General features: G+C 67.5%; 52 protein-coding genes (1 of these 52 running past the window's edge). 34 read left to right on the top strand and 18 right to left on the bottom strand.

All coding sequences use genetic code 11. The annotated features are described in order from the left end of the window. Positions 1-169, bottom strand: partial view of a dTDP-4-dehydrorhamnose reductase gene (gene rfbD / locus E3N86_RS11875; RefSeq protein ID WP_134512017.1) — the 5' portion only. The gene continues 686 nt to the left of window position 1, outside the view; the window shows 169 of its 855 coding nt (coding positions 1-169); its start codon is at positions 167-169; its stop codon lies off the left edge, out of view. Continuing rightward, positions 169-1155, bottom strand: a complete 987-nt coding sequence (rfbB, locus tag E3N86_RS11870) for a dTDP-glucose 4,6-dehydratase (protein ID WP_134512016.1) — start codon at positions 1153-1155, stop codon at positions 169-171. Before rfbB ends, rfbD begins: the two co-directional genes overlap by 1 nt. Before the next feature lie 72 nt (positions 1156-1227). On the opposite strand from rfbB, the gene E3N86_RS11865 reads away from it, so the two are divergent. Continuing rightward, entirely contained in the window at positions 1228-1836 is a 609-nt protein-coding gene (locus E3N86_RS11865) for a dTDP-4-dehydrorhamnose 3,5-epimerase family protein (protein WP_134512015.1), read from the top strand. Positions 1837-1838: 2 nt separating this feature from the next. Next, positions 1839-2708 carry a glucose-1-phosphate thymidylyltransferase RfbA gene (gene rfbA / locus E3N86_RS11860; protein WP_134512014.1) on the top strand — a complete coding sequence of 290 codons (870 nt, stop codon included), beginning with the start codon at positions 1839-1841 and terminating at the stop codon, positions 2706-2708. Here rfbA and E3N86_RS11855 read toward each other — a convergent pair whose 3' ends face one another. Then, a complete protein-coding gene (locus E3N86_RS11855; protein ID WP_134512013.1) occupies positions 2709-3581 on the bottom strand; it encodes a glycosyltransferase family 2 protein in 873 nt (290 codons plus the stop codon). It abuts the gene before it with no gap. 236 nt (positions 3582-3817) lie between these two features. Between E3N86_RS11855 and E3N86_RS11850 the strand changes: the two genes are divergently transcribed. Genes E3N86_RS11850 through E3N86_RS11835 form a run of 4 tightly spaced genes read left to right on the top strand, consistent with a single transcriptional unit; the run spans position 3818 to position 8267 of the window. Beyond that, entirely contained in the window at positions 3818-5023 is a 1206-nt protein-coding gene (locus tag E3N86_RS11850) for a glycosyltransferase family 1 protein (protein WP_134401219.1), read from the top strand. Next, complete coding sequence (locus tag E3N86_RS11845; protein WP_134512012.1) at positions 5016-5945, top strand: NAD-dependent epimerase/dehydratase family protein; 930 nt, start codon at positions 5016-5018, stop codon at positions 5943-5945. Before E3N86_RS11850 ends, E3N86_RS11845 begins: the two co-directional genes overlap by 8 nt. Then, on the top strand, positions 5938-6927 hold the full coding sequence (locus tag E3N86_RS11840) for a glycosyltransferase family 2 protein (protein ID WP_134512011.1): 990 nt from the start codon (positions 5938-5940) through the stop codon (positions 6925-6927). The genes E3N86_RS11845 and E3N86_RS11840 overlap by 8 nt, the downstream gene beginning before the upstream one ends. A 44-nt stretch (positions 6928-6971) precedes the next feature. After that, positions 6972-8267, top strand: coding sequence for a glycosyltransferase family 4 protein (locus tag E3N86_RS11835; RefSeq protein WP_134512010.1), 1296 nt, complete (start codon positions 6972-6974; stop codon positions 8265-8267). Here E3N86_RS11835 and E3N86_RS11830 read toward each other — a convergent pair. Both E3N86_RS11830 and E3N86_RS11825 read right to left on the bottom strand, forming a co-directional pair. Next, entirely contained in the window at positions 8264-9490 is a 1227-nt protein-coding gene (locus E3N86_RS11830) for an ABC transporter ATP-binding protein (RefSeq protein WP_134512009.1), read from the bottom strand. The genes E3N86_RS11835 and E3N86_RS11830 overlap by 4 nt on opposite strands. Before the next feature lie 4 nt (positions 9491-9494). Continuing rightward, on the bottom strand, positions 9495-10415 hold the full coding sequence (locus E3N86_RS11825; protein ID WP_134420541.1) for an ABC transporter permease: 921 nt from the start codon (positions 10413-10415) through the stop codon (positions 9495-9497). Positions 10416-10616: 201 nt separating this feature from the next. On the opposite strand from E3N86_RS11825, the gene E3N86_RS11820 reads away from it, so the two are divergent. Next, positions 10617-12869 (top strand): hypothetical protein, encoded by a 2253-nt coding sequence (locus tag E3N86_RS11820; RefSeq protein ID WP_134401214.1) that lies wholly within the window; start codon positions 10617-10619, stop codon positions 12867-12869. An 83-nt stretch (positions 12870-12952) separates the two neighbouring features. Here the strand turns inward: E3N86_RS11820 and E3N86_RS11815 are convergent, their stop codons facing one another. Next, positions 12953-14344, bottom strand: coding sequence for a hypothetical protein (locus tag E3N86_RS11815; RefSeq protein ID WP_134420539.1), 1392 nt, complete (start codon positions 14342-14344; stop codon positions 12953-12955). Between the two features lie 195 nt (positions 14345-14539). Between E3N86_RS11815 and E3N86_RS11810 the strand changes: the two genes are divergently transcribed. From E3N86_RS11810 to E3N86_RS11780, 7 genes are read left to right on the top strand one after another with little or no spacing between them, the layout of a single operon-like run. Continuing rightward, positions 14540-15442, top strand: coding sequence for a glycosyltransferase (locus tag E3N86_RS11810; RefSeq protein ID WP_166785083.1), 903 nt, complete (start codon positions 14540-14542; stop codon positions 15440-15442). 43 nt (positions 15443-15485) lie between these two features. After that, entirely contained in the window at positions 15486-16175 is a 690-nt protein-coding gene (locus E3N86_RS11805; RefSeq protein ID WP_134401285.1) for a glycosyltransferase family 2 protein, read from the top strand. A gap of 24 nt (positions 16176-16199) precedes the next feature. Next, on the top strand, positions 16200-16583 hold the full coding sequence (locus E3N86_RS11800) for a DUF2304 domain-containing protein (RefSeq protein ID WP_134401211.1): 384 nt from the start codon (positions 16200-16202) through the stop codon (positions 16581-16583). Further along, positions 16580-17548 carry a UDP-glucose 4-epimerase GalE gene (galE, locus tag E3N86_RS11795; RefSeq protein WP_134512007.1) on the top strand — a complete coding sequence of 323 codons (969 nt, stop codon included), beginning with the start codon at positions 16580-16582 and terminating at the stop codon, positions 17546-17548. The genes E3N86_RS11800 and galE (E3N86_RS11795) overlap by 4 nt, the downstream gene beginning before the upstream one ends. Then, positions 17545-18831 (top strand): hypothetical protein, encoded by a 1287-nt coding sequence (locus E3N86_RS11790; RefSeq protein ID WP_134512006.1) that lies wholly within the window; start codon positions 17545-17547, stop codon positions 18829-18831. Before galE (E3N86_RS11795) ends, E3N86_RS11790 begins: the two co-directional genes overlap by 4 nt. After that, entirely contained in the window at positions 18828-20444 is a 1617-nt protein-coding gene (locus E3N86_RS11785; protein ID WP_134512005.1) for a DUF2142 domain-containing protein, read from the top strand. Before E3N86_RS11790 ends, E3N86_RS11785 begins: the two co-directional genes overlap by 4 nt. Further along, positions 20437-21600 (top strand): glycosyltransferase family 4 protein, encoded by a 1164-nt coding sequence (locus E3N86_RS11780; RefSeq protein ID WP_166785082.1) that lies wholly within the window; start codon positions 20437-20439, stop codon positions 21598-21600. Before E3N86_RS11785 ends, E3N86_RS11780 begins: the two co-directional genes overlap by 8 nt. Here the strand turns inward: E3N86_RS11780 and E3N86_RS11775 are convergent. Genes E3N86_RS11775 through E3N86_RS11765 form a run of 3 tightly spaced genes read right to left on the bottom strand, consistent with a single transcriptional unit; the run spans position 21576 to position 24699 of the window. Next, positions 21576-22673, bottom strand: a complete 1098-nt coding sequence (locus E3N86_RS11775; protein ID WP_134512003.1) for a glycosyltransferase family 1 protein — start codon at positions 22671-22673, stop codon at positions 21576-21578. The two genes, E3N86_RS11780 and E3N86_RS11775, sit on opposite strands and share 25 nt — an antisense overlap. After that, positions 22670-23827 carry a hypothetical protein gene (locus E3N86_RS11770; protein WP_134512002.1) on the bottom strand — a complete coding sequence of 386 codons (1158 nt, stop codon included), beginning with the start codon at positions 23825-23827 and terminating at the stop codon, positions 22670-22672. Before E3N86_RS11770 ends, E3N86_RS11775 begins: the two co-directional genes overlap by 4 nt. Then, complete coding sequence (locus E3N86_RS11765) at positions 23824-24699, bottom strand: glycosyltransferase family 2 protein (RefSeq protein ID WP_134512001.1); 876 nt, start codon at positions 24697-24699, stop codon at positions 23824-23826. Before E3N86_RS11765 ends, E3N86_RS11770 begins: the two co-directional genes overlap by 4 nt. A gap of 58 nt (positions 24700-24757) precedes the next feature. On the opposite strand from E3N86_RS11765, the gene E3N86_RS11760 reads away from it, so the two are divergent. Further along, positions 24758-25927: a glycosyltransferase family 2 protein gene (locus tag E3N86_RS11760; protein WP_241986056.1), complete on the top strand. Its 1170-nt coding sequence runs from the start codon at positions 24758-24760 to the stop codon at positions 25925-25927. Further along, entirely contained in the window at positions 25927-26961 is a 1035-nt protein-coding gene (locus E3N86_RS11755) for a glycosyltransferase family 2 protein (protein WP_134511999.1), read from the top strand. The genes E3N86_RS11760 and E3N86_RS11755 overlap by 1 nt, the downstream gene beginning before the upstream one ends. A 24-nt stretch (positions 26962-26985) precedes the next feature. Here E3N86_RS11755 and E3N86_RS11750 read toward each other — a convergent pair whose 3' ends face one another. Together E3N86_RS11750 and E3N86_RS11745 are read right to left on the bottom strand one after the other, a co-directional pair. Further along, complete coding sequence (locus E3N86_RS11750; protein ID WP_134511998.1) at positions 26986-28290, bottom strand: O-antigen ligase; 1305 nt, start codon at positions 28288-28290, stop codon at positions 26986-26988. Positions 28291-28309: 19 nt separating this feature from the next. Beyond that, positions 28310-29614, bottom strand: a complete 1305-nt coding sequence (locus tag E3N86_RS11745; protein WP_134511997.1) for an O-antigen ligase — start codon at positions 29612-29614, stop codon at positions 28310-28312. A gap of 80 nt (positions 29615-29694) precedes the next feature. Here E3N86_RS11745 and E3N86_RS11740 point away from each other — a divergent pair, with 80 nt between their 5' ends. Together E3N86_RS11740 and E3N86_RS11735 are read left to right on the top strand one after the other, a co-directional pair. Further along, positions 29695-31371 carry an FAD-dependent oxidoreductase gene (locus E3N86_RS11740; protein ID WP_134511996.1) on the top strand — a complete coding sequence of 559 codons (1677 nt, stop codon included), beginning with the start codon at positions 29695-29697 and terminating at the stop codon, positions 31369-31371. Further along, entirely contained in the window at positions 31368-31673 is a 306-nt protein-coding gene (locus E3N86_RS11735) for a metal-sensitive transcriptional regulator (protein ID WP_104100304.1), read from the top strand. Before E3N86_RS11740 ends, E3N86_RS11735 begins: the two co-directional genes overlap by 4 nt. Before the next feature lie 164 nt (positions 31674-31837). Here the strand turns inward: E3N86_RS11735 and E3N86_RS11730 are convergent, their stop codons facing one another. Next, on the bottom strand, positions 31838-33016 hold the full coding sequence (locus tag E3N86_RS11730; RefSeq protein WP_134372213.1) for an acyl-CoA dehydrogenase family protein: 1179 nt from the start codon (positions 33014-33016) through the stop codon (positions 31838-31840). Between the two features lie 133 nt (positions 33017-33149). Between E3N86_RS11730 and manA the strand changes: the two genes are divergently transcribed. From manA to E3N86_RS11685, 9 genes are all read left to right on the top strand, one after another. Continuing rightward, complete coding sequence (gene manA / locus E3N86_RS11725) at positions 33150-34496, top strand: mannose-6-phosphate isomerase, class I (RefSeq protein WP_134511995.1); 1347 nt, start codon at positions 33150-33152, stop codon at positions 34494-34496. 256 nt (positions 34497-34752) lie between these two features. Next, positions 34753-35100, top strand: a complete 348-nt coding sequence (locus tag E3N86_RS11720) for a hypothetical protein (RefSeq protein ID WP_134511994.1) — start codon at positions 34753-34755, stop codon at positions 35098-35100. After that, positions 35055-35708, top strand: a complete 654-nt coding sequence (locus E3N86_RS11715) for a hypothetical protein (RefSeq protein ID WP_166785081.1) — start codon at positions 35055-35057, stop codon at positions 35706-35708. Before E3N86_RS11720 ends, E3N86_RS11715 begins: the two co-directional genes overlap by 46 nt. 313 nt (positions 35709-36021) lie before the next feature. Further along, positions 36022-36996, top strand: a complete 975-nt coding sequence (gene galE / locus E3N86_RS11710) for a UDP-glucose 4-epimerase GalE (protein WP_134511992.1) — start codon at positions 36022-36024, stop codon at positions 36994-36996. Between the two features lie 158 nt (positions 36997-37154). After that, a complete protein-coding gene (locus E3N86_RS11705) occupies positions 37155-37475 on the top strand; it encodes a WhiB family transcriptional regulator (protein ID WP_104100299.1) in 321 nt (106 codons plus the stop codon). A 144-nt stretch (positions 37476-37619) separates the two neighbouring features. Beyond that, positions 37620-40733: a glycosyltransferase gene (locus tag E3N86_RS11700; protein ID WP_134511991.1), complete on the top strand. Its 3114-nt coding sequence runs from the start codon at positions 37620-37622 to the stop codon at positions 40731-40733. After that, positions 40723-42180, top strand: a complete 1458-nt coding sequence (locus E3N86_RS11695; protein WP_134342640.1) for a DUF5719 family protein — start codon at positions 40723-40725, stop codon at positions 42178-42180. Before E3N86_RS11700 ends, E3N86_RS11695 begins: the two co-directional genes overlap by 11 nt. A 25-nt stretch (positions 42181-42205) precedes the next feature. Then, positions 42206-43174 (top strand): MTAP family purine nucleoside phosphorylase, encoded by a 969-nt coding sequence (locus E3N86_RS11690; protein WP_134511990.1) that lies wholly within the window; start codon positions 42206-42208, stop codon positions 43172-43174. Then, positions 43171-44235 carry an NAD(P)-dependent oxidoreductase gene (locus E3N86_RS11685; protein ID WP_134415572.1) on the top strand — a complete coding sequence of 355 codons (1065 nt, stop codon included), beginning with the start codon at positions 43171-43173 and terminating at the stop codon, positions 44233-44235. The genes E3N86_RS11690 and E3N86_RS11685 overlap by 4 nt, the downstream gene beginning before the upstream one ends. A 113-nt stretch (positions 44236-44348) precedes the next feature. On the opposite strand, the gene E3N86_RS11680 is transcribed toward E3N86_RS11685, so the two are convergent. Both E3N86_RS11680 and E3N86_RS11675 read right to left on the bottom strand, forming a co-directional pair. Then, positions 44349-45515 carry a sensor histidine kinase KdpD gene (locus E3N86_RS11680; RefSeq protein ID WP_134511989.1) on the bottom strand — a complete coding sequence of 389 codons (1167 nt, stop codon included), beginning with the start codon at positions 45513-45515 and terminating at the stop codon, positions 44349-44351. After that, positions 45512-46264 (bottom strand): response regulator transcription factor, encoded by a 753-nt coding sequence (locus tag E3N86_RS11675; RefSeq protein WP_233191092.1) that lies wholly within the window; start codon positions 46262-46264, stop codon positions 45512-45514. Before E3N86_RS11675 ends, E3N86_RS11680 begins: the two co-directional genes overlap by 4 nt. Before the next feature lie 120 nt (positions 46265-46384). On the opposite strand from E3N86_RS11675, the gene E3N86_RS11670 reads away from it, so the two are divergent. The 3 genes from E3N86_RS11670 to E3N86_RS11660 are packed head-to-tail and all read left to right on the top strand — an operon-like array spanning position 46385 to position 48380. Continuing rightward, entirely contained in the window at positions 46385-47053 is a 669-nt protein-coding gene (locus E3N86_RS11670; protein ID WP_134511988.1) for a glycosyltransferase family 2 protein, read from the top strand. After that, positions 47050-47691, top strand: a complete 642-nt coding sequence (locus E3N86_RS11665; protein WP_134511987.1) for a DUF2064 domain-containing protein — start codon at positions 47050-47052, stop codon at positions 47689-47691. Before E3N86_RS11670 ends, E3N86_RS11665 begins: the two co-directional genes overlap by 4 nt. Continuing rightward, positions 47688-48380, top strand: coding sequence for a bifunctional 2-polyprenyl-6-hydroxyphenol methylase/3-demethylubiquinol 3-O-methyltransferase UbiG (locus tag E3N86_RS11660; RefSeq protein ID WP_104099190.1), 693 nt, complete (start codon positions 47688-47690; stop codon positions 48378-48380). Before E3N86_RS11665 ends, E3N86_RS11660 begins: the two co-directional genes overlap by 4 nt. On the opposite strand, the gene E3N86_RS11655 is transcribed toward E3N86_RS11660, so the two are convergent. Together E3N86_RS11655 and E3N86_RS11650 are read right to left on the bottom strand one after the other, a co-directional pair. Next, entirely contained in the window at positions 48329-48829 is a 501-nt protein-coding gene (locus tag E3N86_RS11655) for a hypothetical protein (RefSeq protein WP_134511986.1), read from the bottom strand. The two genes, E3N86_RS11660 and E3N86_RS11655, sit on opposite strands and share 52 nt — an antisense overlap. A gap of 11 nt (positions 48830-48840) precedes the next feature. Beyond that, on the bottom strand, positions 48841-50130 hold the full coding sequence (locus E3N86_RS11650) for a molybdopterin-dependent oxidoreductase (protein ID WP_104171422.1): 1290 nt from the start codon (positions 50128-50130) through the stop codon (positions 48841-48843). A gap of 111 nt (positions 50131-50241) precedes the next feature. Here E3N86_RS11650 and E3N86_RS11645 point away from each other — a divergent pair, with 111 nt between their 5' ends. Next, complete coding sequence (locus tag E3N86_RS11645) at positions 50242-51711, top strand: glycosyltransferase family 87 protein (protein ID WP_166785080.1); 1470 nt, start codon at positions 50242-50244, stop codon at positions 51709-51711. Between the two features lie 678 nt (positions 51712-52389). Here E3N86_RS11645 and E3N86_RS11640 read toward each other — a convergent pair. Both E3N86_RS11640 and E3N86_RS11635 read right to left on the bottom strand, forming a co-directional pair. Then, positions 52390-53079: a hypothetical protein gene (locus E3N86_RS11640; RefSeq protein WP_104099185.1), complete on the bottom strand. Its 690-nt coding sequence runs from the start codon at positions 53077-53079 to the stop codon at positions 52390-52392. Between the two features lie 199 nt (positions 53080-53278). Beyond that, a complete protein-coding gene (locus tag E3N86_RS11635) occupies positions 53279-53731 on the bottom strand; it encodes a metallopeptidase family protein (protein ID WP_134511984.1) in 453 nt (150 codons plus the stop codon). A 43-nt stretch (positions 53732-53774) separates the two neighbouring features. Here E3N86_RS11635 and E3N86_RS11630 point away from each other — a divergent pair, with 43 nt between their 5' ends. The 3 genes from E3N86_RS11630 (at position 53775) to E3N86_RS11620 (ending at position 57190) form a co-directional block, all read left to right on the top strand. Beyond that, on the top strand, positions 53775-54053 hold the full coding sequence (locus tag E3N86_RS11630; RefSeq protein ID WP_104099183.1) for a DUF3499 family protein: 279 nt from the start codon (positions 53775-53777) through the stop codon (positions 54051-54053). After that, the gene (manB, locus tag E3N86_RS11625; RefSeq protein ID WP_134511983.1) at positions 54050-55555 is read left to right on the top strand and encodes a phosphomannomutase/phosphoglucomutase; all 1506 of its coding nucleotides are present in this window, start codon (positions 54050-54052) and stop codon (positions 55553-55555) included. The genes E3N86_RS11630 and manB overlap by 4 nt, the downstream gene beginning before the upstream one ends. Before the next feature lie 141 nt (positions 55556-55696). After that, a complete protein-coding gene (locus E3N86_RS11620; RefSeq protein ID WP_134372189.1) occupies positions 55697-57190 on the top strand; it encodes an amino acid permease in 1494 nt (497 codons plus the stop codon). The last annotated feature ends 481 nt before the right edge of the window (positions 57191-57671 follow it).

Genomic DNA, 57671 nt, shown 5'->3' with positions numbered 1-57671 from the left:
CGGCGGCGTTGATGATGACGTCGTAGCCGACGACCTGAGCCAGAACAGCGGCCCGGTCGGTGATGTCCAGCTCGGTGCGGTCGAACGCTGTGACGTCGCGGCCGGCGAGCGCGGCCTGCAGGTCGCGTCCGAGCATCCCGGCCGCGCCGGTGATCAGATAGCGGGTCATCAGCTCAATGCCGCACGGGCCTTGAGCGGCTCCCACCAGGTGCGGTTGTCGCGGTACCACTGCACGACGTCCGCGAGCCCCTGCTCGAACGGAACCAGGGGCGCGTAGCCGAGTTCGGCCTGGATCTTCGAGATATCCACGGAGTAGCGCAGGTCGTGGCCGAGGCGGTCGGCGACGCGGTCGACGTAGGACCAGTCCTTGCCGGTGGAGTCGAGCAGCATCTGCGTGAGCTCCTTGTTGGTCAGCTCGGTGCCGCCGCCGATGTTGTAGATCTCACCGGCGCGGCCGCCGACGAGCACCATCGCGATGGCGCGGGTGTGGTCGTCCACGTGCAGCCAGTCACGGATGTTGTTTCCCTCGCCATAGAGGGGAACGTGCAAGCCGTCGATCAGGTTGGTGACGAACAGCGGGATGAGCTTCTCCGGGAAGTGGTACGGCCCGTAGTTGTTCGAGCAGCGCGTGATCGAGATATTCAGACCGTGCGTGCGGTGGTAGCTGCGCGCGAGCAGGTCGCTGCCGGCCTTCGACGCGGAGTAGGGGGAGTTCGGCTCCAGCGCGCGCTCCTCGTTCCACGATCCCTCGGCGATGGAGCCGTAGACCTCGTCGGTGGAGACGTGCACGAACCGGGCCAGGTCGTGGCGGAGCGCCGCGTCGAGCAGCTGCTGCGTGCCGAGCACATTCGTCTCGACGAAGATCGACGCGTCGCGCACCGAGCGGTCCACGTGGGACTCGGCGGCGAAGTGCACCACGGCGTCGAGAGAAGGGAAGAGCTCGTCGAGCAGTGCGGCGTCACGGATGTCGCCGTGCACGAACGAGTAACGCGGATACCCGGCGACGGGGGCCAGGTTCTCGAGGTTGCCCGAGTAGGTGAGGGCGTCGAGCACGACGACCTCGGCTCCTTCGAGGCCCGGGTAGGCGTCTTCGAGGGTGCGCCGAACAAAGTTCGAGCCGATGAAACCGGCTCCGCCGGTGACGAGGATCTTCATATGGAGGTAACCGTTCCGTTTGATGAAAGTGCCCCCGCGATTCTACCGGAACGCGCTTGGTAGGCTTACTCGGTGAAGATTCGCGAACTCTCCATCCCCGATTCCTATGAAATCACTCCGAAGCAGTTCGGAGACAACCGGGGAGTTTTCCTCGAGTGGTACCGCTTCGACCGTCTCGAGGAGACGATCGGGCACCGCCTCGACATCGCCCAGGCCAACACGTCGGTGTCCAAGCGCGGTTCCGTGCGCGGCATCCATTTCGCCGACATCCCACCGAGCCAGGCGAAGTATGTCACGGCGACGCACGGCGCGGTGCTCGACTTCGTCATCGACATCCGCGTGGGGTCCCCGACGTTCGGCCAGTGGGACAGTGTTCTGCTCGACGACACCGACCGTCGCGCGATCTACATCGCCGAGGGCCTCGGCCACTGCTTCGTGGCACTCACCGACGATGCCACGGTCAGCTACCTCGTGACCGCGCCCTTCAATCCGGGACGCGAACACGGCATCAACCCGCTCGACTCCGACATCGGCCTGGTCTTCCCGCCCGAAGCCGGCGAACTGCTCCTGTCTCCGAAGGACACGGATGCCCCGAGCCTGACCGAAGCCGCCGCCAGCGGCCTGCTGCCAACCTGGGCCGGCGCCCGGGCGTTCTACACCTCTCTGAACGAAGGAAAGTAACAATGCGTGGAATCATCCTCGCCGGCGGTTCCGGCACCCGGCTGTGGCCCATCACCAAGGCCATCTCCAAGCAGCTGATGCCCATTTACGACAAGCCGATGATCTACTACCCCCTGTCGACGCTGATGATGGCGGACATCAACGAGATCCTGATCATCACCACGCCCGAGTACAACGACCAGTTCCGGGCGCTGCTCGGCGACGGGTCTCATCTCGGCCTGAGGATCGAGTACGCCTCGCAGCCGTCGCCGGATGGGCTCGCTCAGGCGTTCATCATCGGCGAGGAATTCATCGGGGACCAGAGTGTCGCTCTCGTGCTCGGCGACAACATCTTCCATGGCGCCGGGCTGGGTTCGGCCCTGCGCGGCAACGCCGATCTGGTGGGCGCACGGATCTTCGCCTACCACGTGAGCAACCCCACCGCCTATGGCGTGGTGGAGTTCGACGACAGCATGACAGCACTCTCGATCGAGGAGAAGCCGACGAAGCCCAAGAGCAACTACGCGGTGCCCGGCCTCTACTTCTACGACAATTCGGTCGTCGAGATCGCAAAGACCATCGAGCCCAGCGCGCGCGGCGAACTCGAGATCAGCACCGTCAACGAGCGCTACCTCGCCCAGGGCAACCTGCACGTTCAGGTTCTCGACCGGGGCACGGCGTGGCTGGACACCGGCACGTTCGAGTCGATGATGCAGGCGTCCGAGTACGTGCGCGTGATCGAAGACCGCCAGGGATTCAAGGTCGGCTGCATCGAGGAGATCGCCTGGCGAGCCGGCTGGATCTCGAATTCCGAACTCGAGACGCTGGCGGAGCCGCTCCAGAAGAGCGGATACGGGCGTTATCTGACCGGGCTCATCGCCACGAACGACTGATCAGCCGAGCCGGCCGGTGCGGGCCAAGACGCGGGCCCGCACCGCCAGGCCGAGCTTCAGCGCCCAGCGCACGGGAGCCAGGTAGGGAGCCGAGTACTTCTTCTCGAGGTAGCGGTACGCGCTGTCATGGTGGGCGCGCACCATCTTGCCTGACTCGGTGCTGGTCGAGTGCGCACCGGTGTGCACGACCGACGCTTCGGGCGTGTAGATGTTCTTCCACCCCGCCTTTCCCAGCCGGTAGCCCAGATCGACGTCTTCGAAGTACATGAAGAAACCCTCGTCGAAACCATTCAGCTCCTCGAACGCGGTGCGACGAACGAGGAGGCAGGAACCGGACAGCCAGCCGACGGCTCGCCGCACGTCGGAACCCTGTCGCTCGGCCCGGTAGGAGCGGCTCCACGGGTTGGCGGGCCAAATGCGGGCGAAGAGCGCATGACCCACGCCGGTTCGGAGCGAGGGAAGCTCTCGCCCGGACGGGTACGTGGTGCCGTCGGAGTTGAGGACTCTCGGTCCGACCGAGCCTACGAGAGGATCAGCCGCCAGCTCAGCGAGCAGTGCACTGGTCGCGCCATGGCTGAGTTCGACATCCGGATTCGAGATCAGGATCGACGTGACGTGGGGTGGCAGGGACGAGATTGCCGCATTGATGGCACCGCCATAGCCCCGGTTCTCGCCCAGGGCCAGCAGGCGCGCGCCCTGTAGCCGGACGATGTGCGTTGTAGCCTCGAGGTCTGATGAGTGGTTGTCGGCCACGATCACGGTGAGTTGAAGGTCCTCGCTGGTCCGCACCGAGTCGAGGAATTTCGGCAGGTGGGAGCTCGAATTGTAGGTGACTGTGACCACTACCGTGGACTGGAGGAGAGGGCTGGACATCAGGGTCAAGCATACTCAGTGCCCGTGTTGCCCCGGGCCGTCGCGGGACTGGGCCGGGATCACCTGCCCCGAGCCGGTTGATAGACTCATCCTGATATGCCTACATCTACTGACACCGATCCGATGCCGACCCACAAGGGGATCTCTTGACCGTGTTCCGCAGGAGCCTTCGTATTATCCGCGAACAGGGTCTCCGAGTTTATGTTGGCAAGGCGCTGCACATCGCCCTTCGACCCGTGCGTGTTCTGCGCGCGGAGGGCCCGCGCGTCTTCATCGTGCGCAGCCTGACCAAGGCCAGCACGAAGATCGCGCGCCATGAGACCGTCATGCTCGTCGCGAACGAGGATGCGGCGGAGCTGGACTGGACCCAGTCCCCGCATTGGCGCGTCTCGCCGACCGTAGTCGAAGAGGGCCCTGTGGACATCGCCTGGATCATGTCGCCTCCCGGGCTCGAGAGCGGGGGGCACCAAAACCTGTTCCGGTTCATCGACATCGCCGAGAAAGCCGGGCACCGCTGTTCGATCTATCTCTACACGACGAGTGCCGCCGCCGTGAGCATCCCCGACATCCGCGCGATGTTGAAGTCTGCCGGGGCATACCCGGAAGTAGCGGCCCGCATCACGATGTACGACCGCGAGCAGGGCGTCGACGCGAGTACCCAAGCCCTCGTCGCCACCGGGTGGGAGACCGCCTATCCAACCTACCTTGACAAGTCCGATGCTCGCCGGTTCTATTTCGTGCAGGACTACGAGGCCAGCTTCTACCCGCTCGGCACCGAATCCCTGCTAGCTGGCAACACTTACAAATTCGGCTTTCACGGCATCACCGCCGGCGGGTGGCTGGCCCACAAGCTCGCCACCGAATATGGCATGACCACGGACCACTTCGATTTCGCGGTGGACAAGACCCACTACAGCGTCACGAATGTGGGACGGCGCACTGAGGTCTTCTTCTATGCCCGGCCGGTCACACCACGCCGCGCCTTCGAATTCGGGCTGCTCGCCCTGACGGAGTTCGCCCGGCTCAAGCCCGAGGTACGCATCAACCTGGCCGGTTGGGACGTCTCGAACTGGAACATCCCGTTCGAGTACACGAACCTCTCGAGCCTCGACATCTCCGAACTCAACGCCGTGTATAACCGCTGCGCCGCGGGTCTGGTGATGTCGCTGTCCAATATGTCCCTGCTTCCGCTGGAACTGTTGTCAAGCGGTGTCACTCCCGTGGTCAACGACGGGCCGAACAACCGGATGGTCTCGGACAACCCCTTCATCGAGTACGTGCCTGCCTCGCCGCTGGCCATCGCGCGCAAGATGGCCGAGGTGTTCGACCACCCCGATGCGGTCGCACGATCGATCGCGATGTCGGAGTCGGTCGCCCAGGTCAACTGGTCGGATTCCGGCGTGCAATTCCTCGCGGCGTTCGAAGGGGCCATGCGTGGCTAAGACAGTCGTCATCGGCGCCAACGGCTTCATCGGGTCCCACCTGGTCGATTCTCTCGCCGCCGGCGGGCACTCCGTCACCGCCTTCGACCGGTTTAGCTCGCAGCAGCCGACCTTCACCGCCCCGGGAGTTCGGGTCCTGCAGGGTGAGTTCCTCAGCCGCTCGGATCTCGAGGGGGCCGTCGACGGCCAGGACTACGTCTTCCACTTTCTCTCGACCACGAGCCCGGCGACCGCGGAGAGCGATCCGACCCTGGACATCCGCACCAACGTCGCCCAGACCGTTGAACTCCTCGAATCGGCCGCGACCGCGGGGATCAAGCGGTTCTACTTCGCCTCGACCGGCGGTGCCATCTACGGTCCGCAGGGCAAGGCCGAGTATTCCGAGATGGACCGGGCGCTGCCGATTTCCCCGTATGGGATCGGCAAGCTGTCGATTGAGCACTACCTGCACTACTTCAAGGCCACGCACGGCCTCGAGTCCACCGCGTTGCGTATTTCGAACCCCTACGGCACGCGCCAGAAGCCCAACAAGAAGCAGGGTCTGATCCCGATCGCCCTGCGCCAGATCTCCTTGGGCAGGCCGGTGATCCGGCTCGGTAACGGGTTGATGGTGCGCGACTACGTCTATGTGGAGGACCTGGTTCGGATGGTGACGCCGATGGTGGGCGTGGACACCGAATTCGACCTGTACAACCTGGGCAGCGGCATCGGCTACTCGGTGACCGACATCATCAACTCCCTGCACCGGGTCACCGGAATCGACTTCGCTGTCGAGGAACGACCGGCCCCGCCCACGTTCGTCGACCGGGTCGTGCTGGACACTGAGCGCTACCGGGCGGAGTTCGGAACCGCAGACATGACCGAGCTTGACGAGGGCGTCAGGCTGACCTACGAAGAGATCCGAGACCACCCGAATGACTGATCCAACCGCCGCGACCCCGACCCGTGCAACGGTCGCGATCCTCACCTACAACGGTGAGGACTACCTCGAACGCATCCTGACCGAAGTACTGGGTCAGGAGCTGGACGGTGCCGTCGAGGTGCTCGTGATCGATTCTGGGTCGACGGATTCGACCCTGGACATCGTGCGCCGATTCCCTTCGGTGCGCCTGCACGAGATCCCGAATTCGGAGTTCGGCCACGGCAAGACCCGCAACCTGGCCGCACAGCTGGCGACCGGCGAGTTCGTGGCCTACCTGACCCACGACGCCATCCCGGCCTCGCGTCAGTGGCTGCGCGAACTGTTGGAACCGTTCCGGCTCGACGAGCGTATCGTCGCCGTGATGGGCAAGCAGCTTCCGCGCGCCGACTGCTTCCCTCTGCTCAAGTATGAGATCCAGGGCGTATTCGCGGGCTTCGGGCCGGACTTCGGCACCTCTGTGTTCTACAAGGACGCGTTCGTGCAGAGTGAGGGCGTGCTGAACGCCATCAGTTTCTACTCGGACGTCAATTCGGCCGCGCGGCGCGACTTCCTGCTCAACACCATCCCCTACCGCGATGTTCGCTACGCGGAGGACCAGCTTTTCGGCAAGGACCTGATCGAGGCCGGCTATCGCAAAGCGTATGCCGGTCGCGCAGCAGTCGAGCACTCCAACGACCTCACTCTGTCCGAGTACGGCAAGCGGATCTTCGACGAGACCATCGGCCTACGACAGATCGGTTTCCCGATTCCGCCCATGACGGGTCGGACGCAACTTCGCCTCACCACTCGGGGAGTCGTCGGCGACACGCTGCGCATCCTCAGAGATCGTGACTTCAGCTGGAAGCGACGGCTCTTCTGGCTCGCCATGAACCCGCGCTACCAGGTGCGGAAGTGGACGAGTTACCGAGCGTCGACGCTGACGGATCTCACCGACCAGGCTGCCCTGGACTCGGGATCGCTGGAGAAGTCGCGGAAAATCTGAGTGACTCTCGTCTGTCCCGACTCCACGACTTTCAAGGATCTGAAATGCAGCTAAAAGGGTCGAAGTTCCTAATCACTCAGGCGCACCTGCTGCGCTACATGGGCGCCGAGATCGTCACCCTGGAGCTGGCGGAGTATCTTGCCGGGCAAGGTGTGGAGGTCGTCATCGCGACCCACTCCTTCGGCTATCCCATCCGCCAGGAGTTCGACCGGATTGAGGGTGTCACGGTGTTTGAGTTGTGGGAGGACGCCCTCGCTGCGAACCTTCAGGAGCGGCTTCCTGACCTCGCTTGGATTCAGCACTCCATTATTCCAGTGGTCGTACTGGAACACGCCGACGAGATCCTGTTCGTGTTCCACCACATGTCATCGATTCTCCCGGCTGAGTTCACGATGGCTGCGGTCTTGGAATCGGCATTGGCCACCGCCGTTCTGTTCGAGTCACCGCGATCGCTTGAAATCCATCGAGCGACGGGGGTCTACGAGGATGTGGACCCAGATCGTCTCCAAGTCATGGGGAACGCTGCACCAGCCCGATTCGGCGACGTTTCACCGGCCCCGAACAACGAGCGTCGAATCACGGTGGTCTCCAATCACATCCCGCCCGAACTCGTCGCCGCGTTTGAGGGGATCCGGGAACGGTTCGACCTGGTCGTCATCGGCTCCCAATCCGAGCTGGGCGCCACGCCGCGTCGGGTGACGCCCGATACCCTGGCCGACACCGACGCGATGATCTCCATCGGCAAGACGGTGCAGTACTCGATCGTCGCCGGCGTCCCCGTGTACTGCTACGACCATTTCGGAGGCCCTGGCTGGATCACCCGGGCGAACATCGAGGACGCCCGCTGGGAGAACTTTTCCGGCAGGCGAGCGGGCACAAAGACGGCTGCGGAAATCGTCGTAGAGATCTCCGAAGGATTCGACGACGCGGTCGCGGAGGCGGCCCTGGTGCGTCGCGACTGGACTCGCGTGTATCTCCTACCGGAACGGCTCGAGGACCTGCTCGAGTTCGTCTCGGAACGGCGCAGGCCGGTCAGTAAGCTCACCCCTCAGCAGATTCAGGGACACGAGAACGTTCAGGCCGCTTTCGGCTCCTACGTGCGTGAGTGGATCCGGATGGAGGCACTCTCCAACGAGCTCAAGGCGGCCGCGATCGAGCTCGAGGCAGCCACAATCAAGCTCGAGGCAGAGCTACTCGAGCAGGAAGACGCGCTCACCACGATGAGGCAGGAACAGGCCGAGCTCTACTCGAGCCAGCTCTTCCGCACCCTGAGCCGAATCCGGCACAGCTGGGTGAACCGGACCTTCCGGAAGCTGCGTTCGATGCTGGGCGGTCTCTAGGTGAGGCCGGCGGCCCGGGCGGCCTCTAGCCGCTGCACGCTGGATTCGACATCCAGACGGATCGCGCCACGCCCGATGCCGTAGTCGGCGACCTCGAACGTGGCGGCAGGGTTCACGACCAGGATCGTTTCGCCGGCCTCATAGGCCAGGCCAACGCTGACGGAGTACGAACCCCCACCCAGATTGTGATTCTTGAACGTCACGTTCAACTTATAGGTGCCGCGTTCCAGCGGGAGTTTCTCACCGAGTTCACGGGTTGTCATCCGATAGACCACATTGCCGACCGCGGTCTCGAGGGCAACGCCGATCAGCCAGGGGTCGATGGTTTCGAGAACCTCGTACTGCACGCTCACGTGGATGTCGGAGCCCGGAGCAATGACGCTGGCTGCGTCCAGCCGCGATGCGGTCACGCTGACCTGGGGGACCGCGACGACGTGGTGCTCTGGCCTGCCTTCGGCCTCGAGTTTCTCCTCATGCCGGACCTGCTCGTCGGAGAAACTGCCTCGGAGCACCCGCAGCGCCTGTGCCGGGTCGCCGTCGTGGAGCATCTCACCGTGTTCGAGTACGACGACTCTGTCGCAGAGTGCACCGACCTGTTCGGCGGAGTGGCTGACCAGGACGATCGTTCGGCCTTCGGCTTGGAACTGCGCGATCTTGGCCATGCACTTGCGCTGGAACGGTTCGTCTCCCACGGCAAGAACTTCGTCGACGAGGAGCAGGTCGGGGTCGACGTGCACGGCCACGGCGAACGCCAGTCTGACGTACATGCCCGAACTATAGAACTTAACCTGGGTGTCAATGAAGTCCTCGATGCCGGAGAAGTCCACAATCTCATCGAAGTACCTGTCAGTTTCGCTGCGGCTGAGTCCGAGGATGGCGGAGTTAAGGTACACGTTCTCCCGGCCGGTGAGATCCGGGTGGAACCCCGCACCCAGCTCGAGGAGAGCAGCCATCCGCCCGCGCCGGCTGACATTGCCAGTCGTGGGCTGGATGATCCCGCCGACGACCTTCAGCAGCGTGCTCTTGCCCGATCCGTTGTGACCGACGAGTCCCACGGTTGTGCCCATGGTGATATCGAGGGATATGTCCTTGAGGGCCCAAAAATCGTCTTGGTGCTTACGCGCCCGGGAAAAGTTGAGGATGCGTTCCTTGATGGACTTGTCTTTGTGCATGACGAATCTTTTGGAGACATCTTCCACGTGAATGATTGTCGGCGTGGTCATCGGGTTACAGCTCCTGTGCGAAATTGCCTTGAATGCGCGAGAAGATGCGCTGGCCGATCCAGAGGATCACGATACTGATGCCCAGGGCGATCCACAGCCGGATGGCCAGGTCGTCCGGCCAGTTCTGCGAGGTGGATTCGGTGGTGCCGGCCACCCAGAATGCACGCTGCATCCCGAGCACGGCGACGGTAATCGGATTGGCTAGGTACATCTGTTCGAGCCAGTTTCCCTGGAGCTTGTCGTGCACGAACGAGAATGAGTAAACGATCGGCGAAGCCCAGAAGAGAACCATGATCGCCACCTCGACAAGGTGCTGCACGTCACGCAAGTAGACGTTCAAACCGGCGAGGAGTATCCCCAACCCGGTGGCGAAGGAGATGAGGACAGCGAGCGAGAGTGGGGCGTACAACAGATTGAAGTCAAGAGGAATCTGGCCGGCCACTATCGTGGCCAGAATGAGGATGATGAGTTGCACGCCAAAATTGAAGAGGGCACCGCCGACGCTTGCCAGCGGGAAGATCTCACGTGGCAAATAGATCTTCTTGATCAAGCCGGAGTTGTTGGTGATGGAGGTCGTTCCGCCTTGGACGATCTCGACGAATAGCCCCCATGTGGTGAGCCCGACGAAGACGAAGATCGCGAAGCTCGGAATGCTGCGTGCTACGCCCAGGATTTGGCCGATAGCGAAGTAGTAGATGAGCAGCTGGGCGAGAGGTCGGACGAGGCTCCAGACAATGCCGAGCGAGCTGTCTTTGTAACGTGCCTTGAGCTCTCGTCGCACCAGAAGGGAGGTCAGCTCGCGGCTGCCCCAGACGTCCTTGAGGGAGGCCCAGGTGCCGGTCACAAAATGTGTCGACTGCCCGACCGGTTTGAGGTTCTCCCTTGCAACTCGCTGTTCGCGATCGCGGGCTTGTGCCAATGACATGAACAACTCTCGATTGTGGGGCCGGACTTGGACAAGTCTAGGCGAAATCGTGTCGTGTTGCAGGCTCCGCATCCCCTGTGAGTCGATAGCCTTGGGATCTGCTTACCTCCAGGGGAATGGTGTAGCCGACGAGAGCCTGAATCTCTCGCTGCTGGGATCGCCTGGCCAACCCGGCGTCATGCCGACCAAGATGGAGATCCTGTGAGATTCAAACGCCTGACTGGGCTGACGCTGGCGGTGGCCCTTGCCGGCGCACTTCTTATGGCAGTCGCTCCGCCGCCAGCTGCCCAGGCTGCCGATGCTTCTTTTTTTGATCCGGCATACATCATCAGCGACAACCTGTTCTTCGACGGGTCCGCCATGAGCGCATCCCAGGTTCAGCAATTCCTTAATGAGAGGGTGCCGACGTGTCGTGCTGGCTACGTCTGTTTGAAGGACTATCGACAGGACACGCCAACGCGCGCCGCGGTCTCCGACGACTGCGCCGCGTATGTGGGCCAAGCCAATGAGTCCGCCGCGCAGATCATTGCCAAGGTGGGCCTTGCTTGTGATATCAGCCAGAAAGCAATAATCGTTCTGCTCGAAAAAGAACAGGGGATCGTGACGGACGATTGGCCGTCGGCGCGGCAGTATCGCAGCGCCACCGGCTACGGATGCCCTGACACGGCCGACTGTGACACGAGTTACTACGGCTTCTTCAACCAAGTTTACGCGGCCGCGCTGCAATTCCAGTACTACGCCAACAATCCGACCCGGTGGCGTCACGCTCCTGATCGCTGGAACGCCGTGTGGTACCACCCGAATACCGCGTGCGGAAGTAGCTCGGTCTACATCAGGAACCAGGCCACGGCCGGGCTCTACAACTACACGCCGTACCAGCCCAACGGGCCGGCTCTCTCGAATCTCTACGGCTCGGGCAACACCTGCAGTTCGTACGGCAACCGCAATTTCTGGCGCATGTACTCGGACTGGTTCGGATCTCCGATCGAAGGACCCGAGACCTACATTGAAGGGGCCTACCAGCGTACCGGCGGTTCTGGCGGGTACCTGGGTGCTCCGACGACGCGCGTCACCAAATACACGGCAAACGGCGGCGGCTACGTTCGCGGCTACGTCAACGGCGCCATCGCCTGGTCAACCGGCACCACCGCGTACGTCCTCACGGGCGCCATCCGCACCGCCTATGGAGCGGCGGGGGGCATCACGGGCGCGCTGGGATGGCCGATCACAGACCCTAACGTTGTCGCTGAGAACGGTGGCGGCACGGTCCAGGGCTTCCAAAAGGGCGCCATCGTGTCCTCCAAGGCCGGAGCGTGGCTCCTGACCGGGGAGATCCGGAACCAGCTGGCGCGAGCCGGTGGAATCACCGGCGAACCCGGGTGGGCGACCGCCGCCCAGACCTGCGACGGGACGGGTCTGTGCAAGCAGGCCTTTACCGGAGGCACGTTCTATGCCTCGCCTGCCGCGGGCGGCAGCTTCGTGCCGACCGCACTGCTGGGGGCCTACACGGCTGCCGGTGGTCCGGCGGGAAGCCTGGGCCTGCCGACCACGGCGCCATCGACGCTCACCGTCAACGGTGGCGGGCGCGTGCAGGGATTCGCCAAGGGTGCCATCGCCTGGTCCCCGAACGGCGGGGCGCACGTACTCTCCGGTGCCCTGCGCGATTACTTCGGCACAGTCGGCGGAATCGGCGGATCGGCCGGCTGGCCGACGTCGGACCAGGTCTGCGGACAAGCCGACTGCTCACAATCGTTCCAGGGTGCGAAGCTCTACTGGACGACCGCTGGTCAGGGGGCCTACGTCGACGCCAGGATGGTGGGCCTGTACGACCAGCTGGGTGGCACAAGCGGCTCACTCGGCCGGCCGACGTCCGGCGTCGTGGCACTGTCAGCCAACGGCGGCGGTGTGGTTGAAGCATTCGAGAAGGGCGCCATCGCCTGGTCTGCGAACGGCGGAGCGCACGCTCTTACCGGGGACATCCGCACCGCGTTCAATCAGGCCGGTGGCATAGGCGGAACGCTGGGATGGCCCACCGGGGATCAGTCCTGCAGCGATGCCTCGCGGTGTTCACAGATGTTCGTGGGCGGCACGCTGTACTGGTCGTCGACACAGGGTGCATCGATCGTCGGGACCGCCATCAACGGTGCCTACACGACTTCCGGTGGACCCACAGGCGCCCTGGGATGGCCCACCAGTGGCGAGATCTTCGTCGCCGCGAACGGGGGAGGATCGGTGCAGACCTTCGAGAAGGGGGCCATCGCCGCGTCGAAGCAGTTCGGCGCCTATGCCCTCCGAGGCGAGATGCGCACGTACTACAACGCGCTCGGAGGCCTGGGCGGCTCGATCGGTTGGCCTAAGACTGAGATGACGTGCGACGGAGCCTCGGTGTGCACTCAGTCGTTCTCCGGTGGCGTTCTCACCTGGACGCCTGGAACCGGTGGAACGCGGAGCTGACCGGAACCGCCGTTTCGTGGTTTCCAGAGAACTGGCCCCGCGCGCACAGCGCACGGGGCCAGTTCTCTGCCGCCGGGCCCGTGTCAGGCAAGCAACGGTGCGTTGACGAGAACGTAAGCGTAAAGGGCGACTGAGTAGGTTACGAGGATGCCAACAGCCCAGCGGTTCCGGATCGTGAGACCGGCCAGCAGCAGGAACGACCCTAGGATCGAGGCTCCGTACCGCGGCGGCAGCGGAAAGTAGTTGCCGGTCGTCACATGGATCATGATTGCGAGCATGGGCGCGAAGAACAGAGCGGCCATCGTCACAGACACCACCATAGGGGTGAGCTTCGATCCCTTGCGCAGGGCCCAAAAGGCTCCCAGCACCCCGGCCACGCAAATCCATGAAAGCGGCGCAACCACGAAGCCGGGAATCGCATAGGCAAGGTCGGACGAGCCCGAGATATTGACGTTGGAGGTGATTGTGCCGGGAAGGAACGTCGCGACCTGAGAGACGAGCTCCTCAGGCGTGAGCGGAATGCCGATCGCCTGATCGACGGGGATGCCGACCGCTTCTGCTGAGCGGAATGCCAGCCAGGCCAGCTGGGCGCCCACCGACGCGCCGAGCGCGAGGACGGCGAAGAAAAGTAGCCCGAGCGATGACCGGTTCCGCTGATATGGTCTGCGAGTCTTCCAGCCTGCCCACTGTGTTTCTTTCCGCTCCAGCAGCCACAGTATGAGCAAGTACAGAGCAGCCAGGCAGACGCCGAGAACATTCGTCACTTTGAAGAGAACCGCCGCCGTTGAGATCACCGCGAGCCACCACCCGGACCACTGGCCCCGGCCGATCTTTACCGCCGCCAGGAGGATGAGGATGCCGAAGGCGAGGGAGGGAGCGTCCGTGCTGATATACGTATAGGTCCACCAGGCGAACGGCGATGCGATCAGGGCCAACCCAAGGCCGAGGATGACCGGGCGCCGGATGCGCCACTGCCGAAGTAGGAGGTGCAGAAGCACGGAGGCCAGCCCGAGCCAGAGCGCCCCGGTGACCCGCCATGACGAGAGCTGGCTGATGCCCGTGAGCGTGTGGACGGCGTCTCCGATCACACGCGTCACCGCGAAGTAGGCGGGAGTGTAAGCATCGGCCGACGTGACGCCCTTATACGGGAATGTCGACAGGTCTGCGACGCTGCTGCCGCACGCCGGGCCCATCGGGCCGTACGGCGTGACGCCGTCGCACGACATGATGACGAGGGCTTCCTTGCCGATCTTCTCGCCCTCATGCACGATGCCCTGAACGGGGAGTTTGAACAGGTAGTCGACATAGACCCACTCGTCAACAGGGGAGAGAGCCGGTCCGTGGTTCGCGGTCACGACGGCTGACATCCCGAACGAGGCAATGACCAGAACGACTGGCACCCAGAGGGCGATGAAGAGGCGCCTCCATCGCGACTGGGGCGGGGCGGCGGGGGTGATGGTTTGCTCGTGTGACACGGTCATATCAATCTCTCGGAGGCGACCCGGATTCCGTCGAGAATACCGGCAGCCCCGATATCTGGAAGACGGATGGGGCGTGAACGGGTGCGCGCTCCATCTAGTGGGCCACGTACCATAGGTACTTCGACCCTAGTCGGGAGCGCAGATAATCCCCGGCAGCGGGGTACAACGAACAGAAGGATGGATAGCACCGTGAGCCCAGTCGGCGAATCCTTCGAACCGATCACCGTGGTGATCCCCGTCTACAGCGGAGTCGAGCCCGGCCACCTGCGCAGGGCCCTCGGGAGTATGCAGGAACAGACTCTTCCGGCCGACGAAATCCTGATCGTGGAGGACGGGCCGTTGGGCGCGGGCCTTGACGCGGTCGTGGCCGAACTCGGCGGGGTCGACTCCCGGGTGCGCCGAATCTCCCTGGCACAGAATCGGGGCGTGGCCTACGCGATGCAGGCCGGCATTGAAGCGGCGAAAAACCGCTGGGTCGCCCGGATGGACGCCGATGACGTCTCCCTGCCCAACCGGCTGGAAATGCAGGCGCAGGCCGCCTCCGGTGGGCACTACGCGGCGATCGGCGCCGCCATGCTGGAATTCGAGGGCGACGAGGAGAACATCGTCGGACTGCGGGTTATGCCGCTTACGGAAGAACGGATCCGGCGATACGTTCTGACCAACAGCCCGATCAACAATCCGACGCTCTTCCTGGACCGGGACGCGGCCCTGGCGGTCGGCGGCGTGCGTCATGTCCCCAATATGGAGGACTACGACCTGTTCGCCCGGCTGGCTGCCGGGGGCTATCCGATGCTGAATCTCGCGGAGCCGCTGCTCCTATTCCGGGCCGACCCGGCCATGTTCAAGCGTCGGTCCGCCCGAGGGATGTTCGCCGCGGAGGTGCAGATGCAGCGCAACCTGCGCTCGTACGGTCTGATCAGAACGCCTCGAATGTATGCGAACCTGCTGGTCCGAAGTGCGTTCAGGGCACTCCCGCAACGCGCATTAAGGTTCGCCTACGCACTGTTGTTCCGGGTCCGTCCCCCAGGGAGCAAGGGCCTAGGCTCGAGAGCGAGTGGGAAAGGCACAGCCAAGTCCGATGGGTTATAAGGCAGATGATACGACCAAGGGCGTTAGTCCGACGGATGCGGCGATGAGCGAAGCGGACCGGATGGTCGCGGAAAAGACGTGGCTCGTCATCCCGCTCTTCAATGAAGCAGCCGTGGTGGGGGACGTCATCCGTCACGCCAGGGAGACTTTCCCCCACGTGGTGTGCGTGGACGACGGCAGCACCGACGACTCCGCCGAGGCGGCGCGGCGGGCCGGTGCCCACGTCGTGCACCACCCCATCAACCTGGGCCAGGGCGCGTCGCTGCAGACCGGCCTGCGGTATGCGCTCACCGACCCGGGGGCAGAGTACTTCGTGACCTTTGACTCCGACGGGCAGCACCGGGTCGAGGATGCTCTGGACATGGTCAGGCGCCTGGCGACGGAGCCGCTGGATATCGTGGTGGGGTCGCGCTTCCTCGACGACCGCACGAAACCCGGCGCGATCAAACGGCTGGTGCTCAAGGCCGCCGTCGTCTTCCAGAACGTCACGTCCGGTGTGCGCCTCACCGATGCGCACAACGGACTTCGGGCCCTGTCTCGCCAGGCGGCGAGTTCGATTCGGGTGACCCAGAACCGGATGGCCCACGCCTCCGAGATCGTCAACGAAATCGGGCGGCTGGGACTCCGGTACGCCGAGCAGCCGGTGCACATCATCTATACGGACTATTCGAGGTCGAAGGGCCAGTCCGTCTGGAACTCCGTCAACATTATCAGCGACCTCATCTTCAAATGACCGGACTGCGAGGGACGGAACCCCATGGACGCTAATCAAATCCTGATCAAGGTTGTCTTGATCACAGTATTCGCGGTTCTGGGTCTGGTGATCCTGCTGCCCCGCCGCGGTGCGCGCGGAATGGCCATCCGTCGTCTGACTCTGTTGCTGGTCATGGTGAGTGCGGTCATCGCCGTCATCTTCCCGAACCTGACCAACTCGGTCGCTGCCGTGCTCGGAGTCGGCCGCGGAACGGACCTGCTCCTCTACGGACTGATCGTGGTCTTCCTCGGCTTCGCCGTCACGTCATCCGCTCACAACCGGCGACTCGACCGGCAGATAACCGACCTGGCCCGCCAGATCGCACTGACCGAAGCAATCACGGCGCGCGAAGGCCGAACCCCGACGGAAGATGTCAACCCCGCATGACAACCCTGGTGACCGGTGGCACAGGCTACATCGGAGCTCACATCGTGGATCTTCTGTGCAAGCAGGGGCGGTCGGTCGTGATCGCGGACGACGTCGTCACCGGCATCGAAGGCCGGGTGCCCGGCGTGCCGATCGTGCGTTTGGAGTTGTCCGAAGGCACCGCGGTCGCACGCCTTCGCGACCTGATGATCGAGCACGATGTGGACGAGGTCGTGCACCTGGCCGCGCGTAAGCAGGTCGGCGAGTCGGTGCAGCGCCCCACATGGTATTTCCAGCAGAACCTCGGTGGTCTGGCCAATCTGTTGGCGGCCATGGGCGAGGCGGGGGTGTCCCGCCTAGTCTTCTCATCTTCGGCCGCTGTGTACGGCAACGGTGCCGGGGTCCCGCTCCTGGAAACGGACGAGACACGGCCGGTGAACCCCTACGGCGAGACCAAGCTCGTCGGGGAGTGGATGATCCGAGACGAGACAGCGGCGCGGCCACTGCGCGCGATCAGCCTGCGCTACTTCAACGTGGCGGGCGCCGCCCGGCCCGAGCTGGCCGACCGAGCAGTGCTCAATCTGATACCGATGGTCTTCCAGAAGATGGCCGAGGGTAAGAACCCCGTCATCTTCGGCGACACGTACGACACGGCCGACGGCACGTGTGTCAGGGACTTCATCCATGTAGCCGATCTCGCGGATGCGCACATCGCGGCACTGTCCCGGCTCCAGGTGCAGGCCGATGCCTTCGACGTTTTCAACGTCGGGACAGGACGGGGGTATTCGGTGCGTGATGTGGTCAACGAGGTTGCCGTTGTCTCCGGTACCGACCTGCACCCGTCCGTCGAGTCTCCCCGCCCGGGCGACCCTGCCTCCGTGGTCGCCGAGGTCGACAAGATCGGTCGAGTCCTGGGATGGTCAGCGACCCGCTCCCTGAGCGACATGGTGAGCTCAGCTTGGAGCGCCCAGGAATCATTTCGGTGAGTGAATCCACCGGCAGCGGCCGGCGGGGAAAGCTCAGCATCCTCCTCATCGGGGGAGCGGCCGTGGTGGCCGGGGTTTCCGGCTATCTCGTCACCTTGGCGGTGGCCCAGCAGGCCGGCCTCGCTGCCTATTCTGTGTTCGCTGTCTTCTGGGCCGTTCTCTACTTCATCGTGGGATGTCTCTTCGGCCTTCAACAGGAGATGACCCGAGCCGTATCGGCGCGCACCCGCGCACGCACCACCGCCGAGGCACCGGGGCAGCCCCGCGTTCCGGTCCCGAAGTTTGTTCTTCTCGCGGCCGGGATCGTCGGTATCGTGATCGCGGTGAGTTTCCCGCTCTGGGCGCTCCCGGCTTTCGGGGCGAGTCAGCTCGGACTGGTCGTGCCGTTGGCGGTGGGAGCGGTGGCCTGTGTCGCGGTCGCCTCCCTCAGCGGGGTCCTCTCCGGACTGGGACTCTGGGCGGACCTGGCTCTGATCGTGGGCCTGGATGGCGCTCTGCGCCTCGCAGCGGTCCTGACGGTGCTCGCGCTCGGCGGTGACCAGACCTGGCTGGCCTGGGCCGTGATCGCACCGTTCCCGATCACGATGGGAATCGCCCTGCTGGTTGCCCGCAAGCGGCTGGCACGTGCACGGTACGTCGACGGCACCTATCGCGGCCTGCTCTGGAACAGTTCCCGCACCATGCTGGCGGCTGCGGCCATGGCGGCGATGGTCACCGGGTTCCCGGCGCTCCTCGCGCTGTTCGCTGACGGAGTCGACCGGACCTATTTCGGCGCTCTCATTCTGGCTATCACACTCCTCCGGGCGCCCCTGCTCGTGCCACTCACTGCATTTCAGAGTTACCTGCTGGTCTTCTTTGCGTCCCGTGAAGCGAACATCATCCGCGCTCTGGTCCTTTTCCTCACGGTCGTCGCGATCGGTACTGCGGTCTTCGCGGGGATGACGGTGCTCTGGGGCGAACAGGTCTTCGTCTGGCTGTTCGGCGACACGGTGAGGCAGGTGAGCGACCTCCTGGTTCCGCTGGTGTGCGCATCTGGGATGATCGCCGGGCTCTTCGTGACCGGGCCGGCCGTTCTTTCCCGTGACAGTCACACCGCCTACACGGCCGGGTGGGTCGTTGCGGCCGTCATCGCCATGGGCGCGGTGCTGATGCCCTGGGCCATCGGTGATCGCGTGATTGCAGCTCTGGTCATCGGGCCCGCCGCCGGTCTGTTCATTCACATCACGTCTGTCGTGCGGGCGTCTGCGCAACGGCGAGACCACCTCCCACGAGACGTGTCATGAGGGCGCTGTCTTCCCGGACGGCGCCCCGCGTCCGCCACGAACCAGCGCACACCCGGTCCGTCTTCTGGACGGCCTTCGCCCTGATGGCGACGCTCGCCACCCTGTGGTCGCTGGCCAGCCCGATTTTCTCCGTCCCCGACGAGAACGCCCACGCAACGAAGGCCATCGCACAGGTTCGGGGTGACCTCACCGGGCACGCCGTGGAAGGGGTCAAACACTCCGTCGTCGACCTGCCGGAGGAGTATTCCTACAGCCAGCAGATCGTCTGCTACCTCTTCCACTCGGAGATGACCGCAGACTGCGGGTTCGAACTCGGGGACGAAGGCGGCAACGATTCGTTCAACACCTGGGTGAGCGCGTACAACCCGATCTACTACTACCTCGTCGGCTGGCCGACTCTCCTGCTCGACGGATCGGCCGGGATCTACTCCATGCGCATCATCAGCGGCCTGCTGTGCTCGGTCTTCGTGGCCTGGGCCTTCCAATCCGCAATGTCGGTGCGGCGTTCCCGCTGGCTGCCGTTCGGGCTGGCCTTTCTCGCGGCGCCCATGGTCGTGTACCTCTTCGGGGCTGTTAATCCCAACGGCATCGAGATCGCTGCGGCCGGCGCGCTCTGGATCTCCCTGCTCCGGCTGCTGCAGCACTTCGACGGCCGTGACCCGGGAGTGGTGTCGTCGCTATCCCGTCGCCACCTCTGGCTCATCGTCACGGTTGCGTCGATCGTGCTGGTCACCGCTCGAGCGACGGGGCCGCTGTGGCTCGTGGTCGTGGTCGGGCTGTGCTTCGCGGCCACAGGTTGGCGGGCGGTGAAGACTCTTTTCACGACGGGTTCCTCCTATCTCGGGCTGGCTTTCGTGGCGGCCGGCGGGCTGTTCTCGATCCTCTGGACCCTCCGCGGCGGCAGCCTCTCCGGCCAGGCGGATGCCTCGGATGCGCCCCAGGTGGGGGCCTCCTTCGTGCAGGGCTTCGCCTATGTCATCCGCCTGACGCCGGACTATTTTCATCAGGCCATCGGGTTCTTCGGTTGGCTCGACACGCCCCTCTCCGGGCCGAACTACTGGCCGTTCGTGGCCGCCACGGCCATCTTGGTGGCGCTCGCCTGCACCGGACTGGACCGACGCAGCGTAGTGACCATGGGTGTCATTGCGGCTGCCGCGGTGCTGGTCCCCGCTCTCGTGCAGGGCTACAGCGTGCACCAGACCGGCATCATCTGGCAGGGCCGCTACGGGCTCTTCCTCTACGTGGGGGTGACGCTCGTGGCCGCCTGGCTCCTGTCCGGGCGCTCGGGGCGGCGTCTGGCGTTCCTGTCCACCCGCCTGACCTGGATCGGCGTCACCCTCGTCGCCGTCTACGGCCTGGGGGCGTTCTTCCTGGTGCTGCGGCGCTACGTGGTCGGCACGGACGAATCGTTCAGCACAATGTGGGAGAACCCCGACTGGGAGCCACCGCTCGGCGCGATGACCCTGGTGGCCCTCTACGGCCTCGTTTCACTCCTTTTCGTGCTGTGGTCGGGCCGGCTGGCGGTCAGATCCGCGCGGGCCGACGATGCCGCCGAGGCAGAAACCGACACCAATGCATCCGCGTTGCCCGAGCCTGAGACCGTCCGTGGTTGAACCGCGGGTGGCGGTCGCCTTCGACTGCCTCTTCCCGGTCAACACCGGTGGCGGCGAACGCGTGTACCGCCGCCTGGCCGAGCTCTTTGGGGAGCGAGGGTGCCCGGTCGACTACGTGACCCGCCGGCAATGGCCGACGGATGCGCCCCCGGCAGCGCCTTTCACCATCGTGCCGGTGTGGCAGGGCGACATCTACGATGCCCGCGGCACCCGCACGCCACGGAGCGCGATCGCTTTCGCAGCGGCGCTGTTTCGCCACTTCCTCCGTCGGCGCGGGAGCTACGACGTCGTGGTCGTCAGCACCCTGCCAGTGCTGAACCTGTTCGCGGTGCGGCTGGCCCTCGTCGGCACGCCGGCACTCGTGGTCGCCGACTGGCTCGAGGTCTGGCCGTGGCCGAAGTGGCGGGAGTACGCCGGCGCACTGCCGGGAACGATCGCCTTCCTGTTGCAGACCGTGGGCATCCGCCTCGGTGACCTGCACACCGTCAACAGCGAGTTCACCGGTGCCCGGCTTCGCCGCTATCGGCGCCGTGCTCAGCCGGTCGCCCTGGGCCTGGTCGACCTCGTCGGCGACGAGCCCGATGCCATGACCGAACGGCCCGAAGACCCGTACCTGGTCTTCGTGGGTCGGCACATCGCCGACAAACGCGTGATCGATCTCATTCCGGCCCTGCGGGAGGCCCGCAGCCAGGTTCCGACCCTGCGCGCGGTTATCGTGGGCACCGGCCCGGAAACGCCCCGCGTGGCCGCCCGGGTGACCGAACTCGGCCTGGACTCCGCCGTCGAGCTGCTCGGCCGGGTGAGCGATGACGAGCTGAGGGGCCTCGTGCAGGGTGCTCGGGTGCTGGTCAACCCGTCGGCCCGGGAGGGCTTCGGGCTCGTCATCGCCGAGGCGGCGGCCTTCGGCACACCCAGCGTGGTGGTGGCGGGCCTCGACAACGCCGCAGCGGAGCTGGTCGTCGACGGCGTCAACGGCTACGTGGCCCTTTCCGTGGCGCCCGCCGAACTTGGCGGGGCTATCGTGCGAGCGGTCGAGGCCGGCGAGCCCCTGAGACGCTCCGCGCTCGACTGGTTCCGGCGCGAGCGGGTCAGCCACGGCCTGAGCGCCTCGGTCGACCAGATCCTGGCGCGCTACCGCTCGGCGAGAGCCCGCTGAAACGACGCCAGGGTGTCCAGGGCGGTCTTCGCCCACGAGAAGGTGCGGGCGCGGTCACGGCCCTGTGCTGACAGGCGCGCCAGCTCGGCCGGGTCGTCGAGCAGGCGGGACAGCGTCGCCGCGAGGGCCGCGGCATCCCGCGGCGCGATGTAGACGGCCGCCTCTCCGGCGACCTCGTGCAGCACCGGGATGTCGGAGCAGACCACGGGGCAGCCTCGGGACATGGCCTCCAACACCGGCAGTCCGAAGCCCTCGAAAAGGGTCGGGAAGACGATCAGGCTCGACTCGGCGTAGAGCCGGTCGAGTTCCTCGGCGCTCAGCCAGCCCCGCAGCGACACCCACGGCGCCAGACCGAGCCGGGCAACGACGGGGGCAAGCGGGTCGTCGCCGTGGCTGCCGGTGATCACCAGGTGCGGCCGGGACTCGGCGGGGACCAGGGCGAGGGCCTCCAGCAGCAGGGGGAAGTTCTTGTGCGGCATCCGGTTGCCCACCGCCATTAGCCGGCCAGGCAACCGGGGGAGAGGCACAGGGTCCGGGTTAGCAGCCGGGTCCTTGCCCGCGAGCGGCACCACGTCGATGCGGGCGGCCGGAACCCGCAGGTAGCGCACGATGTCTTCTGCCGAGGCGACGCTCACGGTGAGAACGCGGCGGGCGCCGTGCGCGGCCACCCGGATCATGGTGCGGAGAATGCGCGAATAGACCCCAGGCACGTATTCCGGATGCCGGAACGGCAGCAGGTCATGCACCGTGAGCACCACGGGCACCCGCGACCAGACCGGGCCGAGGTTTGCCGGACAGTGCACCAGATCGGCGCGCAGCCGGCGGGCCGCGCGGGCGACGGTGACGAGCTCACCGCGGGCCCAGGCGATCCGGTTCTCACCGCTGATGCCCGAGTCGACGATCTCGCCGGGGAACCAGGACGTGTCCGAGCCGGCTAGCTCGCTCGACGCGAGGCCGATGAATTCGATCCCGCCCGCATCCGGTTCGATCCGGCCGTACACCTCCCGCACGTACGACTCCATGCCGCCCTTGCGGCCGGTGTAGAAGAGCAGATCGACGAGGACACGGCTCATGCGGCGGCCGCCACGACCGGCGCGGCGGCGCGCACCCGGCGGCGTCGCGCGAGCTCGTAGACCACCGCCGAGGCCTGCTCAGCGATGAGCAGCCCTAGAAACACGGCGGATAGGCTGTTCAGCGCCAGGCCGATCCCGGCGAGGACGAACGCTATGACGGAGACTGCGGCGCGCAGCCCGGTGAGCAGCCGCACCTCGCCCATCCGGCGCAGCGCGGCGAACGGAATCGTCGTGGCGAGCGACGCGGCCCGCCAGCCGCACGCGAGCACCAGCGGCAGGACGGCGGCCGAGCCGGTCCAGACGCCGCCGAAGATGAAGCCGAGCACTCCGGTGAGCTCCAGCATCATCAGCACCACCACGGCCGCGACCACCGCGCCGGCCGACACCACGATGTCGAGGCGGGAATGCTCCTTGAGCAGCCGCAGTCGCATGAAGTTCAGAGGGATCGCGAGCAGGCCGGACACCGTCGCGATCGCCGTGAACAGCACTGCGCCGCCGGGCCCGATCAGTGTCAAGATCATGACATTCAGGAGCGGATAGATCACCCCGGTGATCGCCGTGTCGGCCACCACCCAGCTCATCACAGCCGGCTCGGGGCGACTGGCCCGGTGCGTCACCGGCAGGCAGCGCACCAGGGTGGCCAGGGCGATTCCGGCCACGAGCGGGATCAGCGCCCAGTCCTGGCCGGTGAACGCTGCCGCCACACCGGCGAGGGCACCGAGCCCCACGGCGATGGATGCCCAGATCTCCCGCAGGTCGAGACGCTCGGCGACCGAGACGCCCCGGCCCACTTCCAGCGCGGCGATCAGCAGAGGCAGGCCGAGACAGAGCACGACCGGGTTCGTGGCGTTGAGGGCGATCACCACGGCGGCGACCAGGGCAAGGCCGGCCAGCCAGAGCGGGAACACCACCCGGCGGTCGGTTGCCGCCGAGCTGAGCCGGGATTCCAGCACGACCGCGAAGGTGAGCTGGCCGGCGAAGGTGGCCACCATCACCGCCACGGCAATGACGCCCTGCTCCGGCCGGCTGAACAGTCGGGACGAGATGGCGACCGTTGCTGCGGGGATGACGGCCAGCGATACACCCCCGAGCAGGGTGATCAGGCTGAGTGTGGCCCGGCGCAGACGGAGAGGGGCGGGCAGATCGGCCGTCATCGGGTCACCGCGGTGAGCGTGCCGACGGGGCCGAGGGTGCGCCCGAGCATTCCTTCGAGCCGGCCGAGGAACACCCACCAGCCGTCAGTGAGGGCGTTCGTGCCGCGATTGCGCAGACCGAAGAACAGACCGCCGCCGAGGAACGCGAACCGCCACCACAACGGATACCGCCAGCGGGTCACCAGGCGTCCCAGCCCGCGGCCGTAGCCGCGCAGCTTGTGACGGCGTTCCGCGCTGCTGAGCCCGCTCGGGTCGCTGATCCCGCCCACCGTGAGCGCGGGCGGCTGCCAGGCGAAGCCGAGGTGCTCCCCGGCACGGATCAGTTTCAGGAGCAGGTCCGTGGCCTCCCCGGCCTGCCAGGGCGTCGGGGCGCCGGTGCCAATCTCCGGGTTGAAGCCCCCGATCCGGTCGAACACGCTGCGCCGGATCAGGATGCCCATCTCGATCACGCTCCAGACCGTCCACCGGGTCAGGGCCGCGCCCGGCTCGGGCAGCACGAACTTGGGCCCGTTCTCGTCGACCACTGTGAGGGCGCCCGCTAGGAAGCTCTCGGGGAGAAGCCTCATTCGTTGCAGCGCGCCCGGTGGGTACCAGGTGGTGTCATTGGGAAAATTGAGCAGCAGATCCCGGTCGGCCGGCAGCGCCGCGACGCCCGCGTTCCGGCCGCGGGCAGCCCCGGGCGGCGACGTCGTCACGATGATTCGAATGCTCTCCGAGCGATAGACGGATGCGAGGGCCTCCACTTCAGACAGGTTTCGCTGGGCGACCACAAGGAGCGTGTCACCCACCAATAGCTGACCAGACAGGGAATCGAAGAGTCGCTTCAGGCTCTCGACACGGCCGAGCGTCGACACAACCAGTCCAAGGTCCACACAGCCCAGTCTGTACGATGAGGGGGCCAGACCAACAATGACGGGACTTGCAGCGAGCATGACAATCACCGCAACCATTGAACTTTCGATCCTGATGCCGTGCCTCAATGAGGCCGAGACGCTTGCGATCTGCATCGACAAGGCCCAGGGATATCTGCGGCGAAGCGGCATCACCGGTGAGGTCCTGATCGCCGACAACGGCAGCACTGACGGGTCGCAGCAGATCGCCGAGGCGCACGGGGCCCGGGTCGTGAATGTCACGGAAAAAGGCTACGGCAGCGCTCTCATCGTAGGCATGGAGGCCGCCCACGGCACCTATGTGATCATGGGTGACGCCGACGACAGCTACGACTTCAGCGAACTCGACGGTTTCGTTGAGCGGCTGCGTGCGAGTGATGAACTGGTCATGGGCAACCGCTTTCGCGGCGGCATCGAACCCGGCGCCATGCCGCCGCTGCACCGGTACCTCGGAAACCCGGTGCTGTCGTGGATCGGGCGCTCCCTGTTTCGTTCCCCGATCAAGGATTTCCACTGCGGGCTGCGCGGCTTCAACCGCCAGTCGATGCTTGCCCTGCACTTGCAGACCTCGGGCATGGAGTTCGCCAGCGAGATGGTGGTCAAGTCCACACTCGGTGGGTCCCGGGTGAGCGAAGTGCCGACCACGCTCAAGAAGGACGGCCGCAGCCGGCCGCCGCACCTGCGCAGCTGGCGGGACGGCTGGCGGCACCTGCGCTTCCTGCTCATCTTCAGCCCGCGCTGGCTGTTCCTGATCCCCGGCATCTCCGCGTTCCTGATCGGCCTGGTCGGCACCGTGCTGCTCGGCTTCGGACCCGTCGTGGTGGGGGAGGTGGGCTTCACCTACTCCAGTCAGATCTACCTGGCCGCCCTGGCGGTCGTCGGCTACCAGGCCTTCCTGTTCGCCCTGCTCACCAAGATCTACGCCCAGCACGAGGGGTTCCGCATCCCCCGCAGCCGCAACTTCGAACGGCTCGAGAAACGCATCAGCCTCGAGAGCGGTGCGATCCTCGGGGTCGTGCTGTTCCTGATCGGCCTAGGCATAGCCTTGTCGCAGCTGATCGGCTGGGCGGCGGGCGGTTATAGCGCGCTTGAGGCCGGTGCCACCGTGCGGGTGGCCATCCCATCGGCCCTGCTGATGATGCTGGGCTCGCAGACGGTCATGGGCGGCCTCTTCCTCGGCGTGCTGTCGGTCGGCCTGAAGCGACGCTGATGGCTCGCTCCACCGCTTCCTCGTCGCGCGCGTCCGGGGCATCCCTGCCGCGCGTGTCCGTGGCCCTCTGCACCTACAACGGCTCCGCGTTCATCGAGGAGCAGCTGCGCAGCATCCTCGGCCAGACCGCGCCCGCCGACGAGATCGTCGTCTCCGACGACGGCTCCACTGACGACACCCCGGCTGAGGTGGAAAGCGTCTTCGCCGCCTGGAAGGTAGAGCATCCGCGGCAGGCCGTGACCCTGCGCCTGATCCGCAACTCTGCGCCGCTGGGCGTCACCGCGAACTTCGAGCAGGCGCTCACTGACTGCACGGGCGAGCTGATCGCGCTCAGCGACCAGGATGACGTGTGGCCCCCGGAGCGGCTGGCCCTGCTGATCGCCGAGTTCCGGGCTCGCCCGGACCTGCAACTGCTGCATACGGATGCCCGACTCGTCGACGAGGCGGGCCTGCCGACGGACCGCACCCTGCTCGCCACCCTGGGGGTCACCGCCGCGGAGCGTGCCGCGGAGCATGAGGGGAAAGCCTTCGACATCCTGCTGCGCCGCAACATCGTAACCGGCGCCACCGTGATGCTGCGCCGCGGGCTGGTGCAGCGTGCACGACCGTTTCCGGCGGCGTGGGTGCACGACGAATGGCTGGCGATCGTTGCCGCCGCGACCGGCGAGGTCGACCTGCTTGAAATCCCGCTGCTGGACTACCGCCAGCACGCAGGAAACCAGATCGGCGCCTCCAGCCTCGACGCGGCCGGCAGGCTTGGCCGGCTGCGGGCGCCGCGCACGGCGCGCAACGCCCGTTTGCTGGCCCGAGCTCAGGCGCTGCAGGCGCGGGCGGCGCAGCTGCAGCCTGCGCCGGCAGCCGGAACGCTCGCCCTGATCGACGCCAAGCTGGCCCACGAACGCCGGCGCAGCACCCTTCCGGCCCTGCGCGCGGCCCGGGTCGCGTCCGTTTTCGCGGGCTGGCGTGCCGGCGACTACCGTCGCTTCGGCCTCGGCCTGCAGGACATGCTGCGCGACCTGGTGCAGCCGGTCTGAGCTTTCGCTCGGCTCGGCCCTTGCTCAGTTCTCCGGGTGCCGGTGCGGGGTGGGCTGCAACAGGCTGCGCCAGCTCTTGCCCTGCGCGGCCTTCACGGCGCAGATCAGCAGCAGCAGCCAGCCGAAGTCGACCAGCACGGTGCTTTCGGCCGCCGAGGTGACCAGCAGGGTCACCAGCACCAGCGGCGACCAGACGTAGACCATCGAGCGCTTATCCGAGGCGAGCAGCCACGACCGCCAGAAGGCGAGCGTCACGAGCGCGAAGAACGACAGGAGGCCGACCAGGCCGACCTGGAAGTAGACGTCGAGGAACGCGTTCAGCGCGGAGGCCTGCGGGCGCCCGGTGACGAAGCTGAGCCAGCCGTAGGGCGTGACGTCGACGGGCCAGAGACCGGCCCAACCCCAGCCCTCGAGCGGGTTCAGCATGGCCAGACGCCAGATTTCGCCCCAGAGTGTGGTGCGGGCCTCGAACTCGCTGCCCGCGTTCAGCTGGTCGGTGATGCGCGCGCGGGCCGCAACCGCGATGATGCCGGCCACGACGGTGCCGCCGAGCAGCCCGATCTGCAGCAGCCACCGGTTCGCGGCGGGCGTGGCGCGCAGCCAGATCAGCGCCAGCGCGGCGAGGCCCACGAACAGGGCCACCACGAGGATGACGGGGGAGCGGGTGAGTAGCAGGCCGAACACGGCCAAGGCGATGGAGCCGATGCCGAGCCCGCGCCGCACCGACCGGGACCGCAGCTCGACCGCGAAAGTGACCGCCGCGATCAGCGAGACCAACCCGAACACGTTGCGAGAGCCGAAGAGGCCCTGCACGGGCCCGAAAGAGCCGATGTTGCCCTGGATGCCGAGGAAGACGAAGGGCGTGTCGAGCAGCAGGCCGGAGAGCACCTCCAGAGCCAGGGACACTCCGAGCAGCACCCGCAGCACGTCGCCGGTGGCGCGCACGACCTGGATTGTGTCGCGGGCCAGGGCGATGTAGATGGCCAAAAAGGTGAAGGCGAGCTGGTAGAGCGAGGCGCTGAGGGTGTGCAGCTGGTAGCTGGACCACAGCACCGACAGGGCACACCAGCCCACGAAGACCATGATCGAGATCGGCAGGAGCCCGTGCCAGTCGACGCCGGCCCAGCGGGCGGTGAGCGAGAACGCGGCCAGCACGACGAGGCCCACGAGAATGCCGACGACGCCGGGCGGGCCGATCACGGCGCGCAGGGCAGTGGTCGAAAAGGCGAAGCCGATGATGACCAGCGCCAGCGAGGAGGCGAACTTGGGGGAGGCGAACAGCCGTGTGAACTGGTCCGGCACGGCGGGGGGATACGCGCGGTAGGTCATGACGTTCCCACGCTACCGCCTAAGGCATCCGTTGATTGGTTGCCTGCTGTCGCTTCGTGATCACGGCGAGCACGACCAGCAGCAGCCAGCCGGACTCGATCAGGATGCGGCTTTCGGCCAGGCTCTGGGCGATCAGGGCTACCAGGAGCAGCAGCGGGAGCAAGGCGGAGGCCGCGTAGGGTTCCGTGTCGGCGAGGGCGCGCCTGGGCCGGTCGACCGCGAGGAACCAGCAGCGCCACAGCGTGGAGAAAACGGCGGCGGCGAAGATGATCAGCCCGAGGACGCCCAGCTGAAGCCAGACGTCGAGCCAAGCGTTGTGCGCCTGAAGGTAGACGACGCCGCGGCGCACGGCGAGACCCTCGAAGGGTTCGACCCAGGGGGCCCAGTAGCTCACCCACCCCCAGCCGAACACCGGGCGCTCGGCGGCCAGTCCGGCCACGCTGCGCCAGATGTCGAGGCGGCCGGTGAGGTCGGCGGATTTGCCGAGCAGGGCGAGGAGCTGCGGCGTGAGGGCCACCAGGCCGACACCGCCGACGACCACGGATGCCCCGGCCACCAGGTACACCGGCCGGCGCCCCTCGGGGGGTCGGCGGCGGGCCCAGAGGGCGAAGAGCAGCGCTGCGGCGGCGGCGGCGGCGGCAAGCGTCACGGTCGCGGACCGGGTCAGCAGCAGCATGAGCACCCCGAGGCCCAGCCACGCCAGACCCCAGTTGCGGCTCACGGTGCCAGCGGCGAGCTGCACGGCGAAGACGATCACGGCGATCAGCGCCACGAATCCGAGCAGGTTGCGGTTGGCGACGATGCCCTCGATCGGGCCGCCCTGCAACAGGATGCCGCGGGTCCAGTAGTACGACTCCGGCACGTTGCGGGTGCCGTAGTCGACCCAGAAGGGGAGCACGGCCTGCCGCACGAACAGGGCGACGATGAGCTCGAACGCGAGGGACAGGGCGAGGATCCAGCGCAGTGCGGCGGCGAGCGTGCGCAGCAGCTCGGCCCAACTCAGGCACAGGGCGAGGAACAGTGCGGCCAGCGTGGTTGCCCACTGCAGGGTGACTCCGATCAGGGAGGCGCCGAGGTAGAACGACCAGGCCAGCGACAGGGTGGCCAGACCGAGGAAGGCGATGAGCGATTTCGGGAACCGCGACCACATCCAGTCCGGGTTCAATGTGACGAGGGCGACGACGCTGCTCACGACGACGACCAGCGCGATCGCGCCGTAGCCCCACCAGCCGAAAAGGCTGCGCCAGAACTGGCCGGCCAGGACGGAGAAAAAGACGAGCGTCGCGAAGGTGCGAACGACGAATCGGCTCTGGACGGCGGGCATGTGTCTAAGGCTAGAGCGTGCCGGGGCGGTCACCGATCATTTTCTATACCCCCTAGGGTATACTTATCCCGGAGGTTCGAATGAAAACGATCATTGTTGGTGGAGTTGCGGGCGGAATGTCGGCGGCGACGCGGTTGCGTCGGCTGGACGAGACGGCAGACATCATTGTATTTGAACGCGGCCACTATGTCTCGTTCGCAAACTGCGGACTTCCCTACTACGTGGGCGGCGTGATCACGGACCGCAGCGATCTCCTACTCCAGACCCCGGCATCCCTCGAAGCCCGCTTCCGCCTCGACGTGCGCGTCGACCACGAGGTCACGGCGATCGACCGGGAGGCGAAGACGGTCTCCGTGCGCCAAACGCAGACCGGCGCCGAGATCACCGAGACGTACGACCGCCTCATCCTGGCTGCCGGAGCGACGGCCCGAACCGGGATCACCCCGGCCGGCCTCGCCACTCGCACCCTGCGCACGGTCGACGACGTCGACCACATCACCGCTCTGCTGGCCGGCGTCACGGGTCAGGCCTCCGCCGTCGTCATCGGCGCCGGGTTCATCGGCTTGGAGGCCGTCGAAAACCTCGTTCGCCGCGGCGTGCACGTGACCCTGGTCGAGTTCGGCTCCCAGGTCTTCGGGCCCTTCGACGCCGAGATGGCCGCGCCGATCTTCGACGAGCTGCTCTTGCGGGGCGTTGACGTACGCCTGAACACGACCGTCGTCGCCGCCGCCGACGCGGGAGTCAAGCTCAGCGACGGATCCGTCGTTCCGGCCGACCTCGTCATCGACTCCGTCGGCGTGCTCCCCGACACCTCGCTCGCCGCCCGGGCGGGCATCACGATCGGCGCGAGCGGCGGTATCGCCGTCGATGGCAGTCAGCAGACCAACGACCCGTCGATCTACGCGGTCGGCGACGGCGTCGAGAAGATCGACGCCGTCGACGACAGCGGCATCCTGATCACCATGGCCGGCCTCGCAAACCGGCACGGCCGGGCGGCCGCCGACAGCATCGCCGGCGAGCCCGCGTCGGCCTCCCCGGTGCTCGGAACCGCCATCCTCGGCATCTTCGGCCTGACGGCGGCCATGGTCGGCTGGAGCGAGAAGCGTCTCGTGCAGCGCGGCCGCGCGCACCGGGTCGTGCACACCCACCCGGCGTCGCACGCCACCTACTACCCCGGCGCCGAGGGCATGTCGATGAAGCTCCTGGTCGACCCGGCGACGGATGCCATCCTCGGCGCCCAGATCGTCGGCGGCAGCGGCGTCGACAAGCGCATCGACATCTTGGCGACGGCGATGACCGGCGGACTGACGGCATCCGCTCTCACCCGCCTCGAGCTGGCTTACGCGCCGCAGTACGCGTCGGCGAAGGACCCGATCAACCAGCTCGGCTATGTCGCCGACAACCTTGCCGCGGGAACGACGCGTGCGCTGCAGTGGCACGAGCTGGCCGCCGCCCGGGCCGCGGGCGCGGTGCTCGTGGATGTGCGCTCGGCGGCGGAGTTCGCCGCCGGGAACATTCCCGGCGCGATCAACGTTCCGGTGGACGAACTGCGGGACCGCCTGGCCGAGCTGCCCGACGCACCTGTGATCGTGCACTGCCAGGTGGGCCAGCGCGGGCACACGGCCGCACGCATTTTGAGCCAGAACGGGCTGGACGTGCAGAACCTCGACGGCGGCTACCGCACCTGGATCGCCGGCGAAACCGCTCTCGGCCTGATGCCCGTCATCGCCGCCAAGTCTGAAAAGATTCCGGCATGACCGAAATCACCGCTACCGCTGCCGACGTCGCTGCTGCCGACGTCGCTGGGGAACAGAACCAGAAGAAGATCCTCAACCGGTTGCGCCGGGCCCAGGGCCAGCTCGCGGCGGTCATCACCGCCGTCGAGGCCGGCGGCAGCTGCAAGGATGTCGTCACTCAGCTCGCCGCCGTGTCCAGCGCCCTCGACAAGGCCGGTTTCGTCATCGTCTCCACGGCGATGCGCGAGTGCCTCGACAACCCGCAGGGGGAGAACTCCCTCACGGTCGAGGAGCTGGAGAAGCTCTTCCTGACGCTGGCGTAGCCTCCCGACGCGAGTCGGGCCCGCTCGGCGTTGAACCAATTCGACGGAGATTCTCCCGTAAAAGCGCTTTTTCGGGGTTCTGGGGACTGGTTTGGCCAAAATCTCCGTCGAATTCGTTCGGGGCTCGGGGCTCGCGGCTAGGGCGGGCGCGGCCCCTGACTCGCCTAGACGAAGGCCGCCTGGCCGGTGATGCTGCGCCCCACGATCAGGGTGTTCATCTCCCGGGTGCCCTCATAGGAGTAGACGGCCTCGGCGTCGGAGAAGAAGCGCGCCACGTCGTACGAGAGCACGATGCCGTTGCCGCCGAATAGTTCGCGGCACCAGGCGACCGTTTCGCGCATCCGGGCAGTCGTGAAGAGCTTGGCCAGGGCGGCGTGCTCGTCGCGCTGGCTGCCCTCGTCGAGCATCTGCGAGACCCGCACGACCATGCCCAGGCTTGCGGTGATGTTGCCCAGCGACTTCACCAGCAGGTCCTGCACCAGCTGGTGGCCGCCGATCTCCTTGCCGAACTGCGTGCGCTCCTTCGCGTACGCGACGGCCGCCTCGTAGGCGCCGATCGACGTTCCCACGGCCGCCCAGGCCACCTCGGCGCGGGTCAGGCGCAGAACCTTGGCGGTGTCCTTGAACGAGTTCGCGTTCTGCAGCCGGTTCTTTTCGGGCACGACCACGTTCTCGAGCACGATGTCGGCGTTCTGCACCGAGCGCAGGCTGATCTTGCCCTCGATGCGGGTGGCGCTGTAGCCGGGGGTGTCGGTGGTCACGATGAAGCCCTTGACCATGCCGTCGGCGGTGTCTTTCGCCCAGATGATGGTGATGTCGGAGAAGGTGGCGTTGCCGATCCAGCGCTTGGCGCCGTTCAGAAGCCAAGTGTCGCCGGTGCGGGTGGCCGTCGTGCGCAGTCCCTGCGCCGCGTCCGAGCCGGAGAGCGGCTCGGTCAGCCCGAATGCCCCCACGAGCTCCCCGCTCGCCAGGCGCGGCAGCCACTCGTCGCGTTGCTCCGGCGAGCCGGTCGCCGAGATGGTTCCGCAGGCGAGGCCGTTCTGCACCCCGACGAACGTGGCGACGGACGCGTCTACGCGCGCCGTCTCCAGGGCCACGAAGCCGCGGAACACCGCGGAGTTCTGGAAGGGCCGGGTCTCAGGCCAGCCGAAGGAGTAGGCCCCGAGCGCCGCCAGCGGCCGGATGACCTCGGCCGGGAACTCGGCGCGCTCCCAGCATCCGTTCACGATGGGCCGAACGTCGGACTCGAGGTAGGCGCGCAGATTGGCGAGCGCGGTCTTCTCCTGATCGGTCAGCAGATTCTCGTAGCCGTAGAAGTCGCTGGGAAGTAGCTCGAAGGTCATCAGGTGCTCCATTGCAAAGGTGGCGACGGCCGGCGTGCGGCGGTCGGCGGATGTTCGCAGCCTACGGTCGCGGAACCGGCACGCCGCAAGCGGTTGGTAGTTTGGTCTAAACCTAAGAGTGCAGGAGAGCGCCATGTTTGTGGGCATCACCAATACGCCGCGGCACTATGCCTGGGGTTCGACCACCGCCATCGCGGGTCTGCTCGGCTACGATCCGTCGGGCACAGCTGAGGCCGAACTCTGGCTGGGCGCACACCCGGGATCGCCGAGCGTCATCACCGACCCCGAGCAGGTCGGCGGCCACCACACCCTCCTGGACTGGATCCACGCAGCCCCGGAGGAGGCCCTCGGCGCCGCGCTCGCCGCGCCCGCTGCTCCGCGGTTGCCGTATCTCCTGAAGATCCTCGCCGCCGCGGGACCGCTCTCGCTGCAGGCGCACCCGACCGCGGAGCGGGCACGGATCGGCTTCGGCCTGGAGAACGCGGCCGGTATTCCGCAGGATGCGGCGGACCGCAACTACCGCGACCCGTTCCATAAGCCCGAGGTGATTTTCGCCCTGAGCGACACCTTCGAGGCCCTCTGTGGGTTCCGCGAGCTGGTTGAGATCCGCGGCATCCTGGGCGAGCTGCGCGCCCTCGACGTGGCCTCGGACGACCCGCAGCCCGGCGCGCTCGATGCGCTCGAGCGGCACCTGCTCGGCGACGACGCTCTGCGCGACTGCGTCGACTGGTTGTTGCGCGACGGCCGCGGCGGCGATTCCGGCGAGGTGGCCTGGCTGGTCGAGCGGGTGGTTGCCCTCGCCGTCAGCGCGGCCGACCTGGCCGAGAGCGGCGCGATCCTCGACTACCCGCTCGAACTCGCCACCGTGCGGGACCTGGCCCGTGCCTACCCGGGGGATCCCGGCATCGTGATCTCGCTGCTGACGAACCGGGTGTCGCTGCGCCGAGGCGAGGTGCTCTACCTGCCTGCCGGGAACATCCACGCCTACCTGTCCGGCCTCGGTGTGGAGCTGATGGCCGCCTCGGACAACGTGCTGCGCGGCGGGCTGAGCCCCAAGCACATCGACGTCGACGAACTGCTCGAGGTGCTCGAATTCACGCCGCTGCCCGTGCCGTACCTTCCGCCCGTGCTGTCGTCTCCGGGCGTCTCGGAGTACCGACCCGACGTGGACGACTTCGTGCTCGTGCACATCGCGGCGGAAGCCGGGGGTGCGGGCGCGCCTGCGGCTGCGGCTTCTCCTGGGGGTGCTGGTGCTGATGCGGGTGCTCGTGCGGCTGCGGCTTCTCGCGCGGGAGTGCCGATGCGGCAGTTCACGCTGACGGGGCCCGCGATCGCCATCTGCACGGCCGGGGGATTCCTGGTGGCCGGTGCGGGGGCATCTGTCGCCCTCAAGCGCGGCGAGTCCGTCTACATCACGCCCGACGAAGGCACGCTCACGTTCGCCGGCGTCGGCGAGGTCTTCCTGGCCACGACCCCCTAGCCCTGGCTCCCCACCAATTCGACGGAGATTTTGCGCTCGAACCAGCTATTTGCCGGTTTGTGCGCTGTTCGGAGCAAAATCTCCGTCGAATTCGTTCGCGGTCGCCCTTCCGCGCAGCAGCGCGGGGGTGCTGGGGCGGTCTGATCGGGAGCGTCCGGGCGGGAAACGGTGCCCCCCACCCGGTGGGGGCGGCGCGTTATCCCCAAGGTGACGGATGCCGCGGCGCGGGTTCGACTCCGCTGCGAGGCTGCGGGCCATGCGCTCACTCACCAGGGACACCCTCGACCACGGACTCTTCGTCAAACGCGCCGCACTCCGCGCCCGAGGCTGGAGCGATGGGCACCTCCGCGGCGAGGTCAACCGGGGAACGGTCGTGTGGGTGCGCAAGGGCTGGTACTCGGTTCCGTCGGCGCCGCCGTCGGCCGTCGAGGCGTTCCGGATCGGAGGCCGGCTGGCCGGATTGAGCTGCCTGAAGTCCTACGGGATCTGGACCCCAACCACCGGCAGGCTCCACTCAGCGTCCCCAGCGCCGCGCGCGGGTTGCGGCGCCCGACGGACATGCGCGCACGGCTGGATGTGCTCGACGGTGTGCGGTGTCGCGTGACGTGGAGCGACGACGCGATCGACGGACGGGGCGACTGCGTGTGGCGTACCAGCGTGCACGAGGCCCTGGTGCGCATTCTGCACAACCACGACCGGGTCACCGCAATCGTGTGTCTGGATGCCGCGTTGCACAGCGCCCAGGAAAACGGCGTCGGGATTATCCGCGACGACCTGGGCTGGATCTTCGCCCGCGCGCCGCTGCGGGTTCAGTCCTGGCGCGACGAGGTCGACGGACGCGCCGCCGCGGGTGGGGAAACGGAATTCCGACTCAAGGCCCTGGCCGCGGGCATCCCCTTCGTTCCGCAACCGTTCGTCAGCGGGGTCGGGCATCTCGATGGCCAGATCGGGCCGTCGACCTTCGTCGAGATCGATGGGAAGGACTGGCATGACGATCCGATCGCCTTCGAGGTCGACCGGGAACGCGATCTGCTGGTTGCAAGCCAGAACGGGCGCACCCTGAGGTTCAGCTACGCGCTCCTTCGCAAACAGTGGGGGTTGTGTGTGCGGGCGATGGTCACGGCGCTGGAGTACGACTACCTGCGCGAGCCGTCGGCAGCGTTTCCGTTGTTCCACGAGCGGATGCTGCGTGCGCGCCACCGTCTTGGCTAGGGCCCGGGTCGGTTCCCGGCCCCCGCATCAGGTGTCGCCCCTGCGCCGCGGCGAGCACCCGCCCAGCTCGCGGTCGAGCCGCCTGGCGCACCCGCGCGCGTCGCGATCACGGCCCCATCCGTTGCCCGACCCTGCCCGCCCCCGCGTCCGCCACCCTCCGGGAACTCGCGCCGGGCAGCGGCAGGCTGCGCCGGGCGTCCGGGCGACCCGCCCCGACGACCTGCCGCGCTGATCGACCAGCTACAGCCCCGCCACCGAGGCTAGGCTTGCAGAGCGGCAGTGCTTGATTGCCGTCAGATCTTGCGAGGTTCAGATGGCGTGGCTTGTCACCGGAGGTGCCGGATACATCGGTTCCCACATCGTTCGTGCTTTCCTGAAAGAGGGCATCGAGGTGGTCGTCATCGACGACCTCTCCAGCGGGCACGCTGAATTCGTGCCTGCCGACGTGCCGTTTGTGCGCGGCACCCTCCTCGACCGCGAGCTGCTGATGCGCACCTTCGCCGAGCACACCGTGACCGGCGTCGTGCACGTCGCGGGCTACAAGTACGCCGGGGTCTCGGTGCAGCGCCCGCTGCACACCTACGAGCAGAACGTCACGGCCATGGCCACCCTGCTGGCGGTCATGCAGGAGTGCGAGGTCAAACGGATGGTGTTCTCCTCGAGCGCGGCCGTCTACGGCACCCCGCACACCGACCTGGTCACCGAGGAAACCCCGAAGAACCCCGAATCTCCCTACGGTGAGTCCAAACTGATCGGCGAATGGTTGCTGCGCGATCAGGCCGTCGCCGCCGGACTGCGCTACACGGCGCTGCGCTACTTCAACGTGGTCGGGTCCGGAGCGCTCGACCTGCGCGACACCAGCCCGCACAACCTCTTCCCCCTCGTCTTCGACGCGCTGATGGAGGGCCGCATCCCGAGCGTCAACGGCGACGACTACGCCACCGCCGACGGAACGTGCGTGCGGGACTACATCCACGTGGCAGACCTGGCCCTCTCGCACGTGGCCGCGGCCCGGCACCTGGAGGCCGGCGAGCCGGTGCTGCCCGTCTACAACCTCGGCAGCGGCGACGGAGTGTCGGTGGGGCAGATCATGTCCACCGTGGCGGCCGTCACCGGCATCGACTTCGCGCCCGTGATCGGTCCGCGCCGAGCGGGCGACCCCGACCGGATCGTCGCCTCCGGCGAACTCGCGGCCCGCGATCTGGACTGGGCCATGCGCCACAGCCTGGAGGAGATGGTGCAAAGCGCCTGGGAATCGCGGCAGGCGGCATCCGTCTCAGCGTTGTGACCAATCAAATCTCACCGATTTTCGCTCTTGGGCGAGTCGAAACCCTCCAACAAATATTGACGGTTTAGTATCAGCGACTTGACGGCAAGGAATTACACGGCTGTAATTAGGGCTGACGCGTAATTTTGGGCACATTTTGCAGTGGGGTGGATGACGATATGGCGCTATCAGAGTCTCGTGCCGGGGTACCGGAGGACTGGTTCATTGACCCGGTTCGTCTGGGTGTTCCCGGGGTTCGCAAGGAAGCGGGCGACGGCGATCTTCTGTCGTGGCAATCGGACTCGCTCTGCGCGCAGACCGATCCGGAGGCGTTCTTCCCCGAAAAGGGAGGGTCGACCCGCGATGCCAAGAAGATCTGCTCCTCGTGCGAGGTGAAAACCCAGTGCCTGCAGTACGCGCTCGCCAACGACGAGCGGTTCGGAATCTGGGGCGGCCTTTCCGAGCGGGAACGGCGCAAACTGCGCAAGCGGGCCAGCTAGGCCTCAGACGGGCCGTAAAACGACCCACGGCATGCGAATCCGGACCCGACGCCGGCTGCGGCACCGGAGGCGAAGCAGTGTTTTTCAGGCTCGCCCCTCCCATTGCTCCTCATCGGGCCCGAACCAATCTAGGCTGTTCTCCATATGCATGCCAGAGTCACCGCCATCCTCGTTGCCCGTAACGGCGCCAAGCACCTCGACCGCACTCTCGAGGCGCTGAGTCGCCAGACACGTCAACCCGACGTCGTGATCACGGTCGACTGCGGATCGACCGACACTACGGCCGCGCTTCTGGCTGCCTACGCACCGACTCACTTCATCTCAGCGGATGCCGGACTCAGCTTCGGCGAGGCCATCGTCACGGCCGGGAGGGTCATCGCGCCCGCCGAGTCCGATAGCGAAATGCTGTGGCTCCTCGCCCAGGACAGTGCGCCGGAACCCGACGCCCTGACGGCCCTGCTCGGCGAACTGGAGATTGCGCCATCCGTTGCCGTGGCCGGTCCCAAGGTCATGGACTGGGACGCCGGCGACTACATCCACGAATTCGGGCAGTCCCTGACGCCCGGCGGTGCGACCGTCACCCTGGTGGAGAGCGAACTCGACCAGGGCCAGCACGATGGAATGGGCGACGTGCTCGGTGTGAGCGCCGGCGGCATGCTGGTGCGCCACCTCGTCTGGCAGCAGCTCGGCGGCTTCGACCCGGCCCTGCCGTCCGCGGACGACTCCCTCGATTTCTGTGTGCGCGTGCGGATGGCCGGTTACCGCGTCTCCGGCGTCGCCGCGGCTCAGGTGGCCTCAGCCGGAGACGGCGTTGCCGGCACCAGCGGCTCCTCCCGCGGCCGCGCGCGCCGCAAGCGCCTCCGTGCCATGCGCGCCGCGCAGCTGCATCGCCGGCTTGTCTACTCCCCGCGCTGGATGATCCCTCTGCACTGGCTGGCCCTGGTTCCCCTCGCGGTGCTGCGCTCGTTCGGGCAGTTGCTGCAGAAGGAACCCGGGGCGATTCTGGGTGAGTACTCCGCCGCGTTCGCCGCGGCTTTCAGCGGTCTGCGGGTGAGTGCTGCCCGGCGCCGCTTCGGTGCCACCCGCACCCTGGGCTGGGCGTCGATCACCTCGCTGCGCGTGCCCACCGTCGAGGTGCGCCGCCGCCAGGCGCTCCGCCGTGAGGCCAGCCTCACCAGCGTGAACGGCGAGGTGCCCGAAATCCGCTTCATCTCCGGTGGCGGCGCGTGGACCGTGTTGGCCGCCCTGGTGGCCGGCCTCATCGTCCTGGGCCCTCTGATCGGCGCCCGCACCCTCACCGGTGGCGGGCTGCTGCCACTGTCGGACACCCCCGCCGAACTCTGGGGGAGCATCGGCTACGGCTGGCGCGACATCGGCCTGGGCTTTGTCGGCGGCGCCGACCCATTCGCCACGGTGCTGGCGGTGCTGGGCTCGCTCACCTTCTGGGCGCCGTCCTTCTCGCTCGTCCTGCTCCACTTCCTTGCCCTGCCGCTGGCCGCCCTCGGCGCCTGGCTTGCCGCGACCCGCCTCTCCGAGCGCGCGTCCATTCGCGCCATCGCCGCCGTGCTCTGGATGCTGTCGCCCACCTTCCTCAGCGCCCTCGCTGCCGGGCGTCCGGCTGCGATCCTCGTGCACCTGCTGCTGCCGTGGCTGTTCTTCGCCGGGTTCATGGCCGCCCGCTCGTGGTCGGCGTCCGGCTCCGCGGCCCTGCTGTTCGCCGCCATCGTGGCTGCGGCGCCGTCGCTCGCGCCCGCGCTCCTGGTGGTCTGGCTGATCGCCATGCTGCTCAGTGGGCGCAGCGGTATGCGGTTCATCGGCATCCCTCTGGCGGCGCTCGCCCTCGCGGCACCTCTGATCTGGAATCAGGGACTGCGCGGCAACTGGCTGGCCCTGCTGGCGGACCCGGGCCTGCCTCTGCCCGCCCCCGACGTCTCGGTGTGGCAGCTGTTGCTCGGCTTCCCGTCCGGTGAGCTCGGCGGGTGGACCCCGCTGCTCGAGACGCTCGGGCTGCCCGGTGTCGACGCGTCCGTGCTCGTGCCGGTGCTCCTGATCCCGCTGGCCGTACTCGGCGCCCTTGCCCTCTTCCTGCCTGGGGCCCGCGGCGCGAGCTTCGCGCTGCTGACCGCCCTGCTCGGTGCGGGCACGGCCATCGCCGCCAGCCAGCTCTCCCTTTCCTCGGTCGGCGGCCAGCCGGTCGGCATCTGGGCCGGCGCCGGGCTCAGCCTGTACTGGCTCGGACTGGTCGGCGCGGTCGTCTTCGCCCTGCGCGGCCTGCGCCGCTTCGCCATCGCCCCGGCGGTCACCGTGGTCGCCCTGCTCGTGATCGTGGTGGCGCCGCTGGTCGCAGCCCTGCCCCTCGGCACCAGTGTCGTGGCCGAGGGCATCGACCGCACCCAGCCCGCGTTCGTCAGCGCCGAGGCGCAGACGGATGCCCGGGTCGGCACCCTGCAGATCGTGCCGCAACCCGACGGGGGCATCCTCGCGACCATCGTGCGCGGTCCCGGCGCCACCCTGAACACCCAGTCCACCCTCAGCAGCACCGACGTGACCCTCAGCCCGCGGGAGGAGGAGCTGGCCACTTTGGCCGGAAACCTCGCCTCGCGCAGCGGGCTCGACGCCGCGGCCGGCCTGGCCGACTTCGGCATCCGTTTCGTGCTGCTTCGACCGGCCGCCGTCGCACCGGCCGGTCCCGGAAACACGGCGCCGGTCACCCCCGCGGCAGAAGAGACCGCCGGCCGCACCACGACCGCCCTCGACGGCAACGCCGCCCTGGCGCCGGTGGGAGACACGGTCTTCGGCCGGCTCTGGCAGTACGAGGTGACGGATGCCCCGGTCCCCACCGCGGCCAACGGCGCCATCCCGGCCAACGCCGGCGGCACCCTCGGTCTGGTGTTCCTCGTCATCGCCGTGCTTGTGGTCGGGGCCACCGTGCTCCTGTCGATCCCCACCGGCGCGGGGCCGGAGGCGGTGCGTCAGGCCAGCCGGGACGCCATCCGCAACACGGCGAAGGCCCGCACCAGGGAGAACAAGCGTATCGCCAAGGCGGCGGCCCGAAGGAAGCCCGCGCCCGGCTTCCGGCCCTCCACCGAGCGCGCCGTGACGCCCGCGGCGGCGGGCGCCTTCGACACAGCCGCACCGGTCACGTCGACTGAAGCCGTCCCCGGAACGTCACCGGACGTCGGTTCCGGTACCGGACCCGATTCCGGACCTGACACGGAAATCGGCGCCCGTTCGGAGGAGCACGACCATGCCCAGTAAACGCGGAATCGCCCTGCTCGGGGCGCGGGCGGTGGCCGGATTGGTCGGTCTCGGCGTCGTCGTCGCATCCGTCGGCGCGGCAACCCTCGTCACCTGGCCCACGGTTGAGAAGGGGCCGTCGTCCATCATCGTGTCGCCGACTCCGAGCGAGCAGCAACGAGTCTGCCCGGGGCCGCTCCTCGTGCTGGCCGAGGATTCCAGCCAGGCACAGGCAGCCAGTTCCGTCGGAAGCGCTGCAGCCGTTTTCGGCGCCCATGCGGCGTCGGGCGAGCCGGGGTGGATCGAACCGGAGGTTACAGCCATCGCGGCCCCGGACAACGCGAACCCCGAATCGTTCGGCGCACCGCAGTTGCTGCGCGTTCCGACCCCGCCCGGGTCGGGGGCGGCACCGCTGGTCACGGGTAGCCAGTCCCAGATCGCGGGCGGCGAATCGCTCGGTGGCCTGGCCGTCGCGGGCTGCGGGGAGGCGGCCGGTGATAGCTGGCTCGTCGGTGGTTCCACCGACATCGGCCGCACCAGCCTCGTGCTGCTCAGCAACCCCACCACGGTCGTGGCCACCGTCGACCTGGCCGTGTTCGGCGAGACCGGTCAGGTGGATGCCCCCGGCTCCACCGGAATCCTCGTGCAGCCGGGCACCCAGCGGGTCGTTTCCCTCGCCGGACTGGCCCCCAACCTCCGCTCACCCGTGCTGCACGTGCAATCCAAGGGCGGCCAGGTGGCGGCCACGCTGCAGCAGAGCATCGTGCGCGGGCTGGAACCCGGCGGCGTCGACCTCCTCGGTCCCTCAAACGGCCCCGCCGAAGCCCTGGCGATCGCCGGCGTGATCGTCTCCAACGCGGCCGGATCGGATGCCCCCGACGAGGTCGGCGGCCTTAGTGACGACGTCACCTCGGTGCGGGTGCTTGTTCCCGGAACGGTGGCGGCGACGGTCCAGGTCGGTGTGACCGGTGCGACCGGCCAGGCGGCCGGGGCCTCGGTCCAGGTCGACATCCAGCCGGGGGTTGCCACCGAGGTGCCCCTGACCGGGCTCGTTCCCGGTACCTACTCGCTGGAACTGACCGCCAGCGAGCCGATCGTGGCCGCGGCGCAGAGTTCCGCGGCGGGTTCCGCAGGCCGCGACTTCGCCTGGTTCGCGTCGTCCGACGCCCTCGCCGACGAGTTCCTGGTGGCCGCCGCCGACGGCCCGTCCCCGCAACTCAACCTGGTCAACATGGGCACCGTCGACGCCACCTACACGGCCACCCCCGACAATGGCACATCCAGCACAGTGGCGGTGCCGGCCGGCGGCTCGGCCACGATGCCGTTGGAGCAGTCGCAGCGCTACCTCGTGTCCGGCGGCACCTCGACCGTGGCTTCGGTGGCCTACGCGGGCGACGGGCTGCTCGCGGCATTCCCGCTGAGCCAGGCCGGGCCGCTGGCGGCCCCGATCCGGGTCTACCCCCGCTAACCGTCTTCCAACCTCTGGAGATCCCGTGATCGAGACCACCAGCACCACCACTAGCACCACCAGCACCGCCGACGTGGGCGTCGCCGTCATCGGCGGGTCCGGACTGTACCGGCTCTTCGACGCCGGCACCGAGACATCCGTCGACATCATCACGCCCTATGGCCCTCCCTCGGCGTCGATCTCCATCGGATTGCGGGCCGGCCGGCGGGTCGCCTTCCTGGCCCGGCACGGCGGCGACCATTCGGTGGCGCCGCACCTGATCAACTATCGGGCCAACATCTGGGCGCTCGCGTCGCTGGGCGTGAAGGCCATCATCTCCTCGTCGGCCGTCGGCGGCGTCAGCCCCGCATACCCGCCGGGGATGCTGGTGGTGACCGACCAGTTCATCGACCGCACCTCGGGCCGTGCCGACACCTTCTACGACCAGGGCACGGTCGCGCACCTGGCCGCGGCCGACCCGTTCGATCCGGAGTTGCGCCGCCTCGCGATCGGCGCGCTCGCGACGCTGGAGGAGAACTTCGCACCCACCGGCACCTGCGTCGTGATTCAGGGCCCGCGGTTCTCCACCCGGGCGGAATCGCTCTGGTTCCGCGCCGCGGGCGCGCACACCGTCAACATGACGCAGTACCCGGAGGTCGTCCTGGCCGCCGAACTCAACATGGGCACGGTCAATCTCTCCTTCGTCACCGACGCCGACGCAGGCCTGGCCCCGGTGCCCACCGTTCAAACCGACACCGCTCAGACCGACACACCTCAGGCCGAGGTCGAGGCCGACCCGGATACCGTTTCCGCCAGCCTGGTCTTCACGCGTCTCCGGGCCGCCCAGCCGCGGATCCTGGCCGCGATCGACGGCATCCTGCGTGCCCTGCCCGAGAATTTCTCCCCTCGCGAGCTGATCGCCCCCGAGCAGGTCGGCGTCGTGCTCGATCGTCGTCCTGCACCTGCACCTGCACCTGCACCTGCCCCTGCCGCGCCGGCCGGAGCCGACGCGTGACCCGGCGCCTGCTCGTCACGGGTGGGGCCGGTTTCATCGGCGGCGCGATCGTCCGGGACGCGCTCGCCCGCGGCTGGCAGGTACGGGTGCTCGATTCCCTCCGCAGTGACGTGCACGGTGGACTCCCGGTGCTGCCGAACGGTGTTGACGTGATCGTCGGCGACGTGACCGACGCATCCGTCGTCGCGCTCGCTCTCCGCGACACGGATGCCGTCTGTCACCAGGCCGCGAAGGTCGGCCTCGGCGTGGACTTCGCCGACGCCCCCGACTATGTGCACAGCAACGAGGTCGGCACGGCCGTTCTGCTCGCGGCGATGACCGAGGCCGGGATCAACCGGTTCGTGCTGGCCTCCTCGATGGTGGTCTACGGGGAGGGAAGCTACCGCGGCTCGGAGGGTTTCACGCGTCCGGGACCGCGCCGCGAGGCCGATCTGCTGCGAGGCGTGTTCGACCCCGTCGATGAGGCCACCGGTGAGGCCCTCGAGCCACTGCTCATCTCCGAGGACGACCCGCTCGACCCGCGCAACGTCTACGCGAGCACCAAGCTGGGTCAGGAATACCTCGCGTCGGCATGGGCCCGCGCCACCGGAGGCCGGGCCGCGGCGCTCCGTTACCACAACGTCTACGGGCCGGGGATGCCGCAGAACACGCCCTACGCGGGTGTCGCGTCGTTGTTCCGCTCGGCGCTGGAACGCGGCGAGGCCCCACGGGTCTACGAAGACGGCGGCCAGCGTCGCGACTTCGTGCACGTCGCCGACGTCGCCTCGGCCAACCTCGCCGCGCTCGACTGGACCGCCGGCATCGAGCCGTCCACTTTCCGCCCCTTCAACGTGGGCAGCGGCGTCGTGCACACCATCGGCGAGATGGCCGCGGCCCTCAGCGTGGCCACCGACGGACCGACCCCCGTCGTCACCGGGCAATTCCGGCTCGGCGATGTGCGCCACATCACTGCCTCCTCGGGGCGACTCCGCCGCGAGCTGGACTGGGCTCCCAGCATTTCATTCGAGGAGGGCATGCGCGCTTTCGCGAACGCGCCCCTGCGCGCCGCCGTCACCCGGTAGCCCCGGTATGAACCAATTCGACGGAGATTTTCGTGTGAACCGGCTTTTTCGGCGCTTCTGGCGCCGATTCAGTCAAAATCTCCGTCGAATTCGTTCGGGGCGTCCGGCGCGGATCAGCGCGTAGCGATCGGATGCCGCGGCAACAGCACCTCGAACCGGCACCCGCCGGGCACGTTCCGCACCCGCACTTCGCCGTGGTGCGCCCGCACGATCCCCTGCACGATGGCCAGGCCGAGGCCAGCGCCGCCGGTGCCCAACGGTTCGGCCACCGGGGTGCGCGGACCGCTCGCCCGCCAGCCGGCTTCGAAGACCCGGCTGAGGTCCTGCTCGGGGATGCCGCCAGCGGCATCCGTTACCGAGATCACGGCGTGGTCGGTGGCACCGGCACCCGATCCGCTGCTGGCCGTGACCGAGACCACGATCGAGCTGCCGGCCGGCGAATGCTGGATGGCGTTCATGACGAGGTTGCCGACCACCCGGGACAGTTCGCGCGGGTCCGCGAGGATGGTCAGCCCCTTCTCTCCGGCGAATCGCAGGTCGAGCGACTTGGCCTGGGCGATCGGCCAGAGTCCCGCGACGGTGTCGCTGATCAGGTCGTAGAGCGAGACCGGCTGCAGCCTCAGGCGCAAGGTGCCGGAGTGGATTTTCGACAGCTCGAACAGGTCGTCGACCATGCCCGTGAGCCGGTCCACCTGCCCGCGCATCTGCGTGTAGTACCGTTCCGGGTCCTCGACCATGCCGTCCTCGAGGGCTTCGGCCATGGCACGGATGCCCGCGAGCGGCGTGCGCAGGTCATGAGAGATCCAGGCGATCAGCTCGTGCCGTGACTCCTCGATCTGATTCTCGCGGACACGGGATTCGGCGAGGTGTTCCCCGGTCGCGGCCAGTTCCCCGGCCAGCGCCGTGAACTCGTTGTTGCTGTGCCGGTCGGTCGCCGCGACCCGTTCGCCGCGCTCGATGCTGGCCGCGGCCGAGCGCAGGGAGCGGCTGTCCCGGGCGAGCTGACGGCTGAGCACCGCGGCCATGGCCAGCGACACCAGTCCGGCGACACTGGCCACGGAGTAGAAGACCGTGAGGTCGTGCCGGGAGACGTATGTCTGCGAGGCGACCGCCGCCATCCCGCCGACGACCGACACCACCGTGGCAAGGGCGATCACCATCAGTTGCAGTACGAGGGAGGTGCGGGAAAGCAGGCGCAGGGTGAGCAGGCCGGCGCCGCCGACGACCACCGCGCAGGCCAGCGTGAACAGGGAGACCGTGAGGAGCACATCCGGTGTCATGACTGCCGCCCCGTGGGAGCCAGCGGAACCGGGTCGAACCGGTAGCCGACCCCCCAGACCGTGTTCAGCAGCCGGGGCTGCGCCGGGTCAGCCTCGATCTTCTCCCGCAGCCGGCGCACGTGCACCGTCACCGTGGACAGGTCGCCGAACTCCCAGCCCCAGACGGAACGAAGCAGGTCCTCCCGGCTGAGCACGGTGTGCGGACGCCTGATCAGGTGGGCCAGCAGGTCGAATTCCCGCGCGGTGAGCACCAGCGGCTCGCCGCGCAGCCGCACCTCGTGCGCCTGCGCGTCCAGGGCGAAGTCGCCGGCCGAGACCAGCCCGGCCGGCACGGCGGGCGCGGTGCTCCGGCGCAGCACCGACTGCACCCGCAGCACGAGTTCGCGCGGGGAGAACGGTTTGGTCAGGTAGTCGTCGGCGCCGGCCTCGAGGCCGTCGATGCGGTCCTCCTCCTGGTTGAGGGCGGTCAACATGATCACCGGGATCTCCCAGTCCCCGCGGATGCGCCGGCACACCTCGATTCCGTCCAAGAGTGGCAGCATCCGGTCGAGCACGACCAGGTCTGGCCGCAGCTGTTCGGCTTTCGCGAGCCCGTCCAAGCCGTCTGCCGCCTCGTCGACCACGAACCCGGACGCCCGCAGATACCGGCAGACGATCTCGGACACCGTCGGGTCGTCGTCGACGACGAGGATGCGGCGCTCGAGAGGCGGTAGCGGGCGCAAATCGCCCGGGGGCAGGGAAGGAGGCACGAAATCAGGATAGAGCGGCGGGCACCGGGTGTGCCGGGCCGGAGCAGGCGACACCGTTTCTTCCTCACTCCGTAATCTCTTTGGCCGTTTCGGCGGAGCCGGCCCCCGTAGTGTCGACCCATGACTGTGTTCCAGGTGGACCTCGTGCTGCCATGCCTGAACGAAGCCGACGCCCTGCCCTGGGTGCTGTCGCGACTCCCGGAGGGGTATCGGGCCATCGTCGTCGACAACGGCTCGACCGACGGATCGGCTGAGATCGCCGCCATGGCCGGCGCCCAGGTCGTGCACGAGGCGCGCCGCGGCTTCGGCGCCGCCGCCCACGCGGGCCTCCTGGCGGCCACCGCGCCGATTGTTGCCTTCTGCGACGCCGACGCGTCGATGGACCCGGCCGAACTGCCGCTCCTGGTCGATCCCGTGCGGGCCGGATCCGCCGACCTGGTGCTCGGCCGCCGCCGGCCCGCGACCGCCAAATCCTGGCCGCTGCACGCGCGCCTCGCCAATTCCAGTCTGTCCTGGCGTCTGCGCCGAATAACAGGGGTGAACATCCATGACCTCGGCCCCATGCGCGCCGCGCTCCGCGAATCCGTGCTGGACCTCAATCTCCAGGACCGCCGCAGCGGGTATCCGCTGGAGATGTTCTTGAAGGCGGCGTCGGCGAACTGGCGCATCCTCGAGGTTGACACGACGTATTCGTCCAGGGTCGGCCGCAGCAAGGTGACCGGAACCGTGCGCGGCACCCTGACCGCGGTCAATGACATGTCCGCCCTCCTCCGGGAGACGCGCCGATGACGACCATCGTCGTGATCGCCAAGGAATGCCTTCCCGGTCGGGTGAAGACCCGGCTGCACCCGCCGCTGAGCCTCGAACAGGCCGCCGATCTGGCGGCGGCCAGCCTCGACGACACTCTCGCCGCGGTCGCCGCCCTGCCCGCGACCCGCCGCATCCTGGCCTTCGACGGTGTGATTGCGCCGAACGCAGCCGCCGGCTACGAGATCCTGCCACAGGTGGAGGGCACCCTCGACCTGCGGCTCGCGGCCGTGTTCGACGCCTGCGAGGGTCCCATGCTGCTGGTCGGCATGGACACCCCGCAGGTCACCTCCGCCCTGCTCGAACCCGTCTTCACCGACTGGACCGATGACGTGGATGCCTGGTTCGGCTTCGCGAACGACGGCGGCTTCTGGGCGCTCGCCCTGAACGACCCGACCGGCGACCTGATCCGCGGCGTGCCGATGTCCCGGGACGATACTGGCGCTGTGCAGCTGAAACGGCTGACGGATGCCGGGTTGCGCGTGAACCTGCTTCCTACCCTCACCGATGTGGACACCATCGAAGACGCCCACCGGGTGGCGGGGATCGCGCCTACCGGCAGATTCGCCGCGGCCCTGGCCGCCATGATGCCGCCGATCCCGACGGACAATTTCCGATGACGCTGCTGGCCGCACAACTCGAGGGGGAGTGGGCCGAACCGACCACCTTCGGTGCCGGCGGCGCGGAGCCCTACGCCGCCGCGCTGCGGAACGCCGACAACGTGCTCTACCTGCGCCGGATATCCTCCGGCGAGCACGCCACCATCGATGCCGGCCGGTGGAGCGCCGACGCCGACGACACCGACCTCTGCCTGCTCGACGGGATCACCGGCCCGGTGCTCGACATCGGCTGCGGCCCCGGCCGCATGGTGCGGGCCGCCATGGGGCTGGGGCTGACCGCGCTCGGCCTCGACGTGTCGGCGACCGCCGTGCGCATGGCCGCAGACGCCGGCCTCGACGTGTTGCAGGGCAGCGTCTTCGACCCTCTGCCGCTGGAGGGTGGCTGGGCGGCCGCGCTGCTCGTCGACGGCAACATCGGAATCGGCGGCGACGCATCCGTTCTGCTCACGCGCTGCGCCGACCTGCTGGCGCCGGACGGCGTTCTCCTGGTCGAACTCAGCCACGACCCGGCCCGGGACGACAGCTACCTCGGCACCATCGAGGATTCAACCGGGAGCCGCAGCGCCGTGTTCCCCTGGGCGGAAATCGGCATTAACGGCCTCCGCGACCGTGCCGGAGCGACCGGTCTGGTCGTGGCTCAGGACTGGCGGCTGGACGGCCGCTGGTTCGCGCGCCTGCTGCGAGCGTAGAGCACGACCGACCAGACCGTCGCGACCAGGGCGACGGCCACCCAGAACAGAGCGAGGTTCCGACCGTAGTCGAGCGGAAGGATGCTCGGATTGTTCGAGGTGAGCGACCGGGCGACGATCGCGGGCACCACGATCAGCGTCATGATCGAGCCGACCACGATGGCGGCCTGCACGACCAGCACGATCGTGCCCGTGACGCGGCGCCCCGCGCGGCGCAGCAGAAGGCCGCAGAAGAAGATCAGGGGCGCCAGCGCGGCGTCGTGCAGCACGATCGCCGCGCCGATCCAGAGCGCCACCCCGGGCAGTCGGGTGATCCGCACTGTGTCGAAAAGAACGTAGAGGCCGAAGAGGAGCCCGGACGTGCCGAGCAGGATCAGCGTGGTGCGGGCTGCGCGCATCCGTCGGTCGCCGGCGTGGGGGAGCGCGGTGGTCGCGCGTGCTGTTGTCATACCTGCGGTGTTCATGCGGTGATCGCCTCGATCCGGCTCAGCCATTTGGTTTGCAGCACTCCGGGCCGTCCCGGGGCGATCATGCGTGCCGGGTAACCGTGCTGCAGGTCGAGCGTCTCGCCGTTCAGCTCGAGCGCCACCAGGGTCAGCGGGTCCCGCACGTATTCCGGTCCCATCTCGGTCTTCTTGAAGCTGCCGCGCTCTTCGAGACTGATCAGGCGAAAGGATGCGCCGGTGTCGGCGCCGACCAGGTCGGCCAGTTCCGACAGGCGAACCCCGCGCCAGAGCGCCAGTTGGCTCCAGCCCTCGACGCAGGCGATCGGCAGTTCCACCTCGGTCTGCGGCAGGGCCTCGAGCTCGGCGCGGCTGAAGCTGCGCTCCACGCCACCGGCAGCGAGGGTGAGCACCCAGCCGGCGGCGACGGCCGACGCGGTGACCTTTGCCTCCTCGGCCGTGCGGTTCACCGGGAGGCCCTGCGGGCCGACGCCCTTCTTGCGCGGACCGAACACGTTCACCGCGTCCAGAGGCGCAAAGGTCTGGCCGGCGGTCAGCCCCACCACGGCGGCGCAGGCGATTCCGACGGTGGTGAGGAAGCCCCGGCGACTCACGGTCGTCGTCTCGCTCACGGTCTTCGTCTCGCTCACGAACGAGGGCGTGGCGTCGATCCAGGCGATCAACCGGCCCGTCACACCGGACGGACGTCCGCTGCCCCAGAGCCGCACCGCCTCGACGTCGGCCGGTGACTCAACGTCGCTCGCGGCATCCGTTGCCTCGTGCTCGGCAGCGGCGCGCCCGTTCCAGAACCGTGTGATGATCGGCAGCTTGATGCCGATGTGCAGTACCAGCAGTCCCACCAACACCCAGCCGAGGGCGTAGTGCACCTCGCGGAAGGGAAAGGGCCACGGGTACCACTGGTAGGTGTTGATCAGGCCGATGGTGATCTGCACCAGGGATGCGCCCACGAAGAGGGCGATCGACGCGCGTTCGAGCAGGTGTAGGAACGATTTCACCGGCGGCCACTGGAACAGGTCGGGGAAGACGATGTAGAGCTTGGCCAGCAGCAGCGGGAAGCATGCGATGCCGGCCACGATGTGCGTGCCCTGGGTGATCTGGTAGAGCGACGCGGGCCGGGTCGGGAACCGCATCCACGGCAGCGGCTCCTGCAGGAAATGGCTGTACAGGCCGGTGCCGAAGCAGACGATGAACGCGGCGCCGAGCAGCCGGCCGATCACGACCGCCAGCCGGGGATTGCGCACCGGGGAGGCCAGCGCGCGCTGGGCCTCGTACATCATTCGTCTCATGGTTCCATTGCATCATCCGGGGTGCCCGGAGAGGCGGCGCAATCCTTACGGTCCGGTGACGCGCACCGGGACGGTTGGGCCCAAATGCCCGGGTTCCGTCAGGATGGCAGGGTGCGTATCGCCGTTGTCTCCCTCCTCCTTGCCGCCAGTGCGGCCCTGACGGCCTTCAGCGTGCTCGCGTATGACCTGTTCAAGCCGGGACGCGACACGGTGCCTCTGGTCATCTGCACCAGCGGGCTGTGGCTGCTTTTCGCGCTCGCCGTGGTCCTGCTGCGCGGGGTGCGGGGCCGGGCCGTGGTCGTGCTGATCCTGGCGGGTTCGGTCGGGATCGGGGCCGCGGCCATGGTCGGTCCGCCGAACACGAGCACGGACTCCGCGCGCTACGCCTGGGACGGCATCGTCGCCACCGCGGGCATTTCGCCGTATGCCTACACGCCGGCCGACGATCGGCTCGACGCCCTGCGCCCCGACTGGTTGTTTCCGGCTCCGGAGCTGACCGCGGCCGGCGATCTCGTGTGCGTCGGCGAACGCATCCAGACGGCGCTGAAAAGCGAGTCCGACGAGATTCTCTGTTCGGCACTGAACCGCACCGGAGTGCCCACGATCTATCCGCCGGCCGCCGAGATCTTCTTCGCCGGCGTCCGGGCGGTCACCGGGCCGAATGCGGAGTACTGGCCCCTGCAACTGACGGGCCTCCTGCTCAGCGTCGGCACCACGGTGATGCTGCTGGTCGGGATGCGCCGCCGCGGCATCGACCAGCGGTTCGCCGCGCTTTGGGCCTGGTGTCCGCTCGTGGCCACGGAAGCGGTCACGAATTCCCACATCGACATGCTCGGCGTCGTCTTCACGTTGAGCGCGGTGTTCCTGGTCACCGGCCGGCGCTATTGCAGCGGTGGGATCGCGCTCGGCGCGGCGATCGCGACCAAGCTGATTCCCGTGCTCGCGGCCCCTGCCATGCTGCGGCGCCAGGGGTGGAAGGTCGCCGTGGCCGCCGTGGCCACCTTCCTGCTGCTGTACGTGCCGTATGTGCTGACCACCGGTATCGGGGTGCTCGGCTATCTGCCCGGCTACCTCTCCGAGGAAGGGTACGAGGACGGCACCCGCTTCGCCCTGCTCTCGCTGGTCGCCCCGGGCGGCTCGGCCGTCATCGTTGCCGGTGTGCTGCTTTTCGTCATCGCCGTGCTCGTGATCTGGAAGACGGACCCCGACCAGCCCTGGCTGGGCCAACTTGTCATGATCGGCAGTGCGCTGCTCATTCTGAGCCCGCGGTACTCCTGGTATGCCCTGCTGCTGCTGCCGTTCATCGCCCTCAGCGGCCGCTGGGAATGGCTTCTGGTGCCGGTGGCCCTCACCCTCCGCTTGCTGGTCCCGTCGATTCCGCTTACCCGGGTGGCCATCGCCACGGCTATCGTCGTCATCGTCGTCATGTCGATCCACCGCGCCCGCCCCGAGGTGGCACGACGCCTGTTCCGCCCGATCAGAACGGCGCCGGCACGTCCGAATCCGGCTCCCGCGCCTTCTTCACCTTCTACTCTTCCGGCTTCTCCTCCTTCTCCGCCGGATGCCCCGCCGGGCGGATGATCGTGGCTGGTTCGCTGAGGAGGATGCGCCCGGTCGGTGACGTCTTCTTCAGCGTCCCGTCGGGCAGGTGCACGGAGCTCCCCCGAGTCGCGGTCCGGGCCGTGATCTCGGAATACCGGCGGGCTCCATTGACCTGCGCGGCGACTCGGGCGGACTCCGCCTGCGTCGCCTGAATCGCCTCGAAGTGTCGCCCCGGGACTCGAACTTCTCGCTGTAAGTGGGCTTCATGAGGGAGACGCTACGGGTATCCACTGACATTCCATGCCCCAGATCGGCACCAGTCATCGCTCTGTGGAAAACCCGATGACGCCCATATTGTGAAAGAGAAGAGGGGCCACGGCGCAATCCGTTGAACTGACCGCCGCTGGCATCGGTCACACGGCCCTCACCTCCCATCCGCCGTGTGACGTAAACGCGGAGATTTTCGCGAAATGCCGGTTGTGGCGCCTGGGTGTGCGGCGTGTTGCGAAAATCCCCGTAGTTAGCGACCGCGGCCGCCCCGGATGCCCCGGGCGGGCGGCAGAACCGGGCGGCAGAACCGGGCGGCAGAACCGGGCGGCAGGACCGGGCCGCCGGGCCGCCGCGCCGCCGAGCCGGGTCAGCGTCTCGACCACCGCGAGCAACACAAGGAAGGGCCCGCTGCGCATCTGCGCAGCGGGCCCTTCCTGATAAGCGGTGTTACTTGGTGGCGACCGTGATCTTCGCGATGCCGACCAGGAGCTGGTCAGCGACAGCATCCGTCATGAACGTGTCGTTGAGCAGGCCGGCGGCCTCAGCCGAGATGTGCACGGTGGTGCCCTCGAGGATGGCGTTATCGCCGTCCATCTGGAGCGGCTTCAGGGTCCCGCCGTAGAGGTTGAAGAGGAGGACCTGGGTGGCGGCTGACTCTCCGTTGACGCTCACGTCACCGAACAGCTTGCTGGTGCCCGGGTCGATCGTGAAGTTGGTCAATTCGACCGTGGTCTCGCCGGCGGTCAGTGAGAAGCCGGAGCCCTCGTGCTCGATGGAGCCCTGGACGAAGGGCCGGTAGTCCTCTTCGGGGTCGTAGTAGTCCACGTTTCCACCGGTGATCGGGAAGTGCAGGCTGCCGTCGGTCAGGGTGGCGGTGCCCACGGTGCCGGGGGTGAGGCCGAGGCTGGTCAGCGCCGCAGCGAAGTCGGCGTCGAGGAGAACGGACGTGTCGACGCCCGACAATGCGGGGATCGAAGCGAGGGCCTTGGGGGTTGCTCCCTCGGAGGAAGGGGAGGAAGAGGAGGAGGAATTCTCGGCCGGGGCGGTCGCATCGGCTGTGGTCGAGCAGGCGGAGAGGCCGGCGATGAGGAGGCCCGCGGTGGCGAGGCTGAGCGTGGTCTTGGTGAATGAGCGCATGAGAAAATCCTTAGGGTCTGTGGTTGGGATTCAGCGGTTCTTGGTGCTGAATGAGGTTCGGTCCCCTCCGTCAAACGGTTTGGAATTAGTTCAAATTGGGGCAAACTTCGGCCACAAGCTCCGTAACTACGGGGATCCGGGCACAAAAAAGCGACCGAGCGCACCCCGGCCGCCGCCAGCAAAAGACGCGAGCGGAACCTTAGAAGTGCCGGAACCGATCCGGCGCCAGGTCCCACGGGTCCTTGCCGAGCAGCTCGGCGATCGCGCGGAACACGCAGCTCTCGATCACCATCCGCCGGTGCAGGTCGTCGTTCCGATGCAGCCGCGTCAGGCGCTGGATCGGCAAACGGTAGAAGACCACGCGACGCTCCGCGGCGTTCACGGCCCAGCGCTCCACTTCGATGGCCGGCAGCACCGAGGAAGGACCGGCCGCAACCACGAACCTCACATCACCCAGCTGCTCCGGCCAGACCGAGCGGAGGTAGTCAACGGTTGACGCCACGGTCATATCGAAGTTGTCGATGCGCGTCTGCAGAGGCGGCAAATAAGGCCCGGTCGCCGAGCTGCGGATGCCCCGGCCGTGCCGGTCCCGACCTCGCCCGCGCTGAACGGGGGCCGGCGTCGACACGGCGGAACGGCGAACTCGAGACATGCCCTCATCCTAGTTCGACCCGTTGACGGGTATCCTGTAGCCAATGTCATTCCGGCCCTGCTCCCGTGTCGCCTGCTCGGAGGAATCCGCCGCGACTCTCACTTTCGACTATGCCGACGCGATGGCCGTCCTCGGTCCGCTTGCCGTGCAGCGCGAGCCGCACACCTTCGACCTCTGCGCCCGGCACGCCCGGCTGACCGCAGCCCCGCAGGGCTGGCAGCTGGTGCGCCTCCGCACCGACGGGCCGGCGACCGAGCCGGCCGACGGGCCGGACGCACAGCCGGCCGCCGGGCCGGACGCCGAGTCGGGATCCGCGGAATGACGGACCAGACGGATGCCGCCGCCTGCCTGGGCGCCGTCGTCGGCCCGGGCGAGGTGTGCGGCACGACTGCCGCACCGTTGACCGCGCAGTTGGTGGCTGCCCTTGCCGCTGCCTTCGTCGACGAAGTCGGTGCGCAGAGCCGCGAGGTACTCCTCGGTCACGACCGGGGCGAGGCGGGCGAGCTCGTGGCCGCCTTCACCCGGGGTGCGGAAGCCCGAGGGGCCACCGTCGTCGACCTCGGCGTGTGCTCCACCGACGAAATTCGATTCGGCTCGGGAGCCCAAAACGCCCCGGCCGCCCGGATCACCGCCTCCTCGCTCACCATGCTTCGGGCGGGTGCCCAAGAGATCGGGCACGACTACGGTCTCGGCGCCATTCGTGACCGCGCCGTCGGCTATCTGGCCGCCGGGCCGGCCCCGGTGGCGACACCCGGCCGCCGCCGCGAGTTCGACCTGCTGCCCGACTACGCGGCCGGGCTGCGCGCGCTCGTCGGGCTCACCGGCATCCGCTCGCTCACCGTCGTGGTCGACGCCGGCCGCGGCGCCGCCGCCGTCACGGTGCCCTACGTTTTCGGCGACGATGTCCGCAAAGCTGCCGGAGACCCGGCCGGCGGCGCCTCCGCGGCGGCGGACCCCGCCGAAACACCGCGCCCAGCAGCCCTCACCATCGTCCCGCTCTTCTTCGATCAGGGCCCGGACCTCCCGCCGCACACCATCGACCCTGCCGACCCGGCCACCCTCACCGATCTGCGGAATGCCGTGATCCAGCACGAGGCCGACCTCGGGCTCGGCTTCGACGCCGACGGCGGCCGCTGCGTGGTGGTCGACGAGACCGGGTGCGTCGTGCCCTCGTCCGCGATCGGCGCCGTGCTCGCCCGGCGCGCCATCGCAAGCGCGCGGATTATGGACCCTGGCCGGGATGTGGTGGTTCTGCACGACCTCAACGTCTCCCGCTTCGTGGCGGAGACGATCGAGGCGGCCGGCGCGGCCGCGGTCCCCACCTCGGTCGGCGGATCCTTGATGCGGGCCGAGTTGCGGGCCACCGGGGCAGTGTTCGGGTTCGGGTACTCCGGCGACTACTACTTCCCGCAGTTCTGGTGCGCCGACAGCGGTCTGCTCGCGGCCCTGCACGTTCTGGCGGAGCTCGGATTCCAGCCCCGCCCGTTGTCGGCGCTGGCGGCGGATGCCGTGCCCTACGCCCATTCCGGCGAGATCAGCATGGCCGTCGACGACCTGCCCGGGGTCTACGCGCGCGTCGTCGACGCCTACACGGGTTCCGCCGACTTCGAGGAGATCGACGGCCTTACGGTCATCGGCCTCACGAGCGTCGACGAACCGTTCTGGTGGTTTAACGTGCGCCCATCGCGCACCGAGCCGGAGCGAGCGCCGCAGCAGCAACAGAAGCAGGTGCGGCCCGAGCTGCGACTCACCGTGGAGGCCGGGACCCCTGAGGTGATGGTGCGCATCCGCGACGAAGTCCTCGCACTCATGCCCGCCGATTAATCGCACGTTACAAGCACGTTTCCACCCGCGGGTTGATTTCGGCGCCGGTAATCGCCGGTCATACGCTGACTCACGAAGCACCAATGGATAGCAGTCGGCCCCACCGTCGGGGTGGCAGCATCCCACTGAAACTGGAGTGACATGGCCAACGAGACAGACACAGACCGCACTGCCGCAAAAAAGGGCGGGGGAGGCCAGCAGCTGTCCAAGTCCCTGAAACCGCGACACCTCTCGATGATCGCAATCGCCGGCGTGATCGGAGCCGGCCTTTTCGTCGGGTCCGGAGCTGCCATCCAGCAGGCCGGGCCGGGCATCCTCGTGGCCTACTCGGCCGCGGGACTGCTTGTTATCCTGGTCATGCGGATGCTGGGCGAAATGGCGGCGGCGCATCCAGAAACCGGTTCGTTCTCTACCTACGCCGACAAAGCCCTCGGTCGCTGGGCGGGGCTGAGCATCGGCTGGTTGTACGCCTGGTTCTGGATCATCGTCCTCGGCATCGAGGCCACGGCCGGCGCCGCCATCGTGCACCGCTGGGTGCCGGAGGTCGACCAGTGGGTCTGGGCACTCCTACTGATGGTGCTCCTCACGGGCACCAATGTCGCCTCCGTGAAAATGTTCGGTGAATTCGAGTTCTGGTTCGCGTCGATCAAGGTGGCGGCCATCGCCGTCTTCCTGCTGCTCGGCGTCGTGGCCATCCTCGGGTTGATGCCCGGGGTCGCGGCCCCCGGCCTGAGCAACCTCACCGGCAACGGTGGGTTCTTCCCCAGCGGTAGCGGCGCCGTCCTCGGCGGCGTGCTCGTGGTCGTTTTCTCGTTCTTCGGCGCCGAAATCGCCACGATCGCTGCCGGCGAGTCCGAGAACCCGGTCGACGCGGTCAAGAAGGCTGTCAAATCCACCGTCTGGCGCATCCTCGTCTTCTACATCGGATCCATCGCCGTCGTCGTCACGCTGCTTCCGTGGAATAGCGCTTCCGTGGCCAAGAGTCCCTATGTCGCTGTGATCGAGCTCTACGGAATCCCCGGGGCCGGCACGATCATGGACATCATCGTGCTTACCAGCGTGCTCTCCTGCCTGAACTCAGGTCTCTACACCGCGAGCCGCATGCTTTTCTCCCTGTCGGAACGCGGGGACGCACCCCCGGCGTGGTCGAAAATCTCCGTCCGCGGCGTGCCGCGCGCCGCCGTCTTGTCTTCCACCGTCGTCGGGTTCATCACGGTGGGTCTGAACTACATCGCGCCCGACACGGTCTTCCTTCTCCTCGTCAACACCTCTGGCGCGATCGCGCTTCTCGTCTGGCTCGTCATCGCCGTGTCGCAGCTGATCCTGCGACGGCGCATGGGCACGGATGCCGCCAGTCGCCTGAGCCTGAAGATGTGGGCCTTCCCCTACCTGACCTGGCTGGCCATCGGCGCCATCGTTGCACTGCTCGCGGGCATGGCCATTCTCGAACGCACCCGCATGGAACTCCTGATGTCCCTCCTGCTCGCGGGCGTCGTGGTCGGCATCGGCCTGTGGAAGTACCGCGGGGACAGGAGCGCCGCCCACCCCGTTGCGGATGCCTCGGTTTCCGCCGAAGTGAAGAACGACGAGGCCGAGACTCTTGCCCCGAGCGGCACTGCCGCTGTGCTGAAATAGGGTGCCGTCCCGGCTGCACGGAAGCCGTGTTTCCGCCNTTCCGCCCCGTTGGGGCGTGACACGCCCGGGCGGTTGCTGGTTTTGACGGTCCGGTGTGTCGGCCGTAATGTATTCAAACGTACCCCACAGGTGCGGAAAGCCGCAGAGCTTCCCGGCCTCATGTGGAACCACAGTTTTTCGCTTCGTCTCATGCTTGTTCCTGTTTCAGGTGAGTGTGGGGGAGGCCTAAGATGGTAACTCTCTCCGGCTGCGTGTTTGGTCTGGTGGGTGGTTGTTCGAGTCGCTTTGGCGCACTCGGAATCGGCTGCTTTCAGTGATTTGACAGGGTGTGGCCGGGCAGCTAAGTTATACAAGTTGCCTCGAAGCGACAGCCCCTTGGTGGGCTTGAAGTCGAGTGCGTCCGATCCTTGAGAACTCAACAGCGTGCACAATGTCAAATGCCAAAAACCTCGGCCGTAGGGCTCCTTTCTAGGGGGTACCG

It is taken from the genome of Cryobacterium sp. Hz7 (genome assembly GCF_004402815.1).
GTDB lineage: Bacteria > Actinomycetota > Actinomycetes > Actinomycetales > Microbacteriaceae > Cryobacterium > Cryobacterium sandaracinum.
Note: the sequence above shows the minus strand (reverse complement) of the source record. Positions and strands in the feature narration are given on the sequence as shown.

Coding starts and splice junctions, on each gene's coding strand:
- rfbB (WP_134512016.1), bottom strand. CDS start 1,155: ATGAAGATCCTCGTCACCGGCGGAGCCGGTTTCATCGGCTCGAACTTT.
- rfbA (WP_134512014.1), top strand. CDS start 1,839: ATGCGTGGAATCATCCTCGCCGGCGGTTCCGGCACCCGGCTGTGGCCC.
- E3N86_RS11855 (WP_134512013.1), bottom strand. CDS start 3,581: ATGTCCAGCCCTCTCCTCCAGTCCACGGTAGTGGTCACAGTCACCTAC.
- E3N86_RS11840 (WP_134512011.1), top strand. CDS start 5,938: ATGACTGATCCAACCGCCGCGACCCCGACCCGTGCAACGGTCGCGATC.
- E3N86_RS11835 (WP_134512010.1), top strand. CDS start 6,972: ATGCAGCTAAAAGGGTCGAAGTTCCTAATCACTCAGGCGCACCTGCTG.
- E3N86_RS11830 (WP_134512009.1), bottom strand. CDS start 9,490: ATGACCACGCCGACAATCATTCACGTGGAAGATGTCTCCAAAAGATTC.
- E3N86_RS11825 (WP_134420541.1), bottom strand. CDS start 10,415: ATGTCATTGGCACAAGCCCGCGATCGCGAACAGCGAGTTGCAAGGGAG.
- E3N86_RS11805 (WP_134401285.1), top strand. CDS start 15,486: ATGAGCGAAGCGGACCGGATGGTCGCGGAAAAGACGTGGCTCGTCATC.
- E3N86_RS11800 (WP_134401211.1), top strand. CDS start 16,200: ATGGACGCTAATCAAATCCTGATCAAGGTTGTCTTGATCACAGTATTC.
- galE (WP_134512007.1), top strand. CDS start 16,580: ATGACAACCCTGGTGACCGGTGGCACAGGCTACATCGGAGCTCACATC.
- E3N86_RS11785 (WP_134512005.1), top strand. CDS start 18,828: ATGAGGGCGCTGTCTTCCCGGACGGCGCCCCGCGTCCGCCACGAACCA.
- E3N86_RS11775 (WP_134512003.1), bottom strand. CDS start 22,673: ATGAGCCGTGTCCTCGTCGATCTGCTCTTCTACACCGGCCGCAAGGGC.
- E3N86_RS11770 (WP_134512002.1), bottom strand. CDS start 23,827: ATGACGGCCGATCTGCCCGCCCCTCTCCGTCTGCGCCGGGCCACACTC.
- E3N86_RS11760 (WP_241986056.1), top strand. CDS start 24,758: ATGACAATCACCGCAACCATTGAACTTTCGATCCTGATGCCGTGCCTC.
- E3N86_RS11755 (WP_134511999.1), top strand. CDS start 25,927: ATGGCTCGCTCCACCGCTTCCTCGTCGCGCGCGTCCGGGGCATCCCTG.
- E3N86_RS11750 (WP_134511998.1), bottom strand. CDS start 28,290: ATGACCTACCGCGCGTATCCCCCCGCCGTGCCGGACCAGTTCACACGG.
- E3N86_RS11745 (WP_134511997.1), bottom strand. CDS start 29,614: ATGCCCGCCGTCCAGAGCCGATTCGTCGTTCGCACCTTCGCGACGCTC.
- E3N86_RS11740 (WP_134511996.1), top strand. CDS start 29,695: ATGAAAACGATCATTGTTGGTGGAGTTGCGGGCGGAATGTCGGCGGCG.
- E3N86_RS11735 (WP_104100304.1), top strand. CDS start 31,368: ATGACCGAAATCACCGCTACCGCTGCCGACGTCGCTGCTGCCGACGTC.
- E3N86_RS11730 (WP_134372213.1), bottom strand. CDS start 33,016: ATGACCTTCGAGCTACTTCCCAGCGACTTCTACGGCTACGAGAATCTG.
- manA (WP_134511995.1), top strand. CDS start 33,150: ATGTTTGTGGGCATCACCAATACGCCGCGGCACTATGCCTGGGGTTCG.
- E3N86_RS11720 (WP_134511994.1), top strand. CDS start 34,753: ATGCGCTCACTCACCAGGGACACCCTCGACCACGGACTCTTCGTCAAA.
- E3N86_RS11715 (WP_166785081.1), top strand. CDS start 35,055: ATGCGCGCACGGCTGGATGTGCTCGACGGTGTGCGGTGTCGCGTGACG.
- galE (WP_134511992.1), top strand. CDS start 36,022: ATGGCGTGGCTTGTCACCGGAGGTGCCGGATACATCGGTTCCCACATC.
- E3N86_RS11705 (WP_104100299.1), top strand. CDS start 37,155: ATGGCGCTATCAGAGTCTCGTGCCGGGGTACCGGAGGACTGGTTCATT.
- E3N86_RS11700 (WP_134511991.1), top strand. CDS start 37,620: ATGCATGCCAGAGTCACCGCCATCCTCGTTGCCCGTAACGGCGCCAAG.
- E3N86_RS11695 (WP_134342640.1), top strand. CDS start 40,723: ATGCCCAGTAAACGCGGAATCGCCCTGCTCGGGGCGCGGGCGGTGGCC.
- E3N86_RS11680 (WP_134511989.1), bottom strand. CDS start 45,515: ATGACACCGGATGTGCTCCTCACGGTCTCCCTGTTCACGCTGGCCTGC.
- E3N86_RS11670 (WP_134511988.1), top strand. CDS start 46,385: ATGACTGTGTTCCAGGTGGACCTCGTGCTGCCATGCCTGAACGAAGCC.
- E3N86_RS11665 (WP_134511987.1), top strand. CDS start 47,050: ATGACGACCATCGTCGTGATCGCCAAGGAATGCCTTCCCGGTCGGGTG.
- E3N86_RS11660 (WP_104099190.1), top strand. CDS start 47,688: ATGACGCTGCTGGCCGCACAACTCGAGGGGGAGTGGGCCGAACCGACC.
- E3N86_RS11655 (WP_134511986.1), bottom strand. CDS start 48,829: ATGACAACAGCACGCGCGACCACCGCGCTCCCCCACGCCGGCGACCGA.
- E3N86_RS11650 (WP_104171422.1), bottom strand. CDS start 50,130: ATGAGACGAATGATGTACGAGGCCCAGCGCGCGCTGGCCTCCCCGGTG.
- E3N86_RS11640 (WP_104099185.1), bottom strand. CDS start 53,079: ATGCGCTCATTCACCAAGACCACGCTCAGCCTCGCCACCGCGGGCCTC.
- E3N86_RS11635 (WP_134511984.1), bottom strand. CDS start 53,731: ATGTCTCGAGTTCGCCGTTCCGCCGTGTCGACGCCGGCCCCCGTTCAG.
- E3N86_RS11630 (WP_104099183.1), top strand. CDS start 53,775: ATGTCATTCCGGCCCTGCTCCCGTGTCGCCTGCTCGGAGGAATCCGCC.
- manB (WP_134511983.1), top strand. CDS start 54,050: ATGACGGACCAGACGGATGCCGCCGCCTGCCTGGGCGCCGTCGTCGGC.
- E3N86_RS11620 (WP_134372189.1), top strand. CDS start 55,697: ATGGCCAACGAGACAGACACAGACCGCACTGCCGCAAAAAAGGGCGGG.